We start from the raw sequence: 57,671 nt of genomic DNA on the forward strand, positions 1-57,671 counted from the left end.
TTGGATGATAATCTGTAAATAAATTGAGGGGGAATAAGGTTATGGAAAAAGTTGATTACGTTGAGTTAAAACATTTTTCGAATGAATATTTAGATGTATTAAATTCTTTTGAACTTCCTGAAGAACAAGTGCAGTTCACTGCATTACCAAACAAGATTTTAGAGGCGACAGAAGGGCAACATCGGATGTTATTTTAAGTGAGAATGAACCTGTAGGTTTCTTTTTATTACATTCAACTGAACGAGTAAAGGAGTATTCAGATAATCCGAAAGCTATGTTGTTAACTGCATTATCTGTTAATCATGCGAAGCAAGGAAAAGGTTATGCTAAACAAGGTATGCTCTTACTAAGTGATTTTGTTAAATCTGAATTTCCTAACTGTGATGAAATCGTTTTAGTTGTAAATCATAAAAATCTTCCTGCCCAGCAACTGTATTTGAAAGTGGGTTTTCAATATACTGGCAAGAGAAAAATGGGTCCAATTGGTGAACAGTTTATAATGAATTTATCGGTGTAAAATACATAGTGCTTAATGAACTAACAGGTGCGTTAGTTCATTAACAGGGGTTGCTTAGGCAACCTTTTTGTATGAAAACACAATAGTAAAAAAGCCATGCTAAAATAAACCCTCCATATTCTCATTTTTTTTGATGGGGGTAAATGTACTATGTTGTTATTTAACTGGTTATGCAGTTTGTTGTTCAGATGGAGCGATTGTATAGCCTTTCTTTTTTAGGTATTCGATCATTTTTAATTCTTTGTTATTTTGTTTTTCTTCAAGGTAATTTGAGCCTAGTTCATGATAAGGTTCTCCTGTTTTTAAGATGTTGTAAGTAATCGTTAATAGTAAATGGGCAGAAGCGATTCGTCCCTTCATTTTTCCCTGCCGTTTGGTAATCCTTTTTCGATGTGAAGCAATTCGATTATTTTGCCTTGATGTCGCTAATACACATTCTACGGCCATTGTTTTTAAAGCTTTATTTCCTTGTGTGGTTTTACTCGTTTTTTTTTTACCAGCACTTTCGTAATTTCCAGGACTCACACCAGCCCAAGAGGCAAGATGTTTAGCTGACTTAAATACGGACATATCAACACCCATCTCCGCAATAAAAGTAGCTGCGGCAGCTTTGTTCACACCAGGTATACCATCCAATAATTCTACTTCCTTACGATAAGGGGACAGGAGTTGATCGATTTGTTTTTCCAATTCTTCTATGGTTTCTTCTAAATAACCCATATGCTCCCAATGGTAACGCAACATATCACGATGATGACGGCGAATACGACCATTAATTGCATTGGCAATGTCAGTAATACTTGCTTTTGTTCGCCAATCCACCATTTTTCGAAGACCATCGGTCTCTATTTTTTCACCATTTAGAATCGCTTCAAGGATACGGCGTCCCGATACACCAAAAATGTCTGATAGAACGGATGTTAGCTTGATATTAGCATCTTGAAGGATTTTGTGAATGCGATTCTGCTCTGATGTGCGATGATGAATCAATTTTTTTCGATAACGAGTAAGATCTCGTAAATCACGAATATCCTCTGGTGGGACAAAATTGCTTTCAATAAGTCCGCATCTTAGAAGCTTGGCAAGCCATTCGGCATCTTTCACATCAGTTTTACGCCCTGGAACATTTTTGACATGCCTGGCATTGGCAAGAACAAGGTGAAAAGATCCTTCGAGTATATTCCATATTGGTTTCCAGTAGACTCCGGTACTTTCCATCACAACATCGGATACCTGAAGGGTAGCGAGCCAATCACTTAAAGCCAACAGTCCCGTTGTTGTAGTTGAAAAAGTTTCAATAGAGGTTTTTGGCTTTTTATCTAATGGACCAAATAATACGCAGGCTACTACTGTTTCTTGGTGTACATCTAGGCCAGCACACCGTTCAATCATTGCTTCCATAGGAGAATCACCTCAATAAAAGATTAACAATACATATGACAGGAGATTTGTTACAAAAATTTTTGTATACGTACTAGCAGTACACTAACTGGTTCTTCAATACTGTCACAACCAGTTTCTTATACAGGGTATCTCCTTAAGATCCACCAAAAAAGGTTCAGCCTGGTTGTATTGTTATCACCATTATTGTCAACGGTTTAATGGGTTAGACTTTATTTTGGGGTAATGAGCAGGGTTTCGTGATAGATGGTGGCGGCGAGGATCGCCGCCATAGACGTTTCTTATTGAACTAGAGGGGCAGGTTAATTCAATAAGGATTTTGTTATGATTAGTAAAAACAAGGAGTATACGGGAGGTCATAATGGATAAAGAACAAGAAAAAAGAATTGTAAAAAGGTTCTTTGCTAAAAGAATACAAGATAGAGTTATATTTGAACTATCATCAGAAAAGAAAAGAGTAGAAGCATTGAACAGACTTTGCCACGATTATGGCAAAACACTTCTTCCGGAATATATGATTGAAATACCAACTCCTAATTCCGATTATCAAGAAATTGCTACTTTACTTAAAAAACAAGGTGCACCCAATGAGTGTTATGTAATTTCATGGAACTAAGAAATTGATGGTAAGAAATTATCCTTAAATGAAGCCTTAAAGAAAGTAGTTGGCTATGGAATGCCTTCTATTGTTTCGTGTATTGAAGGTTCACTTGCTTACTTTGAAGCAGAACAAGAGGTTGGTTCACCTCCAAGATTTTTACTGAAAAGGTATACATAATGGCTACTTCTTTTTAAGCTCAGGTGCTTTACTTCAATAAGGTAGTTGCTATGGCAGCTCTTTTTCTTATGGAGCTAAAGGGGCAGGTTAGCATTAAGTATGATGTAGCCGTACTGTGAAATAAATATATATGTGTTTTTTTTATTTTTTTAGGAAAACTAATCAAAAATTGATTTAATACAACAGGAGGCAGCAATATTGAAAAAACTAATAACCTCATTATTTATTTTTTGCTTTATAGCCACTGGAATTGTTACAAATGCAGCAGCAGAGGCAGACAAGCTATTTAAAACTCCAATTATAAAGCAATCTGATCAATGGAAAATTGAAATAAAAAAGGGTAAAGAGACGGCAAAAGATACTAATAATAATGTTGAAAGGTATAATGTAGTTATCACAAATATTGGTAAAGATTTAGATAAAGTTGAATTTAATACTTACAGGAATGAACCAAATACAGAAACAAAATACGGATTAAGTCTTAATGACTTTCAATATGAAAAATTTAAACAGGGACAGGTCTTTGAATTTCCAAATTTCCCTATGTCGGTTAAAGCCAATGAACTTGAATTTGAATTAAGTTGGCACGGAAAACCACACAGTAAAGAAGTTCAGGTGGGCAGAAAATACAAGGAAACCTTTACTTTTACACCAACTAAATGAAAGATGTGAATCTTGGGCACTTAAATGCAAAGATGGAATTACTTAAGTAGAATTTTTCGTAAACGTATTATTTAAAGTTTATTTTTAAGAAAATACGAGTCGGATTTTATAAGAAGTAATACTAATACTACGTTTTAAGTCCCTTACTAATCAATTCAGAAAGACTTAGTATTTGATTATTGAAAAAAATGCATGATATAAAGGGAAAACATTACCTCTTATAAGAAATTCAATTGCTACATAAATTCCAATTATCTAGCCTTACCAAGTGACAGATGTTTAAGTATATTAAAAAAGATCGCTTGGTGCGCTAACACCAAACGATCCATCAATAGAAGGTTCCTTAGAAGGGGAACAGCAATTAAAGATTAATTTGATCCTGTTCTTGATTGTATATCTTAATGGAATAAGGTTTTTCTTCCAATAAAGACTTAGTTTTTTCTGAATAATAGGGCTCCTCAGCAAGATATGAGTAAGACACCACTCTAACTCAAAACTTTAGGAGGAACCCTAATATGATGTTTAAAATGCATATTAATGGCATTAATGTGTATTAAGCTTTTAAAGTTGACCAAAAGTTCTATTAATTTTAATTTGTTTTTTCATTTCTTCTTGTTGCTCTTTAGTTAAATTCTTTTGACCAGTAAAGTGTTTTAGAAGGTCCTTACCACTTACTTGGGGATTTGTATTTTCAACGCTTTCTTCAGTCAAATCTTTGTCTAAAACAGAACCGGTCTTCAATCCTTCTGCTATTCCTTTAGCAATATCCTTCATAATATTTGCCTTTTTAGATTCGTTGTTATTTTTATTCATAAATTCTCCTCCTATTCATAAAAATTCATACTGACTTTTTTAATTTGTAATTGTTTCATTAGACTAATAATTTATTTATATATGGTTATTAACAGAAGATCGTTAAAAATATATATTTGTGATATTATATTTTATTTTTTATTTTTAAATATTCTTCTAATTTTTTATAAGTAGATAACAAAAATTCTGTTTCTTTATTGTCCATTGTAGATGGAGGGATTTTATTAAAGAAATTTATAGAATTATTTATTTCTCCTATCTGATAAGAAGCGAGCCCAGCGATATGATATAAGTGGGCTTTTGATGTGTGAAGATAACTAACCTTATCGTTTGCTTCTATATATACTTCTTGGAGATCATCAATAAGCTTTTTCATTTTAAACTGATTTACAAGTAAATATAAAGATAACTCAAAATAACCTATGTCTGCACAATTTGGCGCTTTTTCCTTTAACAGGTTAAGGTAAAATTTCATTTCTTTTATTTTACCATTTTGTAAGCAATATTGACAAATGAGTATAAGCGACATAAAAAGAAAACGATCTGCTTTACGTTTGGTATAACAATCTATAGTTTTCATTAAGTAGGTATAAGCTTGAATTTGTGATTCTGTATCTGTCTGTTCTTGCAAAGCTTTTGCATAAAAAAACATCCATTTTGGGTTTTCAGGCTCTAGTATCAACATTTCTCTAACCAAGGTTAAATTACGCTTAGATTTTTGTTTAGCTTCTTTTACCTCTGGAGAATAACCATCATGATGAAATCTAATATTTACTTGATATTGTTCAGGAATATCTCCAGTAGTGAGTATAGGCTCTTCATGTACTTTTCCATGATATCTAATATTTGATTGTTTATTAAATATTCTTTTAGTCGAATCATATTCATATCCATTTGAATCAACGATAATAGGGCTAACGCAAAAATCATTATAAGGAAGAAAATCTAGCACCTTTATTACGTCTTTTAATTTTCCTTGATGACTATTATCTAAATATTCATCAGCATCTAAAAAAAGAACCCAATCGTTAGAAGACTTATCGAGGATAATATTTCTTTGAGAAGAAAAACTGCCATTCCACTTATCAACATACACTGAGACATGAGGAAATTTTTCTTTAACAATATTTACAGTATTGTCAGTGGAACCTGAATCAACTAAGATAACTTCGTCTACCTCATTAGATATACTCTTTAAGCATCTTTCTATACATCTCTCTTCATTAAAAGTTATAATCCCACATGTTACTTTTGGATAATTCTTTGTTTGATAAATAGATAAAAAGTCATGTATCTCTTCTACACTTAATTCTTTCTTATCGTTGATATTACTTTCACTATAAGTAGATTGATATATTATATCATTAGTCTCTAAAAGAGGTTTGTAGGTCATTAAACTAGATTGATTAATACTTTTAATAATTTGTCGATAGGCTGAAAAGCTTATTTTCATCAGATATACTCCTTTATTATATATATACTCTATAGATTAATAGTCCAAAAATGAAGTTAGTTCTTTTTTACTAAGAAATCCGACTTCAATATTCGTCTGTATTCCTTCTTTATATATAATCAATGTTGGAGTATGTTGTAGATCATTTTCTTTAAAAAATGTAGGATCATTATTTTCCTTAACTGCTGTATTCAATGCTAACACCTTAGAATTATTTTCTTTAATAAATTCATTCAGAACTGGCTTGAAAGATTGACAAGCAGGACAAGAAGTAGAGTATACATACATAACAAAGCTATCTTTATTCTCTAATTTGTTTTTATAATCTTCAATACTTATGTTTGTATATAATGGCTTATCAGCTCGTGTATCTTGAATGATGAATATCATAGCAGCAATTGAACAAAGAAGAATAGTACTAAAAATAATTATCTTTTTCATGACATCATAGCCCTTCTTTCTTGTAAATGAATTGTTTTTTGTTTAATTGTATATACTTTGTCAAAGTAGTCTAGATCTTCTATTTTGTGTGTGATAAACAACTTGATACCGTTATAACTTTTAAGATTTTCCATAATTTTGTCTGTATTCCCTTTATCAATATTGCTTGTTATTTCATCAAAAATGATAACATCAGGCTTATGCAATAATGCCCTAGCTATAGAAAGTCTTTGTTTTTGTCCAATTGACAAATTAGAAGCATCTTCTGATAAAGTGTAATTATATTGATAAGGTAAATTTTTAATTGTATTATCCATACAAGCTAATCTGCATGCTTCATCAATGTCTTCAGCTGAGAATTCCTTCCCTAAACAAAGGTTCTCCTTAATTGTCCCCTTTAAAAAGAATGTATTTTGTGATAAATATAAAACCTTTTTTCTTAAAGAGTCTGTATTAATGCTACAAATATCTAAGTTATTTATAAAAATTTGATTATCACCACACTGATATAGCTTTACTATCAACTTTGCTAAGGTACTTTTGCCTGAACCACTCTCAAAATAAGTTGCCGAGGGAGGTGAGTAAGAATGAGTAATGATGCAAGAGGATCTAAAAAAAATAAACGAAATGATGCAAACCATGTGAATGCTGAGACGAAAGCCAATCAAAGACGAATTTCAGAAAAGAATAACCAAGAGAATAATAATAAGGTTCGGTAGGGACTGATTTTTTTTGATTCCACTATAAATTTCTTCTCATATAACAAATAAAGAATATAGAAAAAATTTTTCTGGAGAACTGATATATCTACATCAGTTCTCTTTCTTTCTTTCTTTCTTTCTTTATCCCCCGAAAAAGAAGGTCATATTCAAAATACGAACCTCGTTAGAATATATAATGTTAAAAGTAATTTGTATAACCTTTAAGATAAAATGAAAGAGTGGTTAAACGCAAAATAAGCATCTTAACAATGCTTATTTCAGACTGTAAACAAACTCGATGAAAATCAAGTTTGTCTACATTTTTTTATGGGTTGTAGCATTTAAAAGTTAATTTCCACTGCAGGTACTCGCGTTCCGCGGGCACTCCGGGAGCCTCCTCGGCGCTTTGGCGCCTGTGGGGTCTCCCCAGTCCTGGACGCGGACCCCTTTAAAGATTTCTTAAGGGATTATTACATATGTTTTTTACTTTTTAAATTGGATGAAACCCTCAATGGATTGAAGAAATTTGCGACAATCCTGACGAATAACTGGCTAGCCGAAACCCTGCTAGATGCTTGCGACAAGGCAGCTTAGCAGACAGGAAATCAACTGGAACTTTTTTTTTCTTTCTAAGAAACTTTGTTTTACATATACTCCGTGTGCTTCAACATTCTTATTTATTTTTTCAACATACAAATGTTAAAATAACCAATGAGCCAATCATCCTATAAATTAGAGGTGTGCATATTGACCATATCTAAAACTAATCGATTATCACTTGTAGAGCAAGTGGTTTCCCAAATCGAATCGTTAATCGAATCAGGTGAATGGAAAATAGGAACTCAGATTCCCCCTGAAATGGATTTGATTCAACAGTTCGATGTCAGCAGAAATACATTAAGAGAAGCTGTACGATCACTTGTTTATGCAGGACTTTTAGTAACGAAACAAGGAAAGGGAACATTCGTAAGGTCAGCCAGTGCCTTGGGCGCTGCATTTGAAAGACGGATCCAGCAGTCAAGTTTATTAGAAACGTTAGAGGTCCGGCATGCTCTTGAAAGAGAGGGCGCCCAGTTAGCGGCATTAAGACGTGATCAAGAAGATATAGAACGATTGCGGTTTCATTTAACAGCATGCATTAAAGCTGCCGAAGCAAAGGATATCAAAGCTTACGAAGAAGCGGACATACAGTTACATAAATCGATTATGGGTTCATCACATAATGATTTATTGATTGATTTGTACGAACAAATGGAACACTCCCTGCATCAATCCATCTATCAAATCGTTGAGATGAGTTCAAATGCGAACTTTCATTTGAACATTCATTGCAAATTTGTGGATGCCATCATCGAACAAGATGTGAACCGGGCAATCGAAGCAGTGAATGAATATATTTCACAATTCAAAAAATCTTTAGAGTAAGTAAGGAGGAAATTATGGCCATTCATCAAACGGCGAATCAACTAGAACAAACTAAATTGGATATAAAACCTAAAGTTGGACTGCTAATCATTGAAATCATTCTTCTTGGGGCAAACCTGAGGGCTCCATTAACATCAGTTGGCCCACTTGTCACTTCGATTCGTGATGACTTGGGGATATCCAATACATTATCAGGATCTTTGACGACATTGCCTTTACTTTCTTTCGCTTTATTATCACCATTTGCACCTAGGGTGGCACGGCGTTTTGGAATGGAGCTTAAACTTTTCCTTTCTAGAAGAGGGGCGTATTGCTGGAGTTTTTTCACAGGAACCTGAAGACATACCCGAACATATAGCGGTAATAGACGGAACAAATTTAAATGGTATTCCTAGCTTTATTGATGGTCATATCCATGGTGCTAATGGTGCGGATGTCATGGATGCGACAGAGGAAGCATTGCAGGCAATAGCGTCTTTTTTGCCACAGGAGGGAACTACAAGTTTCTTAGCAACGACGATTACGCAATCTCCTACCAACATCGAGAAAGCTCTAGTCAATATCGCAAACTATCAAAATAAACCGGGACATGCAGAAGTGATGGGGGTACATCTTGAAGGCCCATTTGTTGAGAAGAAGCGAGCGGGTGCTCAGCCGGAGTAAATGAAGATTCAATATACTATTTGTCGCGGTGTTATTGCAAATACATGGGGATTAATATGAAAATCTTAAAAGTCAAAGATTATGAAGAAATGAGTAAGACAGCTTGTTCCATAATTTCGAAAAGAATGACATCACTTGTAAATCCCGTGCTAGGATTAGCGACTGGATCGACTCCAGAGGGACTTTATAAGCATCTAATTGAAGCCTATAACCAAGGGAAAGTATCTTTTAAAAGTGCTACAACCTTTAATCTCGATGAATATGTTGGAATAAATTCCATGAATCCAAATAGCTATCACCACTATATGAAGGAGAAGTTGTTTGGACATATCGATCTTTTACCAGAAAAAGCTCATTTGCCCAATGGAGAAGCTGCTGATTTGAGCATTGAATGCAGGAACTATGAAAACCAAATTCGGAGCGCAGGTCAAATTGATATAGGTATTAGGATTAGGATTAAACGGGCACATCGGGTTTAATGAACCAGGAACGCCGTTTGTCAGCCGAACGCAAGTCATCGAATTAGCAGAATCAACACGTAGCACCAATGCAAGATTTTTTGCAAACTTGGATGAGGTGCCAACCCAAGCGATTACAATGGGAATCGATACGATCATGGAAAGCAGACAGATTCTCTTACTTGTTTCAGGCGAAAAAAAAGCAACCGCATTTGCCAGGTTGTTGAATGGGGAAGTCTCCGAGGATTTCCTAGCTTCGATTTTACAGAAACATCCTAATGTTGTTATCATAGCAGATGAAGCCGCGTGTATATACGTAGAAAGTCAACATTTGGGTTTTATTGAGGCGTGATTCATTTGCGATTTATAGATTAGGTTTAGGTGGGAGTGGCTTCTTGAATAGGATACGCTTAGTTGGATTCTGGTGCAAATAACTTAAATGTCTTGCAATTAACCTTAAAAACTTGGACATATTGATACTGTCAATCTAAAAAATGGATGTTGTTTAGTGTGGAGAATCTAACTTTATCGAATCGAAGCATTATCAGCATGACATGATTTTGTTAACAGTGAGATGGTGAAGTAAGGGAGGGGGCGGCCAACATGCCCCCTTAAATCCATGGGATCCTTGACTCTGATATAAACGAACCCATCCTTAAATTATTTGATACGAAACTTCAACAAGGGGTAAAGTCTGTACAAGGCGAGATTGAATTCATACATAATTTTTTTTGGAGTAGCCTCATCATTCATAGATGAAAAGGATATTGAGATTCTTGTTTTCTAACAGGTCCTATTTGCACCAGAACCTTAAATACTGTTCGTTTTTGCCCGGTCCTTTTTTGTCTAAAGAATTCCCACATACTTGCATCATCCGCCACTTACTGGCGGAATGAACGCAATGGTATCCTGATCTTTTATCACTTCATCATCGGTTACAAAGCTTTCATTTACCGCTGACATCACTTGATGAAGAGTTGAAAGCTGATATTCTGTTTGAAGATATTGTTTTAATTGCTGAACAGTTATATTCTGTATATCAATTTGCAATCGGTCTACTCCGATTTCTTCTCGTATTCCCGCAAAAAATAAAACAGTAATCACAGCGATTCCCCCTTGTCTGGCTTTCCTTCTGGATATTCAGTTGTCTCTAGTTGATCCCCGATCCACTTCGTTCCGTCTTCCCAGAATTCTTTTTTCCAAATAGGGACGATTTGTTTAATTCGTTCGATTGCATACTCATTTGCTTCATAGGCTGTTTTACGATGGGGTGAGGAAACAGCGATGACAACCGCAATCTCTGTTATGTCTAATTTCCCTACACGATGCGTAATCGCTGTTATCGCATCTGGCCATGTCTCTTGAATTTCGTCGCCAATTTGACTAAGCATTTTAACCGCCATAGGTTCATAGGCTTGATATTCAAGCGACAACGTCTTTTTCCCTTTTGTAAATTCTCTTACCGTTCCAATAAAAGTTGTAAGTGCACCTGCTTCTCTTCTGGCCACCTTGTTTATCAGTTCTTCTACCAATATAGGAGTATGTACAATTTTAAATAAATCCTGATCCACTCTTCCTCACCACTTCTTTCATTATTAGTTTTCCATCAATGTCGTTTTGCTGCTATTTTGAAAACCTACGACCTGTGGGATGGGACAATGTTTCCCCAAGGCCATTCACTTCCTTGAACATCTTCTAATAAGAGAACATCGACAACCATTCCCTTTTGATAGCCTCTTGTGCCACCTGGTAAAATAATGAAGGCATTCGCTGCAGATAAGGAAGAAACTGCGCTAGAGTTATCAAATCCTGAAGAAAATGCCATCAACTTGCCTTGCTCAAAGAAAATGCTCCCCCTAATAAAACGAGTAAACGGATTTGGTTTTGAAAAATCTTCTCCTAACCACGCACTCTCTTTTTTTAAATGTGGTTGAGCATTGAATAAGTATGTACGAATAACAGGACGAACAAATAACTCAAATCCAACATAGCAAGCAGAGGGGTTTCCAGATAATCCAAATATAAGTTTATCCTTTAATTGAGCAACGGTTGTGACACTACCCGGTCTCATCGCCACTTTATTAAACAGCACAGATGCACCTAATCTATCATAAATAGCCGGTAAATAATCGTAATCTCCGACTGACACTCCACCTGTTGTAAGTAACAGGTCTACTTCAGATAAAGCCTGTTTAACTGCTGTAAAACATTTTTCCAAATCATCACTTAGCTTACCAAAGTACTTAACTTCTCCTCCTGCTCTTTCAATTTGTGCAAGAATCATATATGCATTGCTGTTGCGGATTTTACCTGGTTCAAGTGGCTCCTCTACTTCAAGAAGCTCGCTTCCAGTTGCTAAGACTCCAACAACGGGCTTTTTAGCCACAGGTACTTTTTTATAGCCATACGTTGCAAGTAAGGCTACCACTCCCGGATTGATATAGGCACCTTTTTTTACTAAAACGGTACCTTTTTGTGTATCTTCACCTTGAAAGGAGATATTGTCCCCTTTCTTGTAAAAGCGTTTAATTTCAATGAATCTCTGATCATGATCTGTAAATTCTCTTGTTAATTCAAGCATCACAACAGCATTGCAGCCTTCAGGAATTTGCGCACCCGTCATAAGACGAACAGCCTCGAACTTCTTTACCTCTTCATGAAAGACGGAACCTGCTCCAATTTCCCCGACTACTTTCAATGATAGCGGATAATCAGTTGTAGCTGTTTCTGTATCCTCCGCTCTAATCGCAAACCCATCATATGGCGATCGATCAAAGGAGGGAACATCATGATCAGCTATTAAATCCTCTGCTAAATAACGACCATGTCATCTTCAATTCCGACCGTTTCCTTTACACCATTTTGGGTATATTCCATGACTTTACAAACACAATTTTCTACAGGGATTGGGGTTCGTTTCTCTACCATCATTTTTACTCCTTCTATCATCCTAATAAACGATAATATAGATTTTTGGCAACCTGGATATCATTCGTTCCATGAATAAAAACACGACCATCTCGAAAAATAACCATACGATATTCTGGCAGTTGACAAGACAACAGATACGGATTTTGTTCGACAGTTCCATGATTTTTTAATTGCTTTTCTAATTGGTCAAAAGAATATGGAATGACTCGACTAGGTCTAATTTGAACAGTATTTCTTCCACATAATATTTCAGTTTTTGTTTGATTTTCATAAGCTAAATAAGGATACGTTCTAAGTTTGCCACAAGATGGACAATCTTCCGTTTCTATTTTATCTAACTTAATCGAATAATGTTGATTGCTCCATACATCAAATGTCAAAAAACTATGTCTAATTGATGAAAAATCCTCTACAAGAATCTTAAATGCCTCTGCCACTTGATAAGCAGACACAATTTGTACTGCTGGGCTAATGATGCCCACTGTATCGCACGTCGCTCCTCCAACTGGAACATGTTTTAAAAGACAATGTAAGCACGGTGTTTTTCCTGGAAGAATAGCATAGGTCGAACCATAACTTCCTACACAGGAACCATAAATCCATGGCACATCCTGTTTATGAGAAAGATCATTTAAAATAAAGCGAATATCAAAATTGTCTGTAGCGTCAATGATCACGTCCACATTATGGAGTATATGTCCCAAATTATCTGATCTGGCGTCCATAACATGCGTATTAATGTCCACTTCTGAATTAATTTGGCTTAAATGATTTTTAGCCGCGATTGCTTTAGGCATCTTTGTTTTGGCATCGTGTTCGTTGTATAATTGTTGACGCTGTAGGTTACTCCATTCGACATAGTCGCGATCGATAAGCGTGAGCTTGCCAATTCCTGCTCGGACAAGCGCTTCAGCACTAGCGCTTCCCAATGCTCCTGCTCCTACAATTAATACATGCTTTTGGCTAATTTTCTCTTGCCCGTTAACACCAATATGGTTGAACAGCTGCTGCCGTGAATAACGATCTGACATTGAAATTCCCTTCCTTTCTATCTATATGTAAGTTCAATAACAATCTAATGAGAAAAAATCCGGTTCTGGTGCAAATAGGACCTGTTAGAAACATAGAATTTCAATATCCTTTTCATCTATGAATGATGAGGCTATTCCAAATAATTTTTGTGTGAATTCAATCTCGCCTTGGATAGACTTCACCCCTTGTTGAAGTTGTCCTTTTTTCAGCATATGCATCACCTCCTCTCCACAGATGATATGTTTAGCTGTTCGACGTTTTTAATCCTAGCATAGAACGGATTCGCTTCTTTATAAAGCAATGATCTTGCTCCACTATGTTATTCAAGTACTTCTGTTGTCTTAGTTGCATACCATCAGGTATGCTTTTCTTTTTTCAACGCTTCAATTGCTATAGGATAAGCAGGATTCTTATCAACCGTCATGACATGAGGCTTAGAAACATGAAAAGACGCAAAGCTTTCTTGAAGAAGCGCTTTGCAGCTTTTTTGTCTCTTTTTTTACTGAGCTAAAAATCAAATCGTGTTTCCTTTGGAATCCATTGCACAATCCACTGCACGATACAGATATATCCATTGACCTTTACTTTGATATACGTTTCATCGACTCACCAGGAGTCATTTGTTGGCTTAAGATGACGCCGTACCCTTTCATCTAATTCCGGTCCATATTGATGAACCCAACGCATAACCGTTGTGAGAGCCATCGATAAGCCGCGTCTTTCATCATCTCCACTAAATTACGAAAGCTCAAGTTGTACCGCAGGTACCATCTCACTGTTAACAAAATCATGTCATGCTGATAATGTTTCCACTTGAATAATTTTTGATTTTCCATACTATCACGCACCTTTTTTAAGATTAATAGTATCAGTATGCCCAAGATCTAGAGATTAATTGCTATTACTGCACCAAAACCTAATTTGCTAGTAAGATAGTTGAATTTGGATGGAAATCAAGTGCAAAAAACTTTACTGGATATAAAAAATCATATTGCCATGATAGAAGAAGAACTGGGCACGTACATTACCGTAAAAAATGCATTATAAGAAAGAAGAGGGAGTCAAAAAGTCAAACTCTTTGTCACCCTCCAATTAGTAATTAGATGATCATCCGCCTATATAGGACATTTCAATATTTTTCCTGGATTTTCTCGTTTCCTCGGTGCGTTCATCAGAATAACGGTCGAAACGATGATTCCAAATGCCTTTGATTCTTTCTTCTATCTCTTGATCAGTAGCTCCGCCTCTAATAAAATCCCTAATATCATGGCCGTTTCCATTAAATAAACAAGTGAAAATTTGCCCATTCGCTGACAATCTTGCACGCGTACAGGTTGAGCAAAACGATTCGGATACTGAGGTAATAAAGCCGACGTCGATATCTGTCCCTTTATAACGGTAACGCTTGGCCACTTCTCCGTAATAAGCAGCCCCCACCGGTTCAAATTCAAAATGTTCTTTTAACATTTCATATATGTGTTTCTTCGTAACAACGTCCTCCATTTTCCACCCATTTGTACTGCCGACATCCATATATTCAATGAACCTTAGCTCTAGGCCATGTTCTATACAGTAGGCTGCCATAGGAATAATTTCAGAGTCATTAAGTCCCTTTTTTACAACCATATTGATTTTTATACCAAGACCTGCATTTTTTGCGGCCTCAATCCCTCGGAGAACCGGGCCAACTCCAACATTCCTGCCATTTATTTCACCAAATAGTTCATCATTTAGACTATCTAAACTGATATTTATCCTTTTAAGGCCGGATTCCTTCAACTGTGATGCATATTTAGGGAGCAATACGCCATTGGTCGTTAAAGCAATGTCATTTAGACCATTAATTTTTGAAAGCAATTCAACAAGAATAGGTAAATCTTTTCGAAGAAGAGGCTCTCCTCCAGTTAATCTAATTTTTTCAACACCTAATTTAATGAAAATGCTGGCAAGGCGTGTAATTTCTTCATAGGTTAGTAATTCTGATTTAGGTAAAAAAACATAATCTGGACCGAACAATTCCGCTGGCATACAGTATTGGCAGCGGAAATTACAACGGTCAATTACAGAGATTCGAATATCACGAAGCGGCCTGTCTAATTTATCTTTAACTTGTTGTTTGATCATCACATTTTTTCAACTCCAGATAGAGAAATCATTTAGAATAGTCAGTATATTATGGTGATTAGAGGGCGGTAGATAAACTTCTTTTCAATGGAAAGTACACGTATGGAGAATTACTCCGTAAAAGTTCTTTTACCAGCATGTTTATTATTGAAAGGGAGGAAAAAATTTTTCACTGTACCCTTTTTTACATTAAATCTATCGCAACAAATAAGACTTTTTATGATTATCCATTTGCTCAATGTCTATATTCATTTCCAATTTTCTCGCCTATATTGTTAGTTATTGATAACTAACAATATATAATTTCTATGAAATATATGTCAAGGAATCTGACCTAAAGATAAACTTAAGTTGCGAAGTGATAATTGTGAGTGATGAAAAAAAATTCAAAAATCTCAAAAAAATGTTAGTGATCATTAACTAACACGTGGTATATTAAAATAAACTAATTTATGTAAAAAGTATAGAGGGAGGTGTGGAGTTGGAAAAATATACAATTGTAGACCAAGAAACTTGTATTGCTTGTGGAGCTTGTGGGGCTACAGCTCCCGATGTCTATGATTATACAGACGAAGGAATTGCTTATGTCATCCTTGATCAGAACCAGGGAATTAAAGAAATTCCCGAAGATCTACTTGATGACGTGATTAATGCATATGAGGGTTGCCCGACAGATTCAATAAGTTTGGCTGATCATGCTTTTAATGAAAAAACAAAAGAAGTTGAATCAGTTTAGTTTTATTCGATTCCTCATACTTTGAAAATTACCTGGGCAGGAACAAGTAACCGTGGGTTTGACCTTCCCCTAAACGGTAAGATTCCACCGGTTAGCGGTGGATAATCACAGTTCTATGTAAAAGAGTAAAATTCTTATTGAAACACTAAAGAAATAAACAATCAGATAGTAACTTCAGTGTTTTATTATAATGACTAACATATAATTATTAGCTATTTATACTTTAATCAATATACCTAAAATGTTGGTTAATAATAACTAACACACCTTTCGAAATGCATTTGAAATCTTGTTGTAAACCAAAATGACAGCCCTAATAATCTATTATTTTGAGAGGAGGAACTGAACCATGGCAAGTGTAACTAAAAAAATTAACAAAGTTTTAGTAGCAAACCGAGGGGAGATTGCTATTCGCATTTTTCGCGCGTGTACCGAGTTAGACATTCGGACCGTTGCCATTTACTCAAAAGAGGATATCGGCTCTTTCCACCGGTATAAAGCAGATGAATCCTATTTAGTAGGGGAAGGTAAAAAGCCAATTGAAGCTTATCTGGATATTGAAGGAATTATCAAAATTGCAAAGGCCCATGAAGTTGACGCTATCCACCCGGGCTATGGGTTTTTATCAGAAAATGTAGAATTCGCAAAGCGTTGTGAAGATGAAGGAATTATTTTCATTGGACCGAAATTAAAGCATTTGGAGATGTTCGGCGATAAAGTGAAAGCACGTCACCAAGCAACCCAAGCTGATATTCCCGTTATTCCTGGAAGTGATGGACCGATTAAAAGCCTGGAGGAAGCAAAAGCATTCGGGCAAAAATATGGATATCCAGTCATCATTAAGGCGGCTCTTGGCGGAGGCGGCCGGGGAATGCGGGTTGTACAAAGCGAAGATAGTTTAGAGGATTCATATAACCGGGCAAAATCAGCATTTGGAAATGATAAAGTATATATTGAAAAATTTGTGCAAAATCCAAAACATATTGAGGTACAAATATTAGGTGACAGGGATGGAAACATTGTCCACCTATTTGAACGTGATTGTTCCGTTCAAAGGCGCCACCAAAAAGTGGTGGAAGTAGCACCCAGCGTTTCCTTACCTGAAGACTTGCGCCATGCTATTTGCGAAGCAGCTGCTTATTTAATGAAAAACGTTTCCTATTTAAATGCAGGAACAGTAGAGTTCCTTGTTACAGATGTTGAATTCTATTTTATTGAAGTAAACCCGCGGGTGCAGGTTGAACATACAATAACAGAAATGATTACAGGCATTGATATTGTTCAATCCCAAATTTTAATTGCAGACGGCTATTCTCTTCATAGCCAAGAAATGAGAATCCTAAAACAAGAAGATATTCAGGTACACGGTTATGCGATTCAATCTAGGGTTACAACAGAGGATCCCTTGAATAACTTTATGCCGGATACTGGAAGAATTATGGCCTATCGTTCTGGAGGAGGGTTCGGAGTACGTATGGATGCAGGGAACGGATTTAATGGGGCAGTTATCACCCCCTATTATGATTCCCTTTTAGTAAAAGTAACAACTTGGGCTTTAACCTTTGATCAAACTGCGGCGAAAATGGTGCGAAACTTAAGGGAATTCCGGATCCGTGGAATCCGGACCAATATTCCGTTCCTTGAAAAAGTGGTAAAACACCCTAAATTTATCAAAAAACACCTGAGCTGTTTGTTTTCCCGCAACCAAAGGACCGCGGGACAAAAATGCTTAGCTATATTGGAAACGTCACAGTGAATGGATTTCCAGGAGTGGCTAAAAAGAAAAAGCCCCTTTTTGAAAAAACAAGATTACCTAAGGTTCATGATTATGAACCGATTCCAGACGGAACGAAACAAATTCTAGATGAAAAAGGCCCTGAAGGAGTCGTAAATTGGATTAAAGAACAAAAGGAAGTATTGTTAACCGATACAACCTTCCGTGATGCCCATCAATCCTTGTTGGCCACTCGTGTGCGTACAAGCGACTTGATGAAAATTGCAGAACCGACTGCCCGATTAATGCAACATTTATTTTCTGTTGAGATGTGGGGCGGTGCAACCTTCGATGTATCCTACCGATTTTTAAAAGAGGATCCGTGGGACCGGTTATTGAAGCTGCTACAAGGCATGCCAAATATTCTGTTCCAAATGCTTCTTCGTGCATCCAATGCAGTTGGCTATAAGAATTATCCGGATAATGTCATCGAGGAATTTGTCGAAAAGTCTGCACAGGCAGGAATTGATGTCTTCCGAATTTTCGATAGCCTTAACTGGGTAAAAGGGATGGAACTGGCGATTGATTCTGTGAGAAAGAATGGAAAAATTGCCGAAGCGGCCATGTGCTATACGGGAGATATTTTGGATCCTTCAAGAAGAAAATACGATTTAACTTACTATAAAAATCTGGCAAAAGAGCTGGAACAATCCGGTGCCCATATATTAGGCATTAAGGATATGGCTGGTCTGTTAAAGCCACAGGCGGCCTATGATCTGATTTCCGCATTAAAAGAAACTGTTGAAATTCCCATTCATTTACACACTCATGATACAAGTGGCAATGGACTTTTCATGTACGCAAAGGCAATCGAAGCAGGTGTTGAAATTGTTGACGTCGCAGCAAGCTCCATGGCTGGACTAACATCACAGCCAAGTGCAAATTCGCTCTATTATGCATTAGAAGGGCATAATCGTAAACCGCAAATGGACATCCAGGGATCGGAACAAATTTCTCATTATTGGGAAGATATCCGAAAATATTATGCTGATTTTGAGAGTGGCATGAAAGCCCCTCACACCGAAGTATATGTTCACGAAATGCCGGGAGGCCAATATAGTAACCTGCAGCAGCAAGCGAAAGCAGTGGGCTTGGAAGATAGCTGGGATCAGGTAAAGGTAATGTATTCCCGTGTGAATCAGTTGTTTGGCGATATCATCAAAGTAACGCCATCTTCAAAGGTTGTTGGAGATATGGCCCTTTATATGGTTCAAAATCATTTGTCCGAAGAAGATATTTTTGAACGAGGTGAGACACTTGATTTTCCAGACTCAGTTGTTGAATTGTTTGAAGGCTATCTTGGCCAGCCTCATGACGGATTTCCAAAAAAGCTTCAGCGCATTATTTTAAAAGGGAAAGAACCAGTAAATGTTCGCTCCGGAGAAATTTTGGAGCCAGTGAACTTTCAAGAAATTAAAGAGATGTTGTATAGTTCATTAAAACGTCCTGTGACAAGCCACGATGTTATTGCCTATGCCTTATATCCGAAGGTGTACATGGACTACCATCAAACAGTCAATAAATATGGAGATATTTCCGTTCTTGACACGCCAACGTTTTTATACGGAATGCGTCTAGGCGAACAAATTGAGGTGGAGATTGAAAAGGGGAAAACCCTCTTTGTTAAACTTGTTTCAATTGGTGAGGCGAAAGCAGACGGTACACGTGTTCTTTATTTTGAATTAAATGGTCAGATGCGTGAAGTTCTTATTAAAGACGAGAATATTAAAACGACTGTTCAAGCAAGATTGAGAGCAGATCCCGGTAATCAAAGCCATATCGGGGCATCTATGCCAGGCACCGTTCTGAAGCTCCTTGTTGAAAAAGGACAAACCGTATCAAAAGGTGATCATCTTATGATCACAGAGGCTATGAAAATGGAGACAACCATTCAAGCACCATTCGATGGATTGGTAAAAGATATTTATGTATTAAATGGAGAGGCTATTCAATCAGGAGAGTTACTTATTGAACTAACAACATAACAGGTAAAAGTAAATTGATCAGTAAAGATAATTTTAGCCTCATTGATATTCAGAGAGAGAGAGGAGATTTCGGAATGCATTTAACGGTCTAGTGCATAATTCTATCGATAAGGAATATGAGGAGATGGGTTAATGTTGTTATCTCAAACGGTACACTTGTCAAAGAATATAAGAAAACTTAAATTTCAAATGTACAAAACCGCTAGTCATAAAGGGATAGCTAGTGAAGAGGTTTTAATGATTAGTCAGGTTTTAGACAAGGAAATTGTAAAATTCCAAAAGATTTTATTAGCGCTAACCCAGTAATATTGATGATTTACTAATGTACAGTTACTTTGCTTTTTGTATTTTTATATTAATTGTAATAAAAATATATCTGATTGTATTATACAGTGTTATTCTAGCTTTATAGAAAACCTTTTTGAGGTGAATATTATGTCAGTTAATATAGTAAAATCTGATGATAAAAAGATGCCGGCAGTATTTTCAAGGACAAATCCGTTCCAAGCGAAGGTTCTTAAAAATGTTAACCTAAACGGAGTTGGATCTGCTAAAGAAACAAGGCATATTGAGTTATCATTAGAAGGATCAGGTCTTTCGTATAACCCAGGTGATGCTCTTGGTATTGTTCCTTCAAATGACCCAGAACTAGTAGCATCTCTTATTGAGGAAATGAAATGGGATGGCGAAACACCTGTAACAATTAATAAACAAGAGGAAACTCTTTCATTAAGGGAAGCGTTAACATCATGTTTTGAAATTACCCTATTAACGAAAAAGATTTTACAACAAGCATCAGGTTTAACAGAAAATGAAGAGTTGAGAAATCTAGTTTTGGTTGAAAATGTAGACAAGCTTAAGGAATATATTAATGGACGTGACTTACTTGATATGCTGCGTGATTTTGGTCCATGGAATGCATCTGCACAAGAAATTGCGGGTCTTTTAAGAAAAATGCCACCACGTCTCTATTCCATTGCAAGCAGTTTAGCCTCTCATCCTGCACAAGTTCATCTAACGATTGGAGCTGTAAGATATACGTCTCACGGACGTGAACGAAAAGGTACTTGTTCTATACAAGTTGCTGAGCGTGTTAATGAAGGGGATACACTTCCAGTTTTTGTTCAGCCAAATAAACACTTCCATTTGCCAGAATTAGATAAGGACATTATTATGGTCGGGCCAGGGACAGGCATTGCACCATTCCGTTCCTTTATCGAGGAGTGGGCAGTTCAAAAGGCCACAGGCAGATCTTGGCTGTTTTTCGGTGATCAGCATGTAACATGTGATTTCCTTTATCAAGATGAATTGGAAAAATTTCAAGAGGATGGTGTGCTTACAAAAATAGACACTGCTTTCTCTCGTGATACAGCTCAAAAAGTATATGTACAGCATAAAATTCTTGAAAACAGCAAAGAATTATTCGAATGGTTGTCAAATGGCGCGCATTTCTACATCTGCGGTGACAAGGAACATATGGCGAAAGACGTCCGTAACGCGATGATTGATGTTATTGAAAAAGAAGGCGCAATAACCCGTGAAGAAGCTGAAGCGTATTTGACCGATATGCAAAAACAAGGCCGTTACCAACGTGACGTATATTAAAGTTTTCTGGAAATAAGGATTATTTCCAGTCCCCCTTTTTACGGTGTTGAAAGTATTGGGCCTGTAAGGCTCAGATTAATAGAATTAATTAAATAATCAAAATATATTGACGGATCTAAAATTCGGATTAATAATAAAGAGTAGGAACAAAAATTACTATACTAAAATTTCATTACACCCCACGAAATGTAAACGCTTAATATTAGAGGGGATTCAAATAATATGATACTCACTGGTACTTGTTAAGGGGCGGATAATATGCAAACGATATATAAGGAAATATTACGGTGTAAGAATCTCGGTTTAAGAGGGGTTCTTGGTACGATTATTTCTACACAAGGTTCCACTTATCAAAAAAACGGTGCAAAATGTTTTATCGCAGAAGATGGAAAACTTACAGGGTTAGTAAGTGGAGGGTGCGTTGAAGGGGATATAAAAGAGATTGCATTACAGATTATTGAAGAAGGACAACCCAAAATCATTCATTATGACTTTCAGGATAAAGGGGATTTAATATGGGGATTGGGGTTAGGCTGTAACGGCAAGATAAATATATTACTTGAACCATATATTCCAACCACCTCTGAGTCGGAACTTTTTGAAGAATGGTTTAAGCAGGGAATGGATAAAACCTTGCATAGTATAATAGTGGTTGAAGCAGCGAATTCGAGTTTGGTTGGAAGCAAGTGGATAATCGATCCAGAGACTCAGGAATATAATCACATTCCATTTAAGGAAATTATTAATGATTATGTAAGTAAAAAGGATTTACAGTCCAACTACTGTAAACTGGAAAATATAGATGGTAATGAGAGATTCCAAGTATTCTATGATTCGATTTCTCCTTCTCCAAGACTTGTGGTATTTGGTGCTGGTCCGGATGCAATACCGTTAGTTCAAATGGCAAAACAGATAGAATGGCACGTCACCGTACTGGATCATCGTCCAGGATATATTAATCAAAAGAATTTCCGGGAAGCAGATGAATTAATAAATTTTAAAGCAGGAGCAATACCTGAGATAACGCTTAAAGAAAATACCTATGTTGTAATTATGTCGCATCATTTTCTACATGACCAGATGATGTTAAAGGAAGTTATCAATTCAGAGGCGGCTTATATTGGTTTGCTAGGGCCTAGAAAAAGAACTTATGAATTGGGCAAAAGCTTAGGAATAACTAATCATCCTAATTTGCATAAAATTCATAGTCCAATAGGTTTGGATATTGGATCAGTAACACCTGAAGAAATTGGGTTAAGCATTTTAGCTGAAATTTTAATGGTGTTTAGGGGAGGGACAGGAAATAAACTCACAAAAGGGATGATTAATTTCTCTAGCAAGGAGGAAGAGCAATTATTAGAAATATAAATAGTCACGTATGGGCTATTATTTTAGCTGCTGGTTTTTCGAAACGAATGGGTGAACCGAAATTGCTATTGCCCTATAAAGGAAAAGCATTAATTAGACATACCCTTGATGAATGTTTGAAATCAAAATTGGATGGAATTATTGTCGTCGTGAATCCACAGATAAAAAAACTGGTCGAAGAGTCACAAATTGATGGAGTTAATAAAGTCGTATTGAATGACTTTTCAAACGAGGGGATGTCCACTTCGGTTAAACTTGGATTGCAATCATTGCCAGATTCTGTGCAGGCGGCTATTTTTTTATTGGGGGACCAGCCATTAATGACATCTCACGAAATCAATCAGATTATAAGAGACTATCATCATCAGCCGAATTGCTCTATTATTCAAGCTGAATATCAAAACGGTAAGGGGCATCCCGTCCTATTCAAAAGAAATATGTTTCCTCCTTTATTAAATATTGACGGGGATGAGGGTGGAAAATCAGTCATCACCAAATTTAAGGAGCATGTGTATTATTCTGAGTTGAATAGAAAGATCATAACTGATATAGATACACCCGAAGATTACAAGGTTTTAATCGAGGGGGAAATGGATGAAAATAGAATTAAATAAGTATTCAGAATAGTGTTGACAAGTAACTTTACTCTATAATACTATTAATATAATGGAAATAGTATTATAGAGTTAGTTAGTACTAACACTCTTCAATAAGACGCGAATATTTTTTTAAATAATTCGTTAGTGTGTGCTAACTATCTTTTGTGAGGGAGGTAAAACATGTGTAAAGAATTAGTTCTTAAAAATGAATTTGCACAGGTTTCGGTTCAAATAGATTACTCTTCCAATGGTGTTAGACTTAAAGTTATGGATATAAGAACAAAAAGGGTCATTTATCTTGACCCGCTAGAACTAGAAAGTCTGGCCTGGTGTGAACATAAGGATCTTCACCCCATACTAGATCCTTCTATTAGCCGCTGGAAAGGGATAGGTTCATCCGCAGTTGAGCCGGTTTTAAATTATAAATTATAAATTTGGAGACTTCTATCTCTATATTAAAAATAAAAATAATGAAAAGCAGGTGAAGGAGTAATGATTAATACATTAAATATTTCTGATTATGTTAAAGAAGGTGCTGTTCATGGCAAGATTTATACGGATCCAGCTATTTTTAAGATGGAAATTGACAAAATTTTTAGCAGTACATGGGTGTATGTAGGTCATGAAAGTGAAATTGCCAACCCGGGAGATTACAAAACAACAAAAATTGGCTCTCAGCCGGTTATTGTGACCCGCAGCGCTGACGGCAGCCAAATCAATGTTGTGCTAAATCGTTGTAGGCACCGGGGGGCATCGGTTTGCCAAGATGAATGCGGCAATGCTCATGTATTACGCTGCGCTTATCATGGCTGGACATATGCTAACGATGGGAAACTTCTTGGGGCTCCTTTCCAGGATGGGTATGGAGAGGAATTTAATCGCGAGGAAATGGGGCTTAATAAAGTTACTAGAGTAGAAAGTTACCGAGGTTTTATTTTTGCCAGCTTAAACAAGGATGTCAAACCTTTGACGGAACATTTAGGGAATGCTATGCCGTATATTGATTATGTTGTCGACTCCGGCCCTAAAGGAATCGAATTAACCGCAGGTAAACACAAGTATTACCTTAATGCTAATTGGAAGTTCCAAGTGGAAAATACAATTGATCCTTATCACTTAAGTTTTGTGCACAAGACATTTTTTGATATCATTGCGAAACGAACTGGGGAAAAGACGAAGTTTGCCAAAATGCATAAGGAAGAAAAGGTATCTGATCTTGGGAATGGTCATTCCTTATACGAATTGGCAGGAGATTTAAATATTGGTGCTCTTCCGTTTAATTTAATTATCTTCCCTAATCTTAGTATATTAGGGTCCCAAGTACGGGTGGTTCAACCTGTCTCGGTAGAAAGAACAGAAGTAATGCTTTATCCAATTATGCTGAAGGGAGCATTAAAAGAGGTAAACGCACAGCGATTAAGAACGCACGAAGGTTTTTACGGGCCAGCGGGTTTCGGAAGCCCAGATGATGTTGAAGTAGCGTTTGAACGAGTAAAGGAAGGGCTAAAAGCTGAAGGAAATGAATGGTTAGTGATCAGTCGAGGAATGAATCGGGAGCAAGTTGATGAAAAGGGGGTTATCACGGCTAATTCTAGCGATGAAGTTTCAACAAGGGCAATTTATAAAGAGTGGAAACGCTTTATGGAAGCGTAAACACATAAACGTAATGAAGAAATCTTATAGGTACTTATTGTGAATCGGCTCAAAGTCTGTTCCAGGAATAATGCTTATAAAGAAAGGAAGGGAAAAATTTGATCCAAACAAAAAATGAGTTGAAACAAATCGAGGCAATTTTATTCAAAGAAGCAAGATATATCAATGAAAATCGGCTAGATGAATGGCTGGAATTATTCACTAATAATTGTGTGTATTGGGTTCCATGTAACGAAAACGACATTGATCCGGAGACTCATGTTTCGATAATTTACGATGATCGCAAACGGCTGGAAGAACGAGTATGGAGGCTTCAAACGGGATTGGCGTATGGCCAGCAACCGCAATCCAAAACACGGCATCTTATTACAAATGTTGAAATTGTGGAAGAGTTGAAGGACAAAGTGGTTGTATCGTCTAATTTCCTGCTGGTTGAATTAAGAAGGGGAGTACAAACAATCTTTTCAGGTAGAAATGAACACCACTTGTGTTTGGAAGGAAACAATTTAAAAATTCACTTGAAGAAGATTGAATTATTAAACAATAATGAACCGCTTGGAAACCTAAGTTTTATTTTATAAGGTCATTTTACATTTAGGGGTTCTCAATTTATGGAAACGGAAACCTATCTTGTTAAGGAAGCTAAAATTCATAGAAACAAACGAAAGCCCTTGCAAGATTTGACAACAAATAATGTCTCGTCTGGGCTTATATCCGCCATGCTGGCTATGACAGGACCGCCCGCCATTATCTTGGCAGGTGCAAATGCTGGGCATTTTACGCATACACAAACCATTTCTTGGATGTTTGCTGTGTATTTTTTTGGAGGATTATTCAGTATCATCTTCCCATTAATATATAAAATACCAATTACTGGTGCCCATTCATTATCTGGTGTTGCTTTTCTTGTTACAGTCACCCCATATTATTCATTTTCAGAATTAATAGGGTCCTATCTGATTTCAGGATTGATCATTTTTATCGTTGGAATTTCTGGCCTCTATACAAAGATTATGAAATGGTTTCCTAATGAAATCATTGCCGCAATGTTAGGTGGATTGGTCACAACCTATGTCGTTCGTCTAATTACATCTGTTCATGATCTAATGATTGTTGGTTTACCAGCGATACTATGTTACTTCATTTTTATAAAATGGGTAAAACGTTTACCGGCTGTTCTTGGGGCGGTTTGTACAGCTCTGCTTATAATACTCTTTACCCAAAACATTGAAATTTCAACAATGAGAGCTGAGTATGTGTTTCCTGAAATTTTTAAACCTAAGTTCTCCATAATTGAAATCTTTACAATTTCAATACCACTGGCACTACTTATATTAAGCAATGATGCGGCCCCAGGTATCGGTGCACTTGAAAGTACAAACTTTAAACCGCCGATTAAAAAAATAGTAGCGGCAAGCGGGATCTTTTCAATGGCAACAGCTTTCTTTGGAGGCCAAAGCGCTAATATTGCAGGAATGATGTCTGCCATTTGTGCGGATGGGGAGACAGGTCCCAAAGAGAAAAGGTATATGGCATCGATTGTCTCAGGTGTAATGATTCTTTTATTTGGTATATTTGCCTGGAAGATTGTTCCCTTTATTAAAGCTTTACCTGTATCGTTTGTATCCATGTTGGCGGGATTTGCCCTCATTGGAGTACTTGGATCAAGTTTACAAATGGGTTTTTCACGGAATAAATACCGTTTAAGTTCAACATTTGCTTTCGTCATAGCCTTATCAAACATTTCTATTTTTCATATAAGTGCGCCAGTTTTAGCTTTAGTAATAGGTTCTTTAATTTCCAAATTCATTGAAAATAAGGAAGAGGGGGATACTCATTGTTAAATTTTCGTGAAAAATCTTTAGAGCTACACAGAGTAAATCAAGGGAAGTTGGGAACGGAGATTAAAGTTCAAGTAAGTAATTCCGAAGAACTTAGTCTTGCATATTCACCGGGAGTCGCTGAACCTTGTATGGAAATTTATTCAGATGAAAATAAAGTCTATGATTATACAATGAAAGGGAATATGGTAGCAGTCATCACTAATGGAACAGCTGTTTTAGGACTAGGTAATATCGGGCCAAAAGCTGCACTGCCAGTGATGGAAGGAAAATGTATTTTATTTAAAAGCTTTGCAGGAATTGACGGATTTCCAATTTGCCTTAATACAACCGATATTGAACAGATAGTTGAAACCATTAAATTCCTTGCCCCTTCATTCGGCGGTATAAATCTGGAAGATATTGCGGCACCTGATTGTTTTACTATTGAAGATCGATTAAAAAAAGAATTGGATATTCCTGTGTTTCATGATGATCAGCATGGAACAGCGATTGTAACTGCTGCCGGACTGATTAATGCTTTAAAAATAGTCAAGAAATCAATGGCTGACATAAAAGTTGTTGTTAATGGTGCCGGGGCCGCCGGGATTGCTATCGTAAAATTATTAATTTCATTTGGTGTAAAAGATATCATTATGTGTGATTCCCAAGGAGCTATTTTTAAAGACCGTCCTAACGGAATGAATGATTTGAAAAATGAAATGGCCTGCTACACCAATCTCGTTAATAAAAAGGGACAATTAAAAGATGTCATTATGGATACGGATGTATTTATTGGGGTTTCTAAAGCAGGTGTGCTCACAAAAGAAATGATTGAAAGTATGAATTCTGATCCAATTATTTTTGCTATGGCAAACCCTGATCCTGAGATCTCCCCCGTGGAAGCAAAGGTTGCGGGAGCTAGAATTATAGGTACGGGACGCTCAGACTATCCTAATCAGGTAAATAATGTATTAGCCTTTCCAGGGATTTTTCGTGGTGCATTAGAAGTGAGGGCAACCACTATTAATGAAGAAATGAAGATTGCTGCAGTCTATGCAATTGCATCTCTCATTTCCGAAGATGAGCTAGATGAGGACTATGTAATACCGAGTCCATTTAATGAACATGTTGCGCCGGCAGTAGCAGCTGCGGTCGCTGAAGCCGCAATGCAAACAGGTGCGGCAACGAAGAGGGTGGATTCGGAATATGTTCGTAAAAAGACCTGGGAGCAATCTTTAATCAGCAAGAAGTTAGAAAAGGTGTAATTTTAGTTAAACCATTAATTTAGTTAGTACTAACTAAATTAATGGTTAGATATATTTGAAAAACGGGAGGAAAAAGGATGAATAGGACTCCTGTTGTGATATTAAGCGGCTTTTTGGGAAGTGGAAAAACTACATTACTATTAAAAATGTTATCTAAATCCCAAAGTATGGGGTTGAACTATGCCGTATTAATTAATGAGCGGGGAAAGGTGGATATTGACGGGCTGCTCGTTTCAAAAAAATTTAATAATAGAAAAATAGAATCATTGCTGGGTGGGTGCATTTGCTGCAGCAAAAAAAGCGAAATTGCCCATAGTATTGATACACTATTACAAAACAAGCCCGATATCATTTTTATCGAGTTAACAGGAGTGGCCAATCCAGAAGAGGTCGCAAATACGTTAAACGAAAAGGAAATGATCGCCAAAGTAGAATTAAGAAGCATTATTACAATTGTAGATGCTGAGTTCTTTCTTAATGAAAAATCTCATGATTTCCAAGAAATGTTGCTTCATCAACTAGCATGTGCCAATCATATCGTTGTCAACAAAATGGACTTAGTTCAGCAGTGTTTAGAAGAAGTAAAAAAGAATATAAGAAACAAGAATAATTCAGCACATATAGAAATTGCGGAGTTTGGGAACATCAATTTTGAACAGTTTTTAACGCGAATATCGTCTGCTAAACATATAAAACAGCTAAGTACTGATAAGGAAATGAGGCAGAAAACCAGCTACTCCAGTATGAGTACGTTGGTTTTGCCAAACGATCGGCCACTCTCAAAATCAGATATCGAACATTTTCTTACCAAACATGCCAGTCAGATCATTCGTGCCAAAGGGTTTGTTCAGATTTTCGAAGATGGGAAGACTACTCCTTATTTGGTGCAATATTCAGGTGTTAAAAGGGTAGAATGGAGCCCTGAATATGCAGAACAGTATTTTTTCATTTTAATAGGGATTGACCTGGATACTATTACATTAAAAAGGGAGTGGCTGCAGATGGTCGGCTCTCAAACGAACTGGTGTAGGACCTAGCAATGGGGGGACGGAAATTGGAGAAAAGAATATGGGAGCAATATTTAGATGAAAGGGACCAAAAAATTTATTCAGGTGCAGGGTTAGGGAAGGTAAATGGACTTGGTAAGAATCCAGCGCTAGTTATTATTGATGTTACGTATGGTTTTACCGGAGAAGAAGCAGAGGATATCGAGCAGTCGATTAAGAAATATCCGACTAGCTGCGGGGCAGATGCTTGGAAGTCGATTCCTCATATTAAGAATCTATTGAATGTCTGCAGAGAAGTTAATTTACCAATCTTTTATACTATTATTGAGGGGCATAAACATAATTCTAATGAAAAAACAGCCATAAAAGGGAATGTTTTTGGACACCCAACATTAATTGAAGGTGGGAAAGGTACCCAAATTGTTGAACCACTAAAACCAATTCCGGGAGAATTTGTTATCTCAAAGAAGAAGCCAAGTGCCTTTTTCGGAACACCATTCATTTCGTACTTAGTGGATCATAATATTGATACGCTAATTGTTACTGGTACAACAACAAGCGGTTGCGTTCGGGCATCAGTTGTTGATGCGTTTTCTTACAATTTAAACGTTGTCGTTCCTGAAGAATGTGTATTTGACCGTGGAATAACAACCCATGCAATGAATCTTTTTGATATGCAGCAAAAATACGCAGATGTACTGTCCACACATGAAGTTATTACGGAACTGAAGAAAAAAGTGCAACATGCATAATTCCAAATATTAATTTTAGGGGGAAGCGTATGTTTGTTTCAAAACATGGTAACGAGATTTGGTTAATAGACCAATACCATCATGCAATACAAGCCGGGGAAGTCGCAGCCTATTGGGGAAATGATGAATTTGAGGCACCCTCTCCTTCGTTAATAACAGCTGTTGAGAAGCATGATATTGGGTGGGTTAAACCGGATAAAGAAGTTTTATTTGATCAAGAAACGGGAAGACCTATTAATTTTATCAATATTAATGTGAGGCAGCATGTCAGCTTTTATTCAAATGGTTATAAAAAAGTGTTAGAAGAGGATCCTTATGCCGGAATGTTAGTCGGTATGCATTGGATTGGTTTATATACAAGCAGATTTGGTTACGATCCAACATTTACTTATAAAATTCCTGAAGACTTAAAGGAATTCATGCAAAATGTGGTTATTGAAACACAAAAGGAATGGATCAACGTCAAAATGAAATACTGGCAATTTAACGAAAAGCGCAGTGTGTTTGAAGATAAATTATGGATGGATTATGAGTTCTTACAATTGATGGATCGAATGTCACAGCTTGTCTCGCTAAATACTCATCACGATAAAGCGAAAGCAATTCTTGGGCCGGTTCGTAAAAATCAAAATGGTGAAGGCATTCATATTTCAGTTCAACTCCCAGGTGATGGTTCGGTTGTAGTTGAGCCGTTTCCGTTTAAAGAAGAGTTTGAAACATCAGTAAGAGTGCGAAAAATCCCTGATAGAAAATATGAGAGTCACGCTGACTTGCTCCAAGAAATAGAAAATGCCCCATATGAAGTTATGTCGTGGAAAGTTAGAAAAAAATAGATTGGAGGGTATGATATGACAAGACCAAAATATGCAAAAGCAGCTGTTTTAACAGGAAAAGAACAAATGGAAATTATGGAATTTCAAATTCCAGAGACGGGAGATAACGATGGTCTTTTACTTGTAGAGTCTTGTGGAGTATGTGGGCTTGATAGTGAAGGTTATTTACATGGAGGGAATGCTGTCTTTAATCTCCCTTGTGTGATTGGTCATGAAATTGTGGGCTACATCGATGAAATTGGGCTAGAAGCAGAAAAACGATGGAATGTACAAAAGGGAGACCGAGTTATTGTTGAGGAGTATATCCCATGCGGGCACTGTGATCCTTGTTTAACTGGAAATTATCATCTTTGCTTTGACTTAAGGTATGGAGCGATGAGCATCCATAATGAGAAAACGGCACTCTGGGGTGGCTTCGCAGAATATATGTATTTGCATCCCCATTCCATTATTCATAAGGTAAGCAAAAAAGTACCTGCAGATCTATTAACTTTATTTATTCCAATTTCTAATGGTATTCATTGGGTTCAACAAGTAGGTAATACTACGGTTGGTGATACAGTCGTAATTCAGGGTCCAGGCCCAATGGGACTTGGAGCAGTAATTGGGGCTAAAGAAGCAGGTGCAGGAACCATTATCGTAACAGGGCTTGAAAAAGATTCACATCGACTTGAAATTGCCAAAGAGTTTGGTGCAACACATGTCCTCTATGCTGATAAACAAGATCTTGAAAAAGAAGTCTCGAAAATAACGAATGGTAAAATGGCTAACACTGTCATCAATGCAGCAACTACACCAATTCAATTTAAGGTATGTTTAGATCTTGCTGGATACCATGGGACCATTGTTCATTCTGGTACAGATCATTTTCTTACCAACGAAGTTATGTCAAGTAAAATAACATGGAAACTTTTAACTATTAAAGGAGTACTAGGCCGTCCGAAAAAAGCAGTAGGGGTTGCCTTAAAAATCATTGAATCTGGCCGTTATCCGTTAGAAAAAATGATTACACATGAATTTAACGTTTCTGAAGCATTTAAAGCTGTCAATACACACGCGAAAGGTTTAGATGGCTGTATACATGTAGCAGTATTAAATCCAGAAGCAAATAAGGAAGGGGAAAAAACATGTCAAAAAACTATCGAGTCGGTTTAATTGTACCCAGTTCTAACACTACAATGGAAACTGAAATTCCTGCCATGCTAAATAACCGAAAGGAATTGTTTACGGAGGAATCCTTTACCTTTCATTCTAGCAGAATGAGGATGATGCATGTCACGAAAGAGGAATTAAAAAAGATGGATCTTGATAGTGATCGCTGTGCCTTAGAACTCTCTGATGCAAAATGTGATGTGTTAGCCTATGCATGTTTAATTGCCATCATGTCACAGGGCCCTGGCTATCATGCATCCTCTGAAGATCGTTTATGTAAAGTAGTAAAAGGAAATAAAGATAATGCCCCAGTCGTTAGCAGTGCAGGTGCACTTATCGAAGGAATTAAAGAAATTGGTGCTAAGAAGGTTTCAATCATTACGCCATATATGAAGCCTCTAACGAACATGGTGATTGAATATTTAAATACGAGTGGGATTGAAGTCATTGACTCTATTAGTCTTGAAGTATCCGATAACCTAGAGGTAGGTAGATTGGATCCAATGAATCTAGTGAATCATGCAAGAAATTTAAATACGAACGGTGCGGATGCAGTTGTCTTGTCTGCATGTGTACAAATGCCATCACTTCCTGCCATCCAAATTGTAGAGGACGAAATTGGTCTTCCAGTTTTATCTGCTGCAACGGCCACGGTCTACCAAATCCTAAAAAATCTTGGTCTAACACCAGCTGTTCCAAATGCTGGGTGGTTATTAGCTGAAGAAAAATCTGTATTATCATAATTTTTATTAGGCTATTCGGTAAGTGCCTTGCTCCCCCACCTTTTTTTAATAATTGTATTATTCTAATAAAAATTTGTGGAGGGGCCTGGTTCTATTGTTAGGATAGTCTTATTTAAAGTTATTACTTACTTTGGTATTTGAAATTGCTTTAATACCTTAAAACCCTTTCCCTAATCCACAATTAAATATCAATCACTAATCTTATGGTAATTATATAAAAAGGAGAATTTATTTGAGTAAGCATGAGCCAGTCATTAAAGTTGAGCATCCTACTAGTAAAAAAACATTACCTTGGTACAGAGGGGCTACTAAATCACAATGGCATACTTTTTGGGCGGCCTTCTTTGGCTGGACGCTTGATGTAATGGATCTGATGCTGTATTCCATGGTGATTGTGTATATAATGAAGGATCTTCAGATGACTCAATCTGTTGCTGGAATAGTTGCCTCAGCAACTCTTATCGCATCAGCCTTAGGAGGAATAGTTTTTGGATTTGTAGCTGATAAATGGGGAAGAAAAAAATCAATGATTTGGAGCATCCTAATATATTCAGGAGCGACTGTATTGTGTGGTTTCTCAGAGACAGCAACTCAGTTAATGGTATTTCGGATGCTTGTTGGATTTGGTATGGGTGGGGAATGGTCTGCGGGTGCAGCCCTAGTAATTGAAACTTGGCCTGCCAAACATCGGTCTGTGGTAATGGCTTTTGTACAAAGTGGATTTGCGGTTGGTTACGCGCTGGCAGCTTTGATTTCCGCAATTGTTATTCCGATTTTTGGGTGGAATGGTGTCTTTTTTGTGGGAGTTCTTCCAGCTCTTCTGACGTTATGGGTACGCAAACATACACCAGAATCTCAAATGTGGCAAAACCAATCACGTCGCCTTTCAGCAAAAGAAACGACAAGGTTAATAATTGGAAACTATGGTTCAGTCACACTGGTTTGTATATCATTTACAATGTTTGCCATGTTAGGTTACTGGGGGTTGTTTACATGGCTACCTACTTATTTGTCTACTCCAATAGAAGAGGGTGGCCCAGGACTTGATGTTATAAAAACATCGGCATGGGTTATAGTTTCGCAGATAGGTGCATGGTTGGGGTATATTTTATTTGGATTCATTGCAAGTAAAATTGGTAAGAAATCTACCTTTATTATCTTTTTCTCTATGTCAGCGGTATCTGTACCACTATATTTATTAATAAAAAACGAGCTGACTTTACTTTTTTTTGGAATGATCGTTGCTTTCTTTGGGACGGGATATCATAGTGGATTTGCTCCGACTTTTTCTTCCTTGTATCCAACGGAAATCAGGGCCACTGCCCAGGGTGTTATATATAATGTATCGAGGGGGATCAGTGCATTTGCTCCTTTTATTATTGGCTATATAGCAATGGAAAAAGGGCTCAGTGCAGCGCTTATGTTAACAGGAGGATTCTTTGCTATATCTAGCTTAATTGTACTTTTTTTCTTAAAAGAGCCAGAAGGTCTCATTGATGAAATGGATTTGGAATAGACCTTAGAGAAATATTATTTAGATGAAAAATGACTTGAAAATTCAAAATCTTTAATCTACTATATATTTAACCTGTAACTACAATGTTTAAGTGGATTTTTAAAATGTATGTTAGTTAGTATCCACTAATATATTTGATTATATTAGTGAATTGATTTTTAAGACTATTCAGTTCGTTTTGGTTAAATAGTCTTATAGGCTAAAATAGATATAAGGGAGAGTATAATAATGGCAAAAATACTTGTGCATTTAACTCATGGGCCTACATCGCCTACACAAGCAGATAGAGCCTTTCTTATTGCAAATACAGCTATAGAGGAAGGCCATCAGGTTTCAATGTTTTTAGCGGGGGCTGCTGTAGAACTAATTCGTGATGATAATTTAAATAAAACACTTGGAGTCGGCGAAACAGCTGTTAGGTTAAAAGATTCAGTGGAGAAAATCATTGAGGGCGGAGGAAAGATTGTATTATCGAAGGTTTCCTGTGGAGCAAGAGGTATAGTAGAAGCAGATTTAGAAGGGAAACAAGTCGAATTAGGAATGCCGAATGTACTTGTGAAAATGACAGTTGAAAATGATCGTGTTATTACCTATGGATAATCGATTCTTCGATTATAAAGGAACGTTAATTTATTATTACGTTAGTTAGTGCTAATAAGATTTTAAAGTAGGTGTTTACTAGATAGATATCAAGTAGTCTTAGAACAATCAATCATCCATTTAGACTTTTAAAATAGGGAGGAAAATATATCATGGAATTAAAGGGGAAGACAGAATTTAAACAGCCGGTAGAAGTTATTTGGAATGCGCTACATAATCCGGAAGTTTTAAAAGAGGTGATCCCAGGTTGCCAAAAATTAGAGCTTATTGGTGAAAATGAATACGAAGTAGTTATGAAGCTAGGGGTTGCAGCGGTTAAGGGTGAATATGTAGGGAAAGTAAAGTTAGAGGATATCGAAAAGGATCGTTATTATGTGTTTAATGCCGAGGGAAGTGGTTCACCAGGGCATGTAAAAGCAAAAATGGACTGCAAGCTCAATCCTACTGAAAAAGGCTGCGTTCTTGATTGGGATTGCAATGCTGAAGTCGGAGGTATGATTGCAAGTGTTGGAAGTCGTGTTTTAGTTGGTATTGCTAAATTCATGGCAGGGAAGTTCTTTAAGGATATTGAGAAAAAGTCAGGAAAAAAAACAGTGAATAACTAATTTCCTACCTGACTTACAGGGGAGGTTTAAAAATGAAACCAGCAAAATTTGAATTTTTACGACCGGCGACAATTGAAGATGCGGTTCAATATTTAGCGGATTATGGGGAAGATGCAAAGATTATATCCGGAGGACAAAGTTTAATTCCTGTACTAAATATGCGGTTATCAACACCGAAGTATTTAATTGATGTAAGTCGAATAAAAGAATTAAATTATATAAAAAAAGATAGTTCAGTTATTAAGATTGGCGCATTAACAAGACACTACGAGGTAGAAGAATCCGAATTAGTTAGAAAATATTGCCCACTGCTAACGGAGGGCATGAAAAATGTAGGCCATCCACAAATTCGGAGCCGCGGAACAATAGGAGGAAGCATTGCTCATGCCGATCCATCCGCTGAGTTACCATGCATCTTAAGTGCGCTCCGCGGAGAAATCGTGATTATTGGTCCAGATGGAGAAAGAACAGTGCCAACAGATGAATTCTTCCTCACATATCTTCTAACATCGTTGGAACCGACCGAATTAGTGAAGGAGATAAGGTTTCCTATAATAAACGAAAATCATGGTACCGCTTTCATAGAAATGACTAGAAGACATGGTGACTTTGCTCTTGTCGAGGTGGCTTCAGTAGTTGGAATTGATGAACAAGGTAACTTTTCTTCCGTTCAATTAGCTGTTGGAGGTGCGGGACCAACCCCAATTGTCTTAGAGGACATTGAGGACTTTCTTATTGGGAAAGAACCAACAGAACATGTGATTGAGGAAGCTGTTAGTTCTATTAAAGACTATTTGGATCCTGAAGGTGATCTTCACTCCTCGGCGGAATATCGGATTCATTTAGCTTCAGTATTAACAAAGAGAGCATTACAGACAGCAATAAAAAGAGTTCCAAAGGGGATGATGGCATGACCCTAGAAAAGATTGAATTAACGGTCAATGGAAAAAAAGTAATTAAAGAAGTTGAATCGCGTCTGTTACTAGCCGACTTTTTGCGTGAAGAATTAAGATTAACAGGCACTCATCTAGGGTGTGAACATGGTGTTTGTGGGGCTTGCACAGTAAAAATGGATAATAGGCCGGTTCGTTCATGCTTAGTCTTTGCGGTCCAGGCAGATAAGGCTGAAATTGAAACTGTTGAATCGCTAATGGCGAAAGATGGTAAGCTTCATCCACTGCAACAGGCATTTTCAGATAACCATGCACTCCAATGTGGTTTTTGTACACCTGGATTTCTCATGTCTCTAGTATGTGATTTGGATAAAAATCCGTCTCAGGACGAAAATGAAATAAGAGAAATGATTTCTGGGAATCTATGTAGATGTACCGGATATACCAATATTATTAAGGCAGTCAAGCAGTATACAACAGAAAAAGTGTTAGAACAAAATGACGAAGGGCCAAAGAAAATAGCTGTAAAGTCATGACACGAAAGGATGTGAGGTGATGACAAAGTATGTTGGACAAAGTTATAAGCGAAAAGAAGATTATCGATTACTTACAGGTAAAAGTCAATTTGTCGCTGATATTAAGCTAACCGATATGGTAGAAGCAGTAGTGATTAGGAGCACGTATGCACTTGCACTTATTAAAAATATTGATAAAACGGCTGCTGAAAAATTGCCTGGAGTTCAAGCCGTTATTATCGCAAGCGATATAGAAGGGAAGGTAAAACCTCTTCCTTCACTTTCAGAGTTTTCTTTACCAAAAAATTTATTAGATTCTATAAAACCTGTGATAAAACCTTGCCCTGAAGATTTGCTTGCGAAAAATCATGTAGTGTATGTGGGGCAACCAGTTGCAATCATTGTTGCTGAAGATAGATATATTGCTGAAGATGCAGCCGCATTAGTAAAAATTGAATATGAAGCTTTAAAGCCTGTAACAGACCCTTATGAGGGAATGGATGACGGTGCGCCAACTATCCATCCCCATTTAGGTAATAATATTCAAGCACAATTTGATTTATCTATTGGTAACACCAAAGATGTATTTATTAAAGCGGACCATGTTTTAGAAACGAAAATCAAAACCCCTCGGGTAACTGCTAGTCCGATGGAAACACGTGGGGTTGTCGCGGAGTATGACACAAGATTAGATAGATTGGAAGTTTGGTCATCTACCCAAGTCAATTATATGGTGCGGACGAACTTATCCAAGCTATTAAGCCTGGATGAAAACAAAATAAGAGTGATTGCTCCTGATATGGGTGGGGGATTTGGGGCAAAATGTGCAGTATATCCTGAAGAAATTTTAATTCCATATTTAGCGAAGGTTTTAGAAAGACCTGTTCGATGGATTGAAGATCGATTAGAGCATATGATGAGTACCAGACATGCCCGGGATCAAATTCATAAAGTTAAAGTTGCTTATGAAAACGATGGTACAATCTTAGGAATACAAGATGAATTTGTTGTTGATAACGGGGCATATAATCCCTTATTGTTAACTGTTTCCTATAATACTGCTGCACATATGAGAGGGCTATATAAAATTGATCATTTTGACATTAAAGGGTACTGTGTGTTGACAAACAAAGCACCAAATATTGCATATCGCGGAGCTGGGCGTCCTGAAGCTGTTTATGTAATGGATCGTGTGATTGATATGATTGCTGAACAATTAGATGTGGATCCGATTGATATTATGCTGAAAAACATGATCAAGCATGAGGATATGCCCTACGATCAAGGAATGTACTATCGGGATGGTTTCAAAGTCATCTATGATAGCGGAGATTATCCAGCCAGTTTTAAGAAAGCTCTTAAATTAGCAGATTATGAAGCTTTCCGCAGTAACCAAAAAGAACTAAAAAGTCAGGGAAAGTACGTTGGAATTGGAATATCCTCGTATGTAGAGGGAACTGGGATTGGGCCATATGAAGGGGCAATTGTTCGTTTAGATGAAACAGGAAAGTTTATTGTGAGTGTAGGATCAACTCCACACGGACAAAGCCATGAAACAACATTCTCTCAAATATGTGCGGATGAATTAATGGTGAGCCCTGATGATGTTACCGTTAGGGCGGGCGATACAGATGTCGTTCCCTTCGGTATAGGAACTTTTGCAAGCCGCAGTGCAGTAACAGCTGGAAATGCCGTTCACATAGCTTCAAAAAAGTTACGTGGAAAAATCATTGAAATTGCAAGTGTTTTATTAGGGGAAAATACTGAACAATTAATATTAAAAAATGGGAAAATATTCAATCCGATAACACCAGATAAAATCGTCTCGCTTAACGATATCATTCAAGCATCAAGACCTGGGCAAAACTGTAAACTTCCGGAAGACATGGAGCCGAACTTAGAAACTTCACATTATTTTTCACCTGAAACGGTTACGTATTCTTCTGGGTTTCATATTGCAATAGTCGAGGTTGACAAAGAAACAGGATATGTAACAATCCTAAAATATATCGTTGTAGATGATTGTGGAAGAATGTTAAACCCAATGATTGTGGCTGGACAAGTTCAAGGAGGCGTCGCACAAGGAATAGGCGCGGCTCTTTATGAGGAAATTGTCTATGATGATATCGGACAACTAATGACTGGTACATATATGGATTATTTAGTTCCTACATCCATAGAAATACCTGATGTTGTCATGGGTGAGGTAACATCTTTATCGACTAGAAATCCGATGGGTATCAAAGGTGTAGGGGAAGCAGGAACCATTTCTCCGCCAGCAGCAATTGCTAATGCTGTAAGAGATGCCTTACATCCATTAAAAATTGAAATTACCGATTTGCCATTAAGCCCAAGTCGAATTTTTCATTTAATAAAGGAAGCAGAATTTCAACGACAACAATGAACTCATTAAAGATAAGATAAAAATTCAGGGAATCAGATGGAATCTCCCTCAATACAAACTGAGATTCCATCTGTCCCTAAAGTATTAAATATTATAGCTTGAAATTTTTTCTTAGTTAGTAGATTATTTAATTCTTTTGAAAGGGCTTAAATAATTAATTAAATGAATAGGGGTGTTGCGGTTGAATCAATCTAATAATCTTAATGTAGTAAGTAGAAAACAAATGATCACAGCTATTAGTGCATCAATAGTAGGTTGGGCGTTTGATTTGTTTGATCTTTTTATACTATTATTTGTTGCACCTACAATCGGAAAATTATTCTTTCCAACAAGTGACCCGATGTTACAACTTGCAGCAACATATGCTTCTTTTGCGGTAACATTATTAATGCGGCCAGTTGGATCAGCTTTATTCGGCTCTTATGCGGATCGATATGGAAGAAAGCGAGCAATGATCATTGCGGTTGTTGGTGTAGGTGTTGCTACGGCACTTTTTGGAACATTACCGACATACGGTAAAATTGGAATAGCAGCTACGGTGTTATTTATCATTTTACGATTAATTCAAGGGGTGTTCGTAGGAGGCGTTGTAGCATCTACACATACTATTGGAACTGAGACTGTTTCTCCTAAATACCGTGGATTAATGTCTGGGTTAATAGGAGGCGGTGGAGCGGGATTAGGTGCTTTAATGGCTTCTATAGTATTTCTTGCTGTTACATCACTTTTTCCAGGGCCTGAATTCGAGGTATGGGGCTGGAGAGTTATGTTCTTTACTGGGATTATTAGTTCTATTTTTGGTATATTTATATTTAGATCACTTGAAGAGTCACCGGCATGGGTTCATGCTCAAAAAGAAAATAGTAAAGTAAATAAACCCCAAAAAACGCCCATACGGACACTTTTTAGCCGACAATATTTATTTACACTAATTGTAAATTTATTATTAACAATTGGTGGAGGAACAGCGTATTATCTTACAGCAGGATATCTTCCAACATTTCTCAAAGTGGTTAATGAAACATCATCTAACATTGTATCTACTACTTTAATCATCACTAGCATTATAATGATAATATCAACTGCATTTGGAGGGTATATAAGTGATGTAATTGGGAGAAAAAAGACATTTTTAATTTCTGGTGTTATTTGTTTATTGGGGCTCCCACTACTTTTTAAGCAGTTGGGACAAGCTACTGATGGAACCTCGATTATAATATATGCATCTATTATAGTTTTTTTAGCACAGATAACATATGCTCCAACACTTATTTTTTTAAATGAAAGGTTCCCTACTGCTATTCGCTCAACCGGTACGGGGTTATCATGGAATCTTGGTTTCGCAATAGGAGGAACAATGCCGACTTTCGTTTCTTTAGCAAGTGAAACTCCGCAAAGCATTCCTGTTGTTTTGGGCTACTTTTTTACTGGGGTGTTTATACTTTATTTAATAGGAAGTTTGATAATCCCAGAAACGAAAGGGAAAATGGTGGAATCAAATGAAAAGTTATCACAAAACAAAACAGTGACTTTATAAGTAGTCACTAATTGTCCGTAGGGACACCATATTTATTTTTGGCATAATCTTACCGCTCTCAATAAAGATCACCATTTGTTGCTAGAATTCACAATATTCACTCTATTATATATTGTGCCTCTTCTATTGACAATCAATATGCGCTTAAAATATTATTAGATTAAGCTATTAGTATTGAGGTGGTAATTTTGGTTGATAAGTTAGATACTAGTGATCGGCTCTTATATGCAGCAATTAATTTAATAGCTGAAAAGGGTTATAAAGCAGTTTCGACAAAAGAAATTGCAAAAGAAGCGTCTGTTAGTGAAATGACATTATATCGTCATTTCGGCACAAAACAAAGCGTTTTAGATGCGGCTATTGACCGATTCTATTATTCAGCTTCGATGCAAGAACTTTTTGAAAAAAATATTGTTTGGAATTTAGAAAAAGATTTGTTGATGATAAGCGAATCTTATTATAAATTAATGAAGAAAAATCAAAAAATTATTCTTATCGCATTTAAAGAAGGGAATTCAATAGAAGGATTGTTTAATCAAATTAATAAACATCCACGTCAATTAAAGGAGCATCTAATTAGGTATTTTTTAGAAATGCAACAAAAAGGAAAGATACAATTCGAAGTCAATGTTGAAAGTTTGGCGATGGTTTATTTATATATGATGTATGGAGAGTTTGTTTCACGTAATTTTGTAGATGGACATCAAATAACTTCAATAGATGCTGATAAATTTATTAAAACTGTAGTTCAGTTATTTATAAGTGCACTGAAAGTAAAGGTTAGTAATTTATAACTTAATTGTGAGTTATTGCAAACTAACGTAAAAATATAATTGGGGGAATACTTGAAAGCTTTTGGCCGGAAGAATTTTAGTAGGATGTTAAACGATTGATAATGGCGGCTGGAGTAATTGTTTATATATCTTACTTGTGATGTATCTCGATCCTGATCCATTTCTTGTTCCTAGAGCACCTAAACAAAGTGAATACAACAAATGCGAAAGCCCGATTGAAATGATCTTACCTTAAATGGGTATCAGGTTTTTACTCTAAGTATAAAGTTGGGCCATATCGTCCAGAAGCAGGTATGAATGAGGACTATCCTCACTTCCAACCGGTTTTAAGTAGACCGATTAACTGGGATCTTATTCGACAACAGTATGGACAAATCATTAAGTATGCAACTGTGTCAATTTCCTTTAAATTGCTAGCTTATGAAGCTAATCTAATTCTTTTTGATTTTGGGCAGACTTCATCCTTTGGTGAACTTGCTTCTTTTTGATCATACGCATCGCTTCTATTCCACTCAAAATATTATTGGCTGTTCGAAAAGATTTCAATCCTAACATCGCACGAACACTCTTTTTAATAAAACGATGGTCTTGTTCCACGATGTTATTAAGATATTTTACCTGTCTTATTTGGATGCCTACGGGCATCTTTTTCTTTTTCTCTTTCTTCATCTCTTCAATTGCTATAGGGCTTAGTGACAGGGTAGCTGCTCTAGACCGCAAAGTATCATATAAAATGGATGTGATGTTATGCCTCAGGTCAAGGATGTTATGCTTAACGATGTCATCTGTGTACAAAAAAGGGAGATACCATTCGCCATTTACTCATGGTGTCATATAGATAATCGAAAAGTGTTTTGTATCCCTTGAAAATCGCTTTAATATGGATTCGGTAGAAGCAGTACCCACACCAATTAAAAAAAACGATAACGCAATCGTCAATTCGACTCCCCATTGTTCCCTTAGTTTTCTACAAGTAAGCAAAAAATATCTATACAAAAAATAGGGAGGGCAGTAAGTAAACTAATCGCAACGCTAGACATCTCTTAATCCGCCTGAATATTTTTTAGAACTGGTGAGGTCGATGTGATAGAAGCTCATAAGTTCATGGATATAATAAACAAAAAAAATTCCAAACTACATAGTAAATCTTGATGAATTTTTGGTATACTATAGTTAACTTTTTGTTTAATTGTTAATTATAGTTGAACTATTTGTACATCATAATATAATTATCGAGCATAGTCAATTTGAAAGGTGTGAAAATGTGAAAGAGGAAAATATTGACTTATCTAGTCATGTAGGGCTTAATCTAAGAGAAATTCGCAGAAACAAAAGGATTAGTCTTGAAGAGTTGGCGAGTTTAAGTAATGTTAGTAAATTAACGTTAGGAAAAATTGAAAGAGGGGAAACAAATCCGACAGTTAATATCCTTTGGAAAATATGTAGAGGATTAAATATTCCCCTAGTATCTTTATTAACATTCGAAGAAGATATTAAAGTACACCGATTTGTATCTAATTACCATTTCGTAGGGCATAATGATGATTGGTTTATCGAACCATTATTTAAAGCTTTTGGCACAGAATGGTATAGAGCATGCATCGAACCAAATAGTGAGTACAGTGAGCTTCATTTAGCTGGTTCCGAAGAAATCGTCCTTGTATTAAATGGCCAATTGGAGATAAGAGTAGGAGGGAAAACCCATCAATTAAACAAATGGGATGCTATTAAATTTAAAGGAGAAGAATTTCATACGTACATTAACCGCTCTAACGAAAAAGTATATCTAATGCTAGCTTTAGCCTATAAAACTCCTTAAACCAAAAGTAAAACTTCTTCATTTGAGATTTATCTGCCTAAATTGCATGTACTCACTTCCAGTAAAGTGTTCAAAGTTAGTACCGCCACAATCCATGTCGTCACAAAACGTGAATAATATGACCAGTTGCAGACGGAAATGAACTGGAACCAATAGAACCAGCCTATCCTAGTGAAGTAGTAAAACGCTATCGATATAAAGGAACAAATACAGAAGCTGGGCGTTGGGATATGCGAACCATTAGTCGAAGTCAAGGGTGTCCATGTGACGTGGAATCTGAAGCCCTAGACAAATCCACGGTCTGAGGTACACGAATCACATTTGAGGTTCTTACTTTCAGGACGAACCTGCAGAACAAGGTAAAGTCCTAAATATCCCCGGATGAGGTAGGAATAAATGTGGCAGATATGTGGAGAAAGTGGATGAACATACCCTGGGTGATCTCTTAGTACCTCGTTAGAGAACCTACCTAGTGATAAGTAACTGTACGAAAGAAGCGACTATGTTAGAGTCATTTACAAGATAGCAAGGACACAGCCAATTGAGGACTGCTAAAGAGTGAATATTCGATAAATAGGAGCATCTTTAATAGAGTGGAGTTACTCTTGTACAACCTCAACATCATAAGGACAATATGAAATTTACTAAAACATTAATTAAAAAAATATTGGAAAGTAATAATCTAAACCAAGCTTTTGAAAGGGTTAGAAGAAATAAAGGAGTAGCAGGAGTCGATGCGAAAGATATAGAAGCTACTCGCCTATATTTTAAGGAAAATGGTGAAGAGATTATCCAACTGATTAAAAAAGGTAAATACAAACCTAAACCAGTAAGAAGGGTTCAAATACCTAAGCCAAACGGAGGGTTTCGAAACCTTGGAATACCAACTGTGACGATAGGTTCTTCAACAAGCCGTTGTACAGATGTTGACACCTATTTACGAACCACAATTTAGTCAATATAGTTACGGATTTAGACGGAACAAAAGTGCACATCAAGCCTTAGAACAAGCAAGGCAGTACATAGAAGATGGGTACAACTTCGTCGTAGATATTGACCTTAAAGGATTTAGCGACATTAATTTAGAACAAGATAGCTTTTACATATCCTCAAGAAAATATGCATTTGGATCAAAAGAGCCCTTAAATACGGAAATAGCGTAATTCCTATTCCTGAATTGGGCACGATTTTTAAAGAGCCTCAAAAGTAGATGATAATTAAGATGGAATCCTACACAAAAGAAGTATATTTTATTATATATTTTAATACATAATTGGGTGTTTGTTTAGTATCACGATTTTATCACTTTACATTTTCAAATGATATTGCAAAGGTTGGTTTAAAATGAATTTAGAAACTGATGATCCAAAACAAGTTGTTTTACAAGTTGGGGGAGTACTAAAAAAAAGTATTTAAGTCTTGAAGAACTATCAGAATTATCGGGTGTAAGTAAGCTAACGCTAGGAAATATAGAACGCGGAGAAACAAATCCAACAATAGAGATGTTATGGAAAATTTCAAAAAATTTATCCATACCACTCATGGCTTTATTCTCAACCGAAAGCAATGTGAATCTGTCTCGAGCCGGGGAAGGACTACGAATTGTTGGGGACGGAAATAACTGGGCAATTGAACCGATTTTCCAAAATGCAAATATAATATCGAAAAGTACCTTGCTTATTTACAGCAAATAGCTCCTACCATCCAGAAAAACATCATCATAATACAACGGAACTTATAACTGTCATGTCTGGAACCATTACAATTAACGTTAATAATGAATCATATACCCTAAATCAATATGATTCAATTAGTTCTACAAATGGCACACATTCATTTGCCAATCATACCAACGATGTTGTTGTTCTCCATATCATATTGAAATACGGAATCTGAATTTCTTTTCTCCTAGCTTATCCTAATACAAGGAATGCTTCAATCCATTAGTGGACCGGGGCATTCCTTTAATTTGTTTAAAATAGTTCTATATTCAAGGGTAGACAAATCTAAATAAATATATTATAGTGTTATTTGTTGTAGAAAAGGTATATTATAATATACAAATATGTTCAGTTACGAATATTGTTCTTTCGTATATCATTAATCTTTAAAGTAAATCATAATGAACAAACTACAAAACATGAGTTTTTCAAAAAGCTAGGAGGAAATAGGATGGGTTCAATGGATCAAGTAATTAAAAAGGAGAATAAAGGTGCCATTTCAACTGTTGGCAAATCTGCAGTTTGGATAATGATTGTTGGTATTGTATTTATTGCTGCTAACTTACGGGCCCCTTTGACCTCGGTAGGGCCAATAGTTGGTCTTATTAAGGATGATATGAGTATTTCAAATACATTGGCGGGTATGGTTACCACGCTGCCATTATTAGCCTTTGCGCTTTTTTCACCTATTGTACCCAAGTTAGGACAAAAATTGGGGGTAGAACGAATTATTTTTGGTTCCATCGTCTTTTTGACTGTCGGCATTGTTATACGTTCCCTATCAGGGATTGCTGCTTTATATATAGGTACTGCTCTTCTTGGTTTGGCTATCTCCGTCGGTAATGTATTGTTACCTGGCCTGATCAAACGTGAATTTCCTGAACGCATTGGCTTAATGACTGGCGTGTATTCCATTTCTATGAATTTATTTGGAGCAATAGCTTCTGGTGTTAGTGTTCCTATCGCAATCGGATTAGGATTTGGCTGGAAAGGTGCAATGGGAATTTGGGGGATTTTAAGCTTTATATCTATTTTATTTTGGTTACCACAGATGAAACATCGTAACGTGAAAAGGGATACCGTTCATAATAAAACGGCTGACAGTCATGTGAATTTGTGGGGTTCGGCACTAGCGTGGCAAGTAACCCTGTTTATGGGACTGCAATCCATGATCTTTTATGTACTTGTTGCCTGGCTGCCAGAAATTCTTAAGCAGCAGGGATTGAATTCAAGTCAGTCTGGCTTGATGCTTTCCGTTATGCTATTGGCTTTGCTCCCATTTACCTTCATTGTCCCAGTCATCGCAGGGCGCATGTCCGGTCAACGTTCGTTAGTGACCATTACAGCGATTTTACTTTTAATCGGGACGTTTGGGTTACTATATGGTAGTTCGAATTTAATCGTTTTGTGGATCATCGCTCTAGGCATAGGAGGAGGCTTCGCATTCAGCCTATCCATGATGTTTTTCGGCTTACGTACAGAGAATGCGCAACAGGCCGCGGAATTATCCGGTATGGCCCAATCGATTGGATACCTGCTTGCGGCTGTTGGCCCAACCCTATTTGGGTTTATACATGATGCAACCAATAGCTGGACGATTCCACTTTTAATATTAGTTGGCGCATCGGTTCTACTCTTTATATTTGGTCTTGGTGCGGCCAGAGATCGATATATAGGTTCTGCCCAACAGTAAAACATATAATTTTGGAATGAAAGGATAATGAATATGTTTAATAAAATTCTTGTCGCTATAGACGAATCCGATATGAATAGCAAAGTATTGGAGGCAACGTTGAGTATTGCCAATAATGGGAAATCTCATGTAACACTAGTGAATGTTAGTAAGGAAAATGTAACAACGGGTTTAACATATGTACCAGAAGATTATCTGGAGGAAGTATTAAATGAATTGGAAAAGTCGAGTATACGAATACTGGAAAGGGCCAAAACCAAACTAATATCTGCTGGGGGAATGTCCATAGAAACAATCCATCTTAAAGGAGACCCTGCTCATCAAATTTTAGAATATGCCAAAGAACATGAACAGGAACTTATTATCATTGGCAGACGTGGACTTAGTGGAATGAAGGAATTAATGCTTGGTAGTGTCAGCCATAAGGTCGCTCAGTTATCAAAATGTCCTGTCTTAATTGTTCATTGATGAGAACATGATTAAATATTTTCTGTCTAGGGGGGCCCCCTATAATAGTTTTTGGGAACTACTCCCCCTTTAAAGTGCCTAATCGTAATATAAGGTTAGCCAGGTAATCTAAACTGTACCCTTTGTAAAGGACGTTAAAAAAGGTTAGGCCACACAAAGAAGATGATTTCTGTATTCTACAGGGGTCATCTTCTTTAAATTCCATTGGTATCTAAACCTATTATAATACGTCATATAACTTCTTATTTCCTTTTTAAGTTCTGCATATCAAAAGCCTCAAAAACATGTTCTCGCAGCAATCGATCCTTTTCTATACCGAACACGTCCTTTTTTAGAGTACTAGAATAAGTATGTCCAAGTTTGAGAGATTACTTGCAAGTTTCTTAAAGTTTTTGCACCAGAATCGGTTATCAAGGGATAATAGGATATTGAAGATTCATAATTTTATTGACAACTGTCTTTCCTGTATATTAGCATTAGATTGTTGTTAGTTTGTACTAACTAACAAACTGACTAACGATCTACCATAAGGAGGTACAACATGTGTGAGGAATTAATCCTAAAAAATGAGTTTGCTCTTTCTGTGAAAGTAGGGTCATTCACCGAATGGCGATAGGGGGAAGAAAAGTGTCGAATTCGGAACATGAAAATCCACTAGAAACGAATATAAAAACACTGATTCATAAGAGAAAAATTGGAATGCGCTGGTGGCTTGGAATTATCTTTATTTTTATAGGTCTGGTTTCCTATATGGATCGGGCGAACATGTCTGTTGTAGCTGTACCAATGATGAAAGAATTAAATATGAATAAGGTCCAATTCGGTTTTTTAGCCTCATCCTTTTTTCTTGGTTATGCACTTTTTCAAATTCCAAGTGGAATCATTTCTGAAAAATTTGGTGTACGACGAATTATAACTTTTGCTATGATTTGGTGGTCAATATTTACAGCGCTGACAGCTGCATTCTCTTCATATATATTCCTTAGTTTGGTTAGATTCCTTTTTGGAGTTGGAGAAGCTCCCTTGGCCCCAGCTAACGCGGTTTTTAATTCATTTTGGTTTCAAAAACAGGAAAAAGGTCGTGCAGTTAGTTTATTACTAGTAGGGCAGTTCTTTGGCCCAGTTATTGCGCCAGGGATCTTAGTTGCACTTGTAGCAGCATTCGGATGGCGAAGTGTTTTTTATTTATTTGCCATCCCGGGTATCGTAATTAGCATATTCTGGTATATCGTGAGTCGCGATAAGCCAGAAATGCATTCTTGGGTTTCTGAATATGAGAAAAATCTTATTCTTACAAATCGTGATATTTCTAATGCCGATCATAAGAGGACCCCTTGGAAAGATTTTTTAGGCAATACCCAATTTTGGGCAGTCGGATTACAGTATTTTATTGTTGTGTATATGACCACATTATTCATCACTTGGTTACCAACATACCTAATTGAAGCTCGTCACTTTTCTCTAACAAAAATGGGGGTAGCAGCAAGCTTTCCATTTCTTGCAATCTGTTTATTGATGCTAGCAGGTGGTGTAATTTCAGATTATCTTATACAAAAAGGGAAAAGCCTTATGGTAGCTCGAGGTGGATTAGCAATAACAGGTTTAATTATTTTTATTATAACGATTAATTTAGCGTCACTTACTAATAATCCATTTTTAAATGTACTTTGGTTAACAATAGCTCTTGGCTCACTTGGTCTTCCCGTAGTACAATCATGGGCAGTCGCAAACGATTTAGGTAAGCAGTTTGCGGGTTCAGTGAGTGGTTGGATGAATTTTTGGGGAAACATAGGAGCCGTACTCTCTCCAATTATATGTGGCTGGACTGCACAACAAATGGGTTGGAATATAGCCTTAATGATAAATTCTGTGCCCGTCTTGTTTGCTGCTGTCATATGGTTCTTTATTAAACCTGATAAACAGCTTGTGAAATAAAAACAGATAATCGGACGCTTTCCTTGCATAGGGAAGTGCCCATTCTCTATTTAACGGTATTTGCTTTTCGGAGACCCTTAATCCACCTTTTCGTGAAATCTATACTTTAGGGGTAAAGAATCCTAATTTGATAAGGGTTTTACATTGAAGACATATAAACAACGTGTACTCTTGACGGTTCTGGTGCCAAAATAACTCATTTATAAAAGTGTAGTTTACGGAGTTATTTCTTAGCATTCATAACCTTTTACTGCAAGAATAGTCATTATATAGAACAAAATAACGTCTGTAAGGAAAAACTGAAATAAATTGGAGTTTTTCCGATTAACAAATGAATTAAAAACACACAACATAATATGCAAACAGAACTTAATAAAAAATTTATTTCCTAACTTATTTAACAGGATAAGGAATTCAAAAAAGGATCAGGGAATGCTGCTAAATTTCCTGATCCTTTTTTATTTAAGGGGGGTCTTAGACCTCAAGTAGATTTCATGCTTCGATAAATAAGAAAATTAATCCTAATGACTGTTGTGTAAAGAAGCATTGTTTTAACATAAATTATCTTTGACCTTCACTAAAAATTCAGGGATTTCTTTGATGGATAGCCTAAAAATGCTATCAAAAGATATAATCATGTTATTTTATAATAAACCTCGTTAGAATATAAAAAAATACCTATATTTTTATTTGTCTACAGGCTTGTAGCATTTATAACCTTTAGAAGAAGGTGATGCTTAACAGTTTGTTGTAGGGGTTGAAGAAAATGATGATTTCTTTAACTTGATGATAAAGTGGGGGAGTAAACAATCCATTTATGCGTAAAATTTCAGTTTTACGAATAAATGGACATGAGAATGAATGTTTGGTATAATCTTCATATAATAATTAAGGGAGCGTGTCTTATGTATACAGAGATGTTTCAAACCATTCAAGATACTCTCATAAAAAAAATAGATCCCGTTTTCATTATTATCTTCGGTTCTTATGCCAAAAAATCTACACATAAAGACAGTGATATCGATATTGCTTTCTACTGTGAGAATCAATCGCTTACTACATATGAAGTTTTTCAGCTGGCTCAGGAATTGGCAGATATTCTGAAAATTGAGGTGGATTTGGTCAATATCCGTACAGCATCCACGGTATTTAAAGCCCAGATATATACTACCGGTACCATTATATATTCGGCGAATGACACTCTTCTTAAAAACCTCCAAATGACTGCACTAAGCATGTACGCTAAATTGAACGAGGAACGCGAAAATATCATTAAAAAAATAGGAGAAAGTGGGACCATCTATGAAGAATGATGTGATATTGAACAAAATCAGTGTTATAGAACGTTGCATGAACCGGGTTAAGGTCGTATACGAAAACAATCCAGAAAACCTGAAGGACTATACCAAACAAGACTCAATCATACTCAATATACAAAGGGCCTGCGAAGCGTCGATCGACTTGGCTATGCATATTGTAGCTGAACAGAAATTAGGATTGCCCCAAACCAGCAGAGATGCTTTTGACATGCTTCACGGGGCTTTAATTATCGATGAAAATACGGTCAAACGATTAAAGGCCATGGTGGGTTTCAGAAACATAGCCGTTCATGATTACCAGACGGTTAATCTAGACATTTTGCAGCAAATTGTTGCGAACCATCTTGAGGATTTCACAGACTATACAAAACAAATCCTCAAATTTTAATAAAGGAGTTTTATATGAATTACAAAATCCGTGTTTATGATCTCCATACAAATAAAGAAACAATCAAGGTAGATAAAATCTTTGAAACGAAAGATGCTGCTGAATCTGCTATCGAAAACCATAAACTTAAAAATCCAGAAAAATATGAGTATGTAAAAGTTCCTGTGAAAAGTTAATTATTTCACTCCTATCCTTCTGTAGGACCTTTTACGTTAGTAGTTAGTAACTTGAACATAACATTATTATGTAAACAACTATTCGTAAAAATTGAATTTTACGCATAAATTAAACTTAAAAAGGAGTCAATCAATGGCCAATACCAGACAACATCAAGTCCATGAGCAGAAATTGGAACAGCTGGTTAAGTCCATGCCTTTCTATATCGTTGAATATGTTGACAATAAATTGGATACCCGTTCCCCTTCCACCCTCTTGAATTACGTTCTTGATTATAAATTATTCTTGGAGTGGCTGATTGCGGAAGGCATTGCTGATCAGGAGCATATTAAAGATATCCCCTTATCCGTGCTGGAAAAGTTGAAATTGATCGAAGCCCAATCCTTTATAAAATTTTTAGAACGGAGAAATATCCCGATCAATAAGAAGGAAACAAAAAAAGCGGAAAAAGTATCCGTCAATCGGAAAATTTCAGCACTACGTTCCCTTTTCAAATATTTAACGACTCAGACCGAAAATGAGGAAGGCGAACCTTACTTCTATCGAAATGTTATGTTGAAAATTGAAGTGAATAAAGTGAAAGAAACGTTGGGGGCACGTGCTTCCAGAATATCGACAAAGATTTTCCACAATGATGAGGATGCCCGGTTTCTTGAATTCGTGAAACATGACTATGAAAAGGAGCTACCTGAAAAGTCCAGGAAACTCATTTACTTTAAAAGGGACAAGGAACGTGATTTTGCGATCTTATCTCTCTTCTTAGGAAGTGGAATTAGAGTGAATGAGTTATCTAACTTAAGGCTACGAGACTTGGATTTCGAGGAAAAACAAATACATGTTTTACGTAAGGGCGGAAAAAAGGATGTAGTGGCTGTCTCTCCTCCGTCCATGCAGGACATAAAAGAATACCTAGCTGTACGAACGGAACGTTATAGGGGATCAAACGAAGATACGGCCTATGTATTCTTGACTAGGGTGAATGATGGAGCCACCCCTCTTTCCAACCGCGCCATCGAGGCTTTAGTAAAGAAATACACGAAGGCCTTTAAGTCCAATAAATCCATGTCTCCACACAAACTGAGGCATACCTATGGAACGAATTTAATGGAACAATCAGGAGATATTCATTTGCTGATGACTCAACTTGGTCATACTTCAACCACAACAGCTGCCCTCTATACAAATCCTGAACAAGAGAAGGCTAAAAAGGCTGCGAAACTGCTGGGAGAGAGAAGAACAAATTATCTTGAAAAGGACTGAATGAAAAAAGAGAAGATTTTTCTAGTCTTCTCTTTTTTAGTTTTGAATGTAAATCTCGATAAAGTTACTGGTACGCTTTGTTTGAAGAACCAAATTCACGAATTTTGCCTATAACTGTTTCTTTAATCGCCTCACGACCTGGACCAATAAATTTACGTGGATCATACACATCAGAGTCTGCATTTAATACTTCACGCACTACTTTTGTAAATGAAATTTGATTTTCTGTATTTACATTGATTTTAGCTGTTCCTAACGAGATTGACTTTTGAATTTGATCTGTTGGGATGCCTGTACCACCGTGTAAAACAAGAGGTAAACCGGTTGTTTTACAAATTCGTTTCATCTCTTCAAATCCTAAGTTCGGTTCCCCCTTGTAAGGTCCATGAATAGAACCTAACGCAGGTGCCAAACAATCAATACTAGTAAGCTTCACTAACTCTTCACATTCTTGTGGATCTGCGTAGATAACACCCTCTGCAATCACATCATCTTCCTGTCCACCAACAGTACCTAACTCAGCTTCAACAGATACCCCACGCTCATGAGCATATTCCACTACCATTTTGGTGATTTCCACATTTTCTTTAAATGGATGGTGAGAAGCGTCAATCATCACTGATGTAAACCCAGCTTCAATGGCAGCTTTACATTTTTCAAAACTAGAACCGTGGTCTAAATGGATCGCGACAGGAACAGTGATATTCATTTCCTCGATAAGAACTTTTACCATCGCAGTTACTACTTTAAATCCACCTACATAACGAGCTGCCCCCTCAGATACACCGAGGATAACTGGAGATTTTTCTTCTTGAGCTGCAGCTAAAATAGCCTGTGTCCATTCCAAATTATTGATGTTGAATTGGCCAACCGCATACCCTTCTACTAACGCCTTGTTTAACATCTCTTTCATTGAAGTTAAAGCCATATTAATATCCCCCTTAATAATAGACCCAAACCTTTTATTTTTTGTAAGGGTCGTTATGTAAATCAATCATACATACTATTTACAACTTATATCCCAATTTTTTGTATACGATAATTGTATTCGCCAGTGTTCTATAACCAACTATTCTATGCATAGTACATGTCAGTATTCAATTTATGCTTCATATGTTCTTATTTTATTGATACGGTTTTTATGTCTACCACCATCAAAAGGTGTTGTTAACCATATTTTTGCAATATCACGAGCTAGACCTGGACCAATCACACGCTCTCCCATAGCTAATATGTTGGTATCGTTATGTTCTCTCGTTGCCTTAGCACTAAACATATCATGCACAAGTGCACAACGTATTCCCTTTACTTTGTTGGCTGCAATGCTCATTCCAATACCTGTTCCGCAAATTAAGATCCCACGGTCCACTTCTCCTTTTGCAACCTTTTCAGCTACTGGCAGGGCATAATCCGGATAGTCAACAGATGTACTGCACTCACAGCCCATATCTTCATATTCAATATTCATTTCTTTTAACAGAGAAATAATCTCTTTACGAATATTTATACCACCGTGATCAGAAGCAATGACTACTTTCATATTTTCTTCCTCCTAAGTTACTGCGCTTGATTCCGAGAACCAAAAAGAGTATTTTTTTCACCCACTGTAGCTTTAATCGCTCCGGGCCGGGTAGGATATTTTTCCTCCTAATTTATCATGATTTACATAGATTTCTGCTTCTTCCACTATATAGATAGAGTTCGTGCTAATTGATACAAGGACATATCAATTTCATGAACTTGTTTCTCAGCTTGCTCAAAAGATTTATAGACAATTTTCCCACTATTAAAACCTACCATATTCCCGCCATGTCCATCGATTAGCAAATCGACAGCTTTTGCACCCATTTGACTACCTATCATTCGATCGTATGCAGTTGGGGTTCCTCCGCGTTGAAGATAGCCTAAAACAATAACCCTTGTATCTAACTTAAATCGGTCCCTTAATGCAACGCTGATATCCGCAGCTCTACAAACACCTTCGGCAACGACAATAATACTATGCATTTTCCCGCGATTACGCCCACATGTAATTCTTTCAAAAATATCCTCTATTCGATAGGAAGCTTCAGGAATGATAATGGATTCTGCACCTGAACATAATCCAGCCCATAAGGCAATGTCTCCAGCTCCACGTCCCATAACTTCTACAACGGAGGTTCGCTCATGTGAAAAGGCAGTATCACGAATTTTATCAATTGCATCAATCGCAGTACTGACGGCTGTATTAAAACCAATAGAGTACTCTGTACCAGCAATATCATTATCAATTGTCCCAGGTATTCCAACTACTGGAACACCTTTTTTACCTAATTTTCTAGCTCCAATAAAAGAACCATCACCACCAACGACAACCAAACCATCAATTCCATATTTATTTAATTGATTAAAAGCCGTTTTTTGTCCTTCTTCTGTTTTGAATCGTTCACTTCGTGAGGTCCGTAAAATCGTGCCGCCGCGGTGAATAATATCGCCTACACTTCCTAATGTCATCGGAGTGATATATCCCTCTAATAAACCCTCATAACCATTATGAATTCCAAATACATCCATCCCTTTATAAATTCCTCTTCTTACTACCGCACGAATAGCCGCATTCATGCCTGGTGCATCACCACCGCTTGTTAAAACCGCAATTTTCCTCATAATCGGCCTTCTTTCATTCGATATAATCGGATAAGTCTTTATTTGATTCACAAGAATGTATAATTTCTACCACTTATAATAAATTTTAATAGTAATAAACCTTAATCTTGAATGTAAAAGAGGCTATTCTATAAGTTGACTCCTCGACTTATAGAACAGCCTATTTTCATGATTAAACCTATTTATGTTTGCATTTATATTAACTTCTTTTGAGGCAATCGTTTTCTGTACGACTAATCATTCGGAGTGATTAGTCCATATGTTGTCCACCGTTGATATCGATATCTTCACCATTGATATAAGCTGCTTCTTCAGATGCTAGGAAAGCGATGGTAGCTGCAATATCTTTTGTTTCCCCTGGTCTTCCGGCTGGAATATTGGCAATAATGCCGTCTGCTTGTTCTTTCGGAAGCGACTTCCAAATTTCAGTGTTGATTAATCCTGGTGCTACTGAGTTTACTGTAATACCATCTTGTGCCACTTCACGAGCCATGTTTTTAGAGAAACCAAGAACCGCAGCTTTTGATGCAGAGTAGTGAGCACCACCGAATACTCCACCGCCACGCTTACCAGATACTGAAGAAAGGTTGATGATTCTTCCGTACTTTTGTTCTTTCATGACTTTCGCAGTTGCTTGAGAACATAGGAATAAACCAAACATATTGACATTGAAGATACGTTTGATATCATCTAGGGTCATATCTTCTACTGTTACTTTTTGTGAAATACCAGCGTTATTTACTAGGATATCAAGACGTCCAAATTCTTTAAGAACCTCTTCAACCATTTTATCTACAGATTCTTTGCTTGTCACATCAAGTTGAACACCTAATACTTGACTGCCCGTTTCTTCTTTAATCACGTCCACTGTCTCTTGAACGCCTTCCATATTAATATCAGCAATAACCACTGCTGCACCTTGACGAGCAAGGGTTAAGGCGATTTCACGTCCAATTCCTTTTGCTGATCCACTTCCTGTTACGATGGCTACACGATTAGTTAATTCAAACATTAATGTATTCCTCCTAGGTTAGGGAAACATGGGGACTGTTCCCATGTTTCCAATTTTAATCTTATAAACTCTTATTTAGTAAAACAGAGGGTTCTGATGTTGTTGGAAACTCAAGAACCGTCTCCGTGGTTCAATTTAAAAGTTCTTTTGCATTAGCAACTATGTTTTCTACTGTGATGCCATTTAGTTCAAGTAACTTTTCATAAGGCGCTGATTGGCCGAATTGGTCTTGAACACCGATACGCTTTACTTTTCCTTTACCGGCTTCAGCTACTACTTCACTTACCGCACTTCCAAGGCCATTAAGGATGTTGTGGTCTTCTACTGTTACGATTTTTCCGATTTCTACGCACTCTAACACAGCTTCTTTATCAAGTGGTTTTATAGTGTGCATGTCTAATAGCTTAACTGAGATGCCTTCTTTTTCTAGTTCTCTGGTAGCTTCTAATGCTAGACGAACAGTGTCACCGTTTGCGATGATTGCAACGTCAGTTCCGTTTTGGATTTCTTTTGCTTTTCCAATTACGAACTCTTCGCTTTCATCATAGATGAATGGCATGGCGTCTCTTGTGAAACGAAGATATACAGGTCCTTGGATTTCTGCAGCTTGAGCGACTAATTTTCTAGTAGAGTTATAATCTGCACCCATAACCACCGTCATGTTCGGAATTGTTCTATATACACCCATATCTTCGATTGCTTGGTGACTCCCACCGTCATTCGCTGGAGTTAAACCACCGTGAGAGCAAGCGATTTTAACATTTAAGTTTGGATAACAAGCTTCTTGGCGAATTTGCTCAGTCATTCGTAATGAACCGAATACAGCGTATGTGCTGATGAATGGAATTTTACCAGTTGCCGCAAGACCTGCAGCTAAACCTGCAGCGTTTTGTTCAGCGATCCCAACGTTTACGTGTTGGTTTGGTAGTTCTTTAGCAAATTTAGTTGTTTTACATGATTTACCGATATCAATATCCACAACATAAATGTCTTTATTATTTTTCCCTAATTCTACAATTTCATCACCGAATGCTTCTCTAGTAGCTTTTTTTGTTTGGATGTCTTTTGCTAAAACTGTCATTATCTTAACCCCCTTGCTACTTCTGCGATTGCTTGTTCATATTGTTCTTTGTTTGGCGCAACTCCGTGCCAATCAACAACATCTTCCATGAATGAAACGCCGCGGCCTTTTACTGTGTTTGCAATAATCGCTTTTGGCCTACCGTTCTTTGAACCTCTAATCTCATCTAACGTAGCTACGATTTCTTCCATTGAATGTCCGTCGATTCTCTTAGTTTCAAAACCGAATGCAGCAAATTTAACTTCTAAATCGTGGTTTGGCATAACTTCTTCGGTTGTACCATCAATTTGAAGACCATTGTCATCAACGAATACAACTAAGTTATCTAGTTGATACTTGGCAGCTGATTGAGCGGCTTCCCAGATTTGACCTTCTTGAGCTTCTCCATCACCAACCATGGCAAATACACGGTAATCTTTCTCATCACGCTTTCCAGCTAATGCCATTCCGACTGCGCAAGATAGTCCTTGACCAAGTGATCCTGTTGAAATATCGATCCCAGGACATTTCTTCATATCAGGATGTCCTTGGAAAGGGGAACCGTATTGTCTTAAGGTATGAATCGTTTCATATGGTACAAATCCCCGCAAAGC

General features: G+C 36.8%; 52 protein-coding genes and 11 pseudogenes (1 of these 63 running past the window's edge). 44 read left to right on the top strand and 19 right to left on the bottom strand.

Annotated features, from left to right (window positions below; genetic code table 11):
• Positions 1 to 41 precede the first annotated feature (41 nt).
• Positions 42 to 517, top strand: a pseudogene (locus tag J7I90_RS16220) (GNAT family N-acetyltransferase).
• Positions 518 to 685: 168 nt separating this feature from the next.
• Here J7I90_RS16220 and J7I90_RS16225 read toward each other — a convergent pair.
• Entirely contained in the window at positions 686 to 1,918 is a 1,233-nt protein-coding gene (locus tag J7I90_RS16225) for an IS110 family RNA-guided transposase (RefSeq protein ID WP_214772879.1), read from the bottom strand.
• A 361-nt stretch (positions 1,919 to 2,279) separates the two neighbouring features.
• Here J7I90_RS16225 and J7I90_RS16230 point away from each other — a divergent pair, with 361 nt between their 5' ends.
• Positions 2,280 to 2,534, top strand: coding sequence for a hypothetical protein (locus J7I90_RS16230; RefSeq protein WP_214772880.1), 255 nt, complete (start codon positions 2,280 to 2,282; stop codon positions 2,532 to 2,534).
• A gap of 360 nt (positions 2,535 to 2,894) precedes the next feature.
• A complete protein-coding gene (locus J7I90_RS16235) occupies positions 2,895 to 3,359 on the top strand; it encodes a hypothetical protein (protein WP_214772881.1) in 465 nt (154 codons plus the stop codon).
• Between the two features lie 561 nt (positions 3,360 to 3,920).
• Here J7I90_RS16235 and J7I90_RS16240 read toward each other — a convergent pair.
• The 4 genes from J7I90_RS16240 to J7I90_RS16255 form a co-directional block, all read right to left on the bottom strand.
• Positions 3,921 to 4,172: a hypothetical protein gene (locus J7I90_RS16240; protein ID WP_214772882.1), complete on the bottom strand. Its 252-nt coding sequence runs from the start codon at positions 4,170 to 4,172 to the stop codon at positions 3,921 to 3,923.
• Between the two features lie 124 nt (positions 4,173 to 4,296).
• Positions 4,297 to 5,625: a glycosyltransferase gene (locus J7I90_RS16245; protein ID WP_214772883.1), complete on the bottom strand. Its 1,329-nt coding sequence runs from the start codon at positions 5,623 to 5,625 to the stop codon at positions 4,297 to 4,299.
• 36 nt (positions 5,626 to 5,661) lie between these two features.
• Positions 5,662 to 6,066, bottom strand: coding sequence for a thioredoxin family protein (locus J7I90_RS16250; RefSeq protein WP_214772884.1), 405 nt, complete (start codon positions 6,064 to 6,066; stop codon positions 5,662 to 5,664).
• Complete coding sequence (locus J7I90_RS16255; protein ID WP_214772885.1) at positions 6,063 to 6,590, bottom strand: ATP-binding cassette domain-containing protein; 528 nt, start codon at positions 6,588 to 6,590, stop codon at positions 6,063 to 6,065. Before J7I90_RS16255 ends, J7I90_RS16250 begins: the two co-directional genes overlap by 4 nt.
• Before the next feature lie 63 nt (positions 6,591 to 6,653).
• On the opposite strand from J7I90_RS16255, the gene J7I90_RS27810 reads away from it, so the two are divergent.
• From J7I90_RS27810 to nagB, 5 genes and pseudogenes are all read left to right on the top strand, one after another.
• Positions 6,654 to 6,785 (top strand): hypothetical protein, encoded by a 132-nt coding sequence (locus J7I90_RS27810; protein WP_285289440.1) that lies wholly within the window; start codon positions 6,654 to 6,656, stop codon positions 6,783 to 6,785.
• Positions 6,786 to 7,514: 729 nt separating this feature from the next.
• A complete protein-coding gene (locus J7I90_RS16260; protein WP_214772926.1) occupies positions 7,515 to 8,192 on the top strand; it encodes a FadR/GntR family transcriptional regulator in 678 nt (225 codons plus the stop codon).
• Positions 8,193 to 8,206: 14 nt separating this feature from the next.
• Positions 8,207 to 8,488 (top strand): annotated as a pseudogene (locus J7I90_RS16265) (MFS transporter); the annotation flags it as partial.
• Positions 8,460 to 8,855, top strand: coding sequence for an amidohydrolase family protein (locus tag J7I90_RS16270; protein ID WP_311381011.1), 396 nt, complete (start codon positions 8,460 to 8,462; stop codon positions 8,853 to 8,855). The pseudogene J7I90_RS16265 and the gene J7I90_RS16270, both read left to right, overlap by 29 nt.
• Before the next feature lie 56 nt (positions 8,856 to 8,911).
• A pseudogene (nagB, locus tag J7I90_RS16275) lies at positions 8,912 to 9,665 on the top strand (glucosamine-6-phosphate deaminase).
• Positions 9,666 to 10,183: 518 nt separating this feature from the next.
• Here the strand turns inward: nagB and moaD are convergent.
• From moaD to moaA, 6 genes and pseudogenes are all read right to left on the bottom strand, one after another.
• Positions 10,184 to 10,417 carry a molybdopterin converting factor subunit 1 gene (gene moaD / locus J7I90_RS16280; RefSeq protein ID WP_214772887.1) on the bottom strand — a complete coding sequence of 78 codons (234 nt, stop codon included), beginning with the start codon at positions 10,415 to 10,417 and terminating at the stop codon, positions 10,184 to 10,186.
• Positions 10,414 to 10,884: a molybdenum cofactor biosynthesis protein MoaE gene (locus J7I90_RS16285; protein WP_214772888.1), complete on the bottom strand. Its 471-nt coding sequence runs from the start codon at positions 10,882 to 10,884 to the stop codon at positions 10,414 to 10,416. Before J7I90_RS16285 ends, moaD begins: the two co-directional genes overlap by 4 nt.
• A 65-nt stretch (positions 10,885 to 10,949) precedes the next feature.
• Positions 10,950 to 12,241: pseudogene (locus J7I90_RS16290) on the bottom strand (molybdopterin molybdotransferase MoeA).
• Positions 12,242 to 12,258: 17 nt separating this feature from the next.
• Positions 12,259 to 13,275, bottom strand: coding sequence for a molybdopterin-synthase adenylyltransferase MoeB (locus J7I90_RS16295; protein WP_214772889.1), 1,017 nt, complete (start codon positions 13,273 to 13,275; stop codon positions 12,259 to 12,261).
• Positions 13,276 to 13,359: 84 nt separating this feature from the next.
• A pseudogene (locus J7I90_RS16300) lies at positions 13,360 to 14,112 on the bottom strand (IS6 family transposase).
• Between the two features lie 271 nt (positions 14,113 to 14,383).
• On the bottom strand, positions 14,384 to 15,400 hold the full coding sequence (gene moaA, locus J7I90_RS16305; protein WP_214772890.1) for a GTP 3',8-cyclase MoaA: 1,017 nt from the start codon (positions 15,398 to 15,400) through the stop codon (positions 14,384 to 14,386).
• A gap of 481 nt (positions 15,401 to 15,881) precedes the next feature.
• On the opposite strand from moaA, the gene J7I90_RS16310 reads away from it, so the two are divergent.
• From J7I90_RS16310 to J7I90_RS27435, 25 genes and pseudogenes are all read left to right on the top strand, one after another.
• Positions 15,882 to 16,136 carry a ferredoxin gene (locus J7I90_RS16310; RefSeq protein WP_214772891.1) on the top strand — a complete coding sequence of 85 codons (255 nt, stop codon included), beginning with the start codon at positions 15,882 to 15,884 and terminating at the stop codon, positions 16,134 to 16,136.
• Between the two features lie 349 nt (positions 16,137 to 16,485).
• Positions 16,486 to 19,895, top strand: a pseudogene (pyc, locus tag J7I90_RS16315) (pyruvate carboxylase).
• 132 nt (positions 19,896 to 20,027) lie between these two features.
• Entirely contained in the window at positions 20,028 to 20,201 is a 174-nt protein-coding gene (locus J7I90_RS16320; RefSeq protein ID WP_214772892.1) for an aspartyl-phosphate phosphatase Spo0E family protein, read from the top strand.
• Between the two features lie 129 nt (positions 20,202 to 20,330).
• The gene (locus tag J7I90_RS16325; protein WP_214772893.1) at positions 20,331 to 21,500 is read left to right on the top strand and encodes a sulfite reductase subunit alpha; all 1,170 of its coding nucleotides are present in this window, start codon (positions 20,331 to 20,333) and stop codon (positions 21,498 to 21,500) included.
• Positions 21,501 to 21,758: 258 nt separating this feature from the next.
• On the top strand, positions 21,759 to 22,868 hold the full coding sequence (locus J7I90_RS16330) for an XdhC family protein (protein WP_214772894.1): 1,110 nt from the start codon (positions 21,759 to 21,761) through the stop codon (positions 22,866 to 22,868).
• 20 nt (positions 22,869 to 22,888) lie between these two features.
• Positions 22,889 to 23,482, top strand: a complete 594-nt coding sequence (locus J7I90_RS16335; RefSeq protein ID WP_311381013.1) for a nucleotidyltransferase family protein — start codon at positions 22,889 to 22,891, stop codon at positions 23,480 to 23,482.
• 165 nt (positions 23,483 to 23,647) lie between these two features.
• Positions 23,648 to 23,899 carry a hypothetical protein gene (locus J7I90_RS16340; RefSeq protein ID WP_214772895.1) on the top strand — a complete coding sequence of 84 codons (252 nt, stop codon included), beginning with the start codon at positions 23,648 to 23,650 and terminating at the stop codon, positions 23,897 to 23,899.
• 60 nt (positions 23,900 to 23,959) lie between these two features.
• Positions 23,960 to 25,120, top strand: a complete 1,161-nt coding sequence (locus tag J7I90_RS16345) for an aromatic ring-hydroxylating oxygenase subunit alpha (RefSeq protein ID WP_214772896.1) — start codon at positions 23,960 to 23,962, stop codon at positions 25,118 to 25,120.
• 98 nt (positions 25,121 to 25,218) lie between these two features.
• Positions 25,219 to 25,701 (top strand): aromatic-ring-hydroxylating dioxygenase subunit beta, encoded by a 483-nt coding sequence (locus tag J7I90_RS16350; RefSeq protein WP_214772897.1) that lies wholly within the window; start codon positions 25,219 to 25,221, stop codon positions 25,699 to 25,701.
• Between the two features lie 30 nt (positions 25,702 to 25,731).
• Complete coding sequence (locus tag J7I90_RS16355) at positions 25,732 to 26,964, top strand: benzoate/H(+) symporter BenE family transporter (RefSeq protein ID WP_214772898.1); 1,233 nt, start codon at positions 25,732 to 25,734, stop codon at positions 26,962 to 26,964.
• Positions 26,958 to 28,208 (top strand): NADP-dependent malic enzyme, encoded by a 1,251-nt coding sequence (gene ystJ, locus J7I90_RS16360; RefSeq protein ID WP_214772899.1) that lies wholly within the window; start codon positions 26,958 to 26,960, stop codon positions 28,206 to 28,208. Before J7I90_RS16355 ends, ystJ begins: the two co-directional genes overlap by 7 nt.
• Before the next feature lie 77 nt (positions 28,209 to 28,285).
• The gene (locus tag J7I90_RS16365) at positions 28,286 to 29,245 is read left to right on the top strand and encodes a CobW family GTP-binding protein (protein ID WP_214772900.1); all 960 of its coding nucleotides are present in this window, start codon (positions 28,286 to 28,288) and stop codon (positions 29,243 to 29,245) included.
• Positions 29,246 to 29,262: 17 nt separating this feature from the next.
• A complete protein-coding gene (locus J7I90_RS16370) occupies positions 29,263 to 29,967 on the top strand; it encodes an isochorismatase family protein (RefSeq protein WP_214772901.1) in 705 nt (234 codons plus the stop codon).
• Positions 29,968 to 29,996: 29 nt separating this feature from the next.
• The gene (locus tag J7I90_RS16375) at positions 29,997 to 30,800 is read left to right on the top strand and encodes a DUF3891 family protein (protein ID WP_214772902.1); all 804 of its coding nucleotides are present in this window, start codon (positions 29,997 to 29,999) and stop codon (positions 30,798 to 30,800) included.
• Positions 30,801 to 30,815: 15 nt separating this feature from the next.
• Complete coding sequence (locus J7I90_RS16380; protein ID WP_214772903.1) at positions 30,816 to 31,955, top strand: zinc-dependent alcohol dehydrogenase; 1,140 nt, start codon at positions 30,816 to 30,818, stop codon at positions 31,953 to 31,955.
• Positions 31,928 to 32,695 (top strand): maleate cis-trans isomerase family protein, encoded by a 768-nt coding sequence (locus J7I90_RS16385; protein WP_214772904.1) that lies wholly within the window; start codon positions 31,928 to 31,930, stop codon positions 32,693 to 32,695. Before J7I90_RS16380 ends, J7I90_RS16385 begins: the two co-directional genes overlap by 28 nt.
• A gap of 232 nt (positions 32,696 to 32,927) precedes the next feature.
• Positions 32,928 to 34,211 carry an MFS transporter gene (locus J7I90_RS16390; RefSeq protein WP_251025330.1) on the top strand — a complete coding sequence of 428 codons (1,284 nt, stop codon included), beginning with the start codon at positions 32,928 to 32,930 and terminating at the stop codon, positions 34,209 to 34,211.
• A gap of 228 nt (positions 34,212 to 34,439) precedes the next feature.
• Positions 34,440 to 34,811, top strand: coding sequence for a DsrE family protein (locus J7I90_RS16395; protein WP_214772905.1), 372 nt, complete (start codon positions 34,440 to 34,442; stop codon positions 34,809 to 34,811).
• Between the two features lie 152 nt (positions 34,812 to 34,963).
• Positions 34,964 to 35,416, top strand: a complete 453-nt coding sequence (locus J7I90_RS16400) for an SRPBCC family protein (protein ID WP_214772906.1) — start codon at positions 34,964 to 34,966, stop codon at positions 35,414 to 35,416.
• Between the two features lie 32 nt (positions 35,417 to 35,448).
• On the top strand, positions 35,449 to 36,330 hold the full coding sequence (locus tag J7I90_RS16405) for an FAD binding domain-containing protein (RefSeq protein ID WP_214772907.1): 882 nt from the start codon (positions 35,449 to 35,451) through the stop codon (positions 36,328 to 36,330).
• Positions 36,327 to 36,845: a (2Fe-2S)-binding protein gene (locus J7I90_RS16410; protein WP_214772908.1), complete on the top strand. Its 519-nt coding sequence runs from the start codon at positions 36,327 to 36,329 to the stop codon at positions 36,843 to 36,845. The genes J7I90_RS16405 and J7I90_RS16410 overlap by 4 nt, the downstream gene beginning before the upstream one ends.
• A 19-nt stretch (positions 36,846 to 36,864) precedes the next feature.
• The gene (locus J7I90_RS16415) at positions 36,865 to 39,228 is read left to right on the top strand and encodes a xanthine dehydrogenase family protein molybdopterin-binding subunit (RefSeq protein WP_214772909.1); all 2,364 of its coding nucleotides are present in this window, start codon (positions 36,865 to 36,867) and stop codon (positions 39,226 to 39,228) included.
• A gap of 181 nt (positions 39,229 to 39,409) precedes the next feature.
• A complete protein-coding gene (locus tag J7I90_RS16420; protein WP_251025331.1) occupies positions 39,410 to 40,765 on the top strand; it encodes an MFS transporter in 1,356 nt (451 codons plus the stop codon).
• A gap of 188 nt (positions 40,766 to 40,953) precedes the next feature.
• On the top strand, positions 40,954 to 41,559 hold the full coding sequence (locus J7I90_RS16425) for a TetR/AcrR family transcriptional regulator (protein ID WP_251025332.1): 606 nt from the start codon (positions 40,954 to 40,956) through the stop codon (positions 41,557 to 41,559).
• Between the two features lie 275 nt (positions 41,560 to 41,834).
• A pseudogene (locus J7I90_RS27435) lies at positions 41,835 to 42,047 on the top strand (Tn3 family transposase); the annotation flags it as partial.
• Here the strand turns inward: J7I90_RS27435 and J7I90_RS16435 are convergent.
• Positions 41,986 to 42,246, bottom strand: a pseudogene (locus tag J7I90_RS16435) (DDE-type integrase/transposase/recombinase); the annotation flags it as partial. The pseudogenes J7I90_RS27435 and J7I90_RS16435 overlap by 62 nt on opposite strands.
• A gap of 577 nt (positions 42,247 to 42,823) precedes the next feature.
• Between J7I90_RS16435 and J7I90_RS16440 the strand changes: the two are divergent.
• The 6 genes and pseudogenes from J7I90_RS16440 (at position 42,824) to J7I90_RS16460 (ending at position 47,260) form a co-directional block, all read left to right on the top strand.
• Entirely contained in the window at positions 42,824 to 43,378 is a 555-nt protein-coding gene (locus tag J7I90_RS16440) for a helix-turn-helix domain-containing protein (protein ID WP_214772911.1), read from the top strand.
• A 634-nt stretch (positions 43,379 to 44,012) separates the two neighbouring features.
• Positions 44,013 to 44,333 (top strand): hypothetical protein, encoded by a 321-nt coding sequence (locus J7I90_RS27440; protein WP_251025334.1) that lies wholly within the window; start codon positions 44,013 to 44,015, stop codon positions 44,331 to 44,333.
• Positions 44,334 to 44,838: 505 nt separating this feature from the next.
• A pseudogene (locus J7I90_RS27450) lies at positions 44,839 to 45,072 on the top strand (helix-turn-helix domain-containing protein); the annotation flags it as partial.
• Between the two features lie 22 nt (positions 45,073 to 45,094).
• Positions 45,095 to 45,274 (top strand): annotated as a pseudogene (locus J7I90_RS27455) (cupin domain-containing protein); the annotation flags it as partial.
• 276 nt (positions 45,275 to 45,550) lie between these two features.
• Positions 45,551 to 46,792, top strand: coding sequence for a CynX/NimT family MFS transporter (locus J7I90_RS16455; RefSeq protein WP_214772912.1), 1,242 nt, complete (start codon positions 45,551 to 45,553; stop codon positions 46,790 to 46,792).
• A 33-nt stretch (positions 46,793 to 46,825) separates the two neighbouring features.
• The gene (locus tag J7I90_RS16460; protein WP_214772913.1) at positions 46,826 to 47,260 is read left to right on the top strand and encodes a universal stress protein; all 435 of its coding nucleotides are present in this window, start codon (positions 46,826 to 46,828) and stop codon (positions 47,258 to 47,260) included.
• Between the two features lie 144 nt (positions 47,261 to 47,404).
• Here the strand turns inward: J7I90_RS16460 and J7I90_RS16465 are convergent.
• Positions 47,405 to 47,527 (bottom strand): annotated as a pseudogene (locus tag J7I90_RS16465) (IS3 family transposase); the annotation flags it as partial.
• A 411-nt stretch (positions 47,528 to 47,938) separates the two neighbouring features.
• Here J7I90_RS16465 and J7I90_RS16470 point away from each other — a divergent pair.
• The 5 genes from J7I90_RS16470 (at position 47,939) to xerS (ending at position 52,339) form a co-directional block, all read left to right on the top strand.
• Positions 47,939 to 49,195, top strand: coding sequence for an MFS transporter (locus J7I90_RS16470; RefSeq protein ID WP_396020441.1), 1,257 nt, complete (start codon positions 47,939 to 47,941; stop codon positions 49,193 to 49,195).
• Positions 49,196 to 50,100: 905 nt separating this feature from the next.
• Positions 50,101 to 50,508 (top strand): type VII toxin-antitoxin system MntA family adenylyltransferase antitoxin, encoded by a 408-nt coding sequence (gene mntA, locus J7I90_RS16475; protein ID WP_214772915.1) that lies wholly within the window; start codon positions 50,101 to 50,103, stop codon positions 50,506 to 50,508.
• Entirely contained in the window at positions 50,498 to 50,902 is a 405-nt protein-coding gene (hepT, locus tag J7I90_RS16480; protein WP_214772916.1) for a type VII toxin-antitoxin system HepT family RNase toxin, read from the top strand. The genes mntA and hepT overlap by 11 nt, the downstream gene beginning before the upstream one ends.
• A 14-nt stretch (positions 50,903 to 50,916) precedes the next feature.
• Positions 50,917 to 51,078 carry a hypothetical protein gene (locus J7I90_RS16485; RefSeq protein ID WP_214772917.1) on the top strand — a complete coding sequence of 54 codons (162 nt, stop codon included), beginning with the start codon at positions 50,917 to 50,919 and terminating at the stop codon, positions 51,076 to 51,078.
• 133 nt (positions 51,079 to 51,211) lie between these two features.
• Complete coding sequence (gene xerS, locus J7I90_RS16490; RefSeq protein WP_214772918.1) at positions 51,212 to 52,339, top strand: tyrosine recombinase XerS; 1,128 nt, start codon at positions 51,212 to 51,214, stop codon at positions 52,337 to 52,339.
• A 64-nt stretch (positions 52,340 to 52,403) separates the two neighbouring features.
• Here xerS and J7I90_RS16495 read toward each other — a convergent pair whose 3' ends face one another.
• The 6 genes from J7I90_RS16495 to J7I90_RS16520 all read right to left on the bottom strand — a co-directional run.
• Positions 52,404 to 53,267: a class II fructose-bisphosphate aldolase gene (locus J7I90_RS16495; RefSeq protein WP_096340520.1), complete on the bottom strand. Its 864-nt coding sequence runs from the start codon at positions 53,265 to 53,267 to the stop codon at positions 52,404 to 52,406.
• Positions 53,268 to 53,441: 174 nt separating this feature from the next.
• Positions 53,442 to 53,879 (bottom strand): ribose 5-phosphate isomerase B, encoded by a 438-nt coding sequence (gene rpiB, locus J7I90_RS16500; protein ID WP_214772919.1) that lies wholly within the window; start codon positions 53,877 to 53,879, stop codon positions 53,442 to 53,444.
• Between the two features lie 146 nt (positions 53,880 to 54,025).
• Positions 54,026 to 54,985 carry a 6-phosphofructokinase gene (gene pfkA, locus J7I90_RS16505; RefSeq protein WP_214772920.1) on the bottom strand — a complete coding sequence of 320 codons (960 nt, stop codon included), beginning with the start codon at positions 54,983 to 54,985 and terminating at the stop codon, positions 54,026 to 54,028.
• Between the two features lie 250 nt (positions 54,986 to 55,235).
• Positions 55,236 to 55,997, bottom strand: a complete 762-nt coding sequence (locus J7I90_RS16510) for an SDR family NAD(P)-dependent oxidoreductase (protein ID WP_214748189.1) — start codon at positions 55,995 to 55,997, stop codon at positions 55,236 to 55,238.
• A gap of 130 nt (positions 55,998 to 56,127) precedes the next feature.
• Entirely contained in the window at positions 56,128 to 57,078 is a 951-nt protein-coding gene (locus J7I90_RS16515) for a transketolase family protein (RefSeq protein ID WP_095394096.1), read from the bottom strand.
• A protein-coding gene (locus tag J7I90_RS16520) for a transketolase (protein ID WP_082854670.1) crosses the window boundary here: on the bottom strand, positions 57,078 to 57,671 show its 3' portion. It continues 237 nt past the right edge of the window; the window shows 594 of its 831 coding nt (coding positions 238-831); its start codon lies beyond the right edge, outside the window; it ends in the stop codon at positions 57,078 to 57,080. The genes J7I90_RS16515 and J7I90_RS16520 overlap by 1 nt, the downstream gene beginning before the upstream one ends.

The sequence above is a fragment of the Bacillus sp. ISL-57 genome (genome assembly GCF_018613135.1).
Classification (GTDB): Bacteria; Bacillota; Bacilli; order Bacillales; family DSM-1321; genus Peribacillus; species Peribacillus frigoritolerans.

Excerpts from the sequence above, each read along its gene's own strand:
- J7I90_RS16225 (WP_214772879.1), bottom strand. The coding sequence starts at position 1,918 with ATGGAAGCAATGATTGAACGGTGTGCTGGCCTAGATGTACACCAAGAA.
- J7I90_RS16230 (WP_214772880.1), top strand. The coding sequence starts at position 2,280 with ATGGATAAAGAACAAGAAAAAAGAATTGTAAAAAGGTTCTTTGCTAAA.
- J7I90_RS16240 (WP_214772882.1), bottom strand. The coding sequence starts at position 4,172 with ATGAATAAAAATAACAACGAATCTAAAAAGGCAAATATTATGAAGGAT.
- J7I90_RS16245 (WP_214772883.1), bottom strand. The coding sequence starts at position 5,625 with ATGAAAATAAGCTTTTCAGCCTATCGACAAATTATTAAAAGTATTAAT.
- J7I90_RS16250 (WP_214772884.1), bottom strand. The coding sequence starts at position 6,066 with ATGAAAAAGATAATTATTTTTAGTACTATTCTTCTTTGTTCAATTGCT.
- J7I90_RS27810 (WP_285289440.1), top strand. The coding sequence starts at position 6,654 with ATGAGTAATGATGCAAGAGGATCTAAAAAAAATAAACGAAATGATGCA.
- J7I90_RS16295 (WP_214772889.1), bottom strand. The coding sequence starts at position 13,275 with ATGTCAGATCGTTATTCACGGCAGCAGCTGTTCAACCATATTGGTGTT.
- moaA (WP_214772890.1), bottom strand. The coding sequence starts at position 15,400 with ATGATCAAACAACAAGTTAAAGATAAATTAGACAGGCCGCTTCGTGAT.
- J7I90_RS16320 (WP_214772892.1), top strand. The coding sequence starts at position 20,028 with ATGTTGTTATCTCAAACGGTACACTTGTCAAAGAATATAAGAAAACTT.
- J7I90_RS16325 (WP_214772893.1), top strand. The coding sequence starts at position 20,331 with ATGTCAGTTAATATAGTAAAATCTGATGATAAAAAGATGCCGGCAGTA.
- J7I90_RS16330 (WP_214772894.1), top strand. The coding sequence starts at position 21,759 with ATGCAAACGATATATAAGGAAATATTACGGTGTAAGAATCTCGGTTTA.
- J7I90_RS16340 (WP_214772895.1), top strand. The coding sequence starts at position 23,648 with ATGTGTAAAGAATTAGTTCTTAAAAATGAATTTGCACAGGTTTCGGTT.
- J7I90_RS16345 (WP_214772896.1), top strand. The coding sequence starts at position 23,960 with ATGATTAATACATTAAATATTTCTGATTATGTTAAAGAAGGTGCTGTT.
- J7I90_RS16355 (WP_214772898.1), top strand. The coding sequence starts at position 25,732 with ATGGAAACGGAAACCTATCTTGTTAAGGAAGCTAAAATTCATAGAAAC.
- J7I90_RS16365 (WP_214772900.1), top strand. The coding sequence starts at position 28,286 with ATGAATAGGACTCCTGTTGTGATATTAAGCGGCTTTTTGGGAAGTGGA.
- J7I90_RS16375 (WP_214772902.1), top strand. The coding sequence starts at position 29,997 with ATGTTTGTTTCAAAACATGGTAACGAGATTTGGTTAATAGACCAATAC.
- J7I90_RS16380 (WP_214772903.1), top strand. The coding sequence starts at position 30,816 with ATGACAAGACCAAAATATGCAAAAGCAGCTGTTTTAACAGGAAAAGAA.
- J7I90_RS16385 (WP_214772904.1), top strand. The coding sequence starts at position 31,928 with ATGTCAAAAAACTATCGAGTCGGTTTAATTGTACCCAGTTCTAACACT.
- J7I90_RS16395 (WP_214772905.1), top strand. The coding sequence starts at position 34,440 with ATGGCAAAAATACTTGTGCATTTAACTCATGGGCCTACATCGCCTACA.
- J7I90_RS16400 (WP_214772906.1), top strand. The coding sequence starts at position 34,964 with ATGGAATTAAAGGGGAAGACAGAATTTAAACAGCCGGTAGAAGTTATT.
- J7I90_RS16405 (WP_214772907.1), top strand. The coding sequence starts at position 35,449 with ATGAAACCAGCAAAATTTGAATTTTTACGACCGGCGACAATTGAAGAT.
- J7I90_RS16410 (WP_214772908.1), top strand. The coding sequence starts at position 36,327 with ATGACCCTAGAAAAGATTGAATTAACGGTCAATGGAAAAAAAGTAATT.
- J7I90_RS16415 (WP_214772909.1), top strand. The coding sequence starts at position 36,865 with ATGACAAAGTATGTTGGACAAAGTTATAAGCGAAAAGAAGATTATCGA.
- J7I90_RS27440 (WP_251025334.1), top strand. The coding sequence starts at position 44,013 with ATGAAATTTACTAAAACATTAATTAAAAAAATATTGGAAAGTAATAAT.
- J7I90_RS16455 (WP_214772912.1), top strand. The coding sequence starts at position 45,551 with ATGGGTTCAATGGATCAAGTAATTAAAAAGGAGAATAAAGGTGCCATT.
- J7I90_RS16460 (WP_214772913.1), top strand. The coding sequence starts at position 46,826 with ATGTTTAATAAAATTCTTGTCGCTATAGACGAATCCGATATGAATAGC.
- mntA (WP_214772915.1), top strand. The coding sequence starts at position 50,101 with ATGTATACAGAGATGTTTCAAACCATTCAAGATACTCTCATAAAAAAA.
- hepT (WP_214772916.1), top strand. The coding sequence starts at position 50,498 with ATGAAGAATGATGTGATATTGAACAAAATCAGTGTTATAGAACGTTGC.
- J7I90_RS16485 (WP_214772917.1), top strand. The coding sequence starts at position 50,917 with ATGAATTACAAAATCCGTGTTTATGATCTCCATACAAATAAAGAAACA.
- xerS (WP_214772918.1), top strand. The coding sequence starts at position 51,212 with ATGGCCAATACCAGACAACATCAAGTCCATGAGCAGAAATTGGAACAG.
- J7I90_RS16495 (WP_096340520.1), bottom strand. The coding sequence starts at position 53,267 with ATGGCTTTAACTTCAATGAAAGAGATGTTAAACAAGGCGTTAGTAGAA.
- rpiB (WP_214772919.1), bottom strand. The coding sequence starts at position 53,879 with ATGAAAGTAGTCATTGCTTCTGATCACGGTGGTATAAATATTCGTAAA.
- pfkA (WP_214772920.1), bottom strand. The coding sequence starts at position 54,985 with ATGAGGAAAATTGCGGTTTTAACAAGCGGTGGTGATGCACCAGGCATG.
- J7I90_RS16510 (WP_214748189.1), bottom strand. The coding sequence starts at position 55,997 with ATGTTTGAATTAACTAATCGTGTAGCCATCGTAACAGGAAGTGGATCA.
- J7I90_RS16515 (WP_095394096.1), bottom strand. The coding sequence starts at position 57,078 with ATGACAGTTTTAGCAAAAGACATCCAAACAAAAAAAGCTACTAGAGAA.